The sequence below is a fragment of the Actinopolymorpha cephalotaxi genome (genome assembly GCF_013408535.1).
Classification (GTDB): domain Bacteria; phylum Actinomycetota; class Actinomycetes; order Propionibacteriales; family Actinopolymorphaceae; genus Actinopolymorpha; species Actinopolymorpha cephalotaxi.
Genome location: NZ_JACBZA010000001.1, coordinates 3327336 through 3385006, shown reverse-complemented (window position 1 = coordinate 3385006; position 57671 = coordinate 3327336). Strand labels below are relative to the sequence as shown.

Here is a 57671-nt window from a genome sequence, read left to right as displayed (position 1 = left end):
CATCCCGAAGACGCCGATGGCGAAGCCGCGCCGCTGCGCCGGAAACCACGCGTTGACGAACGGCACCCCGATCGCGAAGGTCGTTCCGCCGAGGCCAAGGAAGAACCCGCCGATCAGCACCTCGGCCAGCGAGTCGGCCAGGAAGCCGAGGTAGAGGACGGGAAGGATCGTCAGCGCGGTCACCGCGGGAAACATCCGGCGGGCGCCGAAGCGATCGGTGAGCGCGCCGACCGGGATCCGGCCCAGCGAGCCCACGACGACCGGGACCGCGACGACGAGGGACTGCTGGAACGCCGTGAGCGAGAGTTGCTCGCGAAGGGTCGCACCGAGGGGGGCGAGCAACGCCCAGGCCCAGAACGCCACGGCGAACCCCACGGTCGCGAGTGCGAGCATCCCGGTGGCCGGTGGCGCGATGTCGTCCGCCGGCCGGGTGGGCGGCTGCGCGGATTTGCGGCGCGTCACCGGTGTCCTCCCTGCCAGGTCGCGGCCGGCACCCGCGTCCGGCCACGACGGCAACGCTGTCACAGAGCGCGGCGGTTTGCCTACCGTTCGGTCCGGCGTGGCGGTACTTTGGCCGGACTGGCGAGCCCCGGGGTGAGGTGGACCGACGTGGAACACGATGGTGCGCGCAGCAACGGTTCCCGGCGACAGGACGCGGCGACCGACGGGGCGGCCGCCGACCTGCTGTTGCGGTCGGGCAGGTTCTTCACCCGGCGGGAGACCTCCGCGGACCTGCGGGCCGTCTACCGGCACGGCGGCCGCGAGGGCGACGTCTTCTACCGAGACCGGTGGAGCCACGACAAGGTCGTCCGTTCGACCCACGGCGTCAACTGCACCGGCTCCTGCTCGTGGAAGGTGTACGTCAAGGACGGCATCATCACCTGGGAGAGCCAGCAGACCGACTATCCGTCGGTGGGCCCGGACTCCCCGGAGTACGAGCCACGCGGCTGCCCTCGGGGAGCGGCGTTCTCGTGGTACACCTACTCGCCGACCAGGGTGCGCTACCCGTACGCCCGCGGTGTCCTGGTCGACCTGTACCGCCAGGCGAAGGAGCGGCTCGGCGACCCGGTGCTGGCCTGGGCCGACGTCGTGGGTGACCCCGAACGCCGCCGCAGCTACCAGCGGGCCCGCGGCAAGGGCGGCCACGTGCGGGTCTCGTGGGACGAGGCGGTGGAGCTGGTCGCCGCCGCCCACGTGCACACCATCAGGGCGTACGGGCCGGACCGGATCGCGGGCTTCTCGCCGATCCCGGCGATGTCGATGGTCTCCCACGCGGTGGGTTCGCGGTTCGTCGAACTCCTCGGCGGGTGCATGACGTCCTTCTACGACTGGTACGCCGACCTGCCGGTGGCATCGCCGCAGGTGTTCGGCGACCAGACGGACGTACCCGAGTCCGGCGACTGGTGGAACGCCGCCTACCTGCTGATGTGGGGGTCGAACGTCCCGGTCACCCGCACGCCGGACGCGCACTGGATGGCCGAGGCGCGCTACCGCGGCCAGAAGGTGGTCGCGGTCTCACCCGACTACGCCGACAACACCAAGTTCGCCGACACCTGGCTGCCCGCGCAGCCGGGCACCGACGGCGCGCTGGCGATGGCGATGGGGCACGTGATCCTGCGGGAGTGTTTCGTGGAACGCCGGGTGCCGTTCTTCGTCGACTACGTGCGCCGCTTCACCGACCTGCCGTTCCTCGTGACGCTGCGGGAGCACGAGTCCGGCGCGGGTCTCGTACCCCACAAGCTGTTGCGCGCGGCCGACCTCGGCGACCACGGCGAGGGGGCGGAGTGGCGGACGGTGCTGATCGACGGGCGTACGGGCGAACCGGCCGTCCCGAACGGCACCCTCGGCGACCGTTGGACCGCGTCCGGGGAGGGCCGGTGGAACCTCCACCTGGACGGCATCGAGCCACAGCTCACGTTGCTGGGGCGGGATGCCGGTGACGCGGAGAACGTCGAGGTCCTGCTGCCCCGCTTCGACCTCTCGGCGGGCAGGGGCGGCGACGAGGCCCGGCAGGACGACTCGATCCTGCGGGACGACTCGATCCTGCGGCGGGGAGTGCCCGCCCGCCGCGTCGGGGAGCACCTCGTGACGACGGTGTTCGACCTGATGCTCGCGCAGTACGGCGTCTCCCGCGCCGGCCTGCCGGGGGAGTGGCCGACCGGTTACGACGACCCCTCCCAGCCGTACACCCCGGCGTGGCAGGAGCCGCTCACCTCCGTACCGGCCAAGGCGGCGACCCGCGTCGCGCGGGAGATGGCCCGCAGCGCGGAGCGGTCCGGCGGCCGGACGATGATCATCATGGGCGCGGGAATCTGCCAGTGGTTCCACGGCGACGCCACCTACCGCGCGATCCTGGCACTGCTGCTGCTCACCGGGTCGATGGGCCGCAACGGCGGCGGCTGGGCGCACTATGTCGGGCAGGAGAAGTGCCGCCCGGTCACCGGGTGGGCGACGCTCGCCGGGGCGACCGACTGGCAGCGCCCGCCGCGGCAGATGATCGGTACGGCGTACTGGTACACCCACACCGACCAGTGGCGCTACGACGGCTACCGCGCCGACGCGCTCGCGTCCCCCCTCGCCCGCGGCGACCTCGCCGGTCTGCACACCGCCGACACGCTCGCCCTGTCCGCCCGGCTGGGCTGGATGCCGTCGTACCCGCAGTTCGACGCGAACCCCCTCGACCTCGCCGACGAGGCGGCGGCCGCGGGGGAGGACGCCACCGAGCACGTGGCCCGGCGGCTCGCCGACGGCGATCTCCACTTCGCGGCGGAGGACCCGGACGCCCCGGCCAACTGGCCGCGCTGCCTCACCCTGTGGCGGGCCAACCTGCTCGGCTCCTCGGCGAAGGGCAACGAGTACTTCCTGCGGCACCTGCTCGGCACCCACTCCAACCTCCGGGCCGACGAGACACCGGAGGAGCGCCGGCCCCGGGACGTGCGATGGCGTGCGGAGGCCCCCGAGGGCAAGCTCGATCTCCTGCTGGCGCTGGACTTCCGGATGACGAGTTCCACGCTGCTCGCCGACGTCGTGCTGCCGGCCGCCACGTGGTACGAGAAGCACGACCTGTCCTCCACCGACATGCACCCGTTCGTGCACGCGTTCAACCCGGCGATCGACCCGCCCTGGCAGGCGCGGACCGACTTCGACGCGTTCACCGCGATCGCCCGCCGGTTCAGCGAGCTCGCCCGGACCCATCTCGGCGTACGCCACGACGTCGTGGCGACCGCCGCCCAGCACGACACACCGGGGGAGACCACCAGCACCGGCGGCACCGTCCGGGACTGGCGGACCGGGCAGGTCCCGGCGACGCCCGGGGCGACGATGCCGGCCCTCACCGTCGTCGAACGCGACTACACCGCGATCGCGGACAAGCTCGCGACCCTCGGGCCGCTGGCCGAACGCCTCGGCCTGCCCACCAAGGGAGTGACGTTCCACCCCGACGAGGAGGTCGAACGGCTCGGCCGGGTCAACGGCGTCATGCTCGGCGGCGCCGGCGACGGGCGCCCGGCCCTGGACACCGACGCCAGGATGGCCGAGGCGATCCTCGCACTGTCCGGCGCGACCAACGGCCGGCTCGCGGTGCAGGGCTTCCGTACGGCAGAGCGCCGGGTCGGCCGGCCGCTCGCGCACCTGGCCGAGGGCAGCGAGGAACGCCGGATCACCTTCGCCGACACCCAGGTCGCGCCGGTGCCGGTGATCACCAGCCCGGAGTGGTCGGGCAGCGAGACCGGTGGCCGGCGGTATGCCGCGTTCACCACCAACGTCGAGGAGGGCAAGCCCTGGCACACCCTGACCGGGCGGATGCACTTCTTCCTCGACCACGACTGGATGCACGAGTTCGGTGAGGCGCTGCCCATCTACCGCCCACCGCTGGACATGGCGAGCCTCTTCGGCGAACCGGCGCTCGGACCCGACGGATCCAGACAGGTCGTCGTCCGCTACCTCACCCCGCACTCGAAGTGGTCGATCCACTCCGAGTACCAGGACAACCTCTTCATGCTCACCCTGTCGCGCGGCGGCCCCACGGTGTGGATGAGCCCGGCCGACGCCGCCACCGTCGGCGCCCGCGACAACGACTGGGTCGAACTCGTCAACCGCAACGGCGTGATGGTCCTGCGGGCGATCGTGTCCCACCGGATGCCGACGGGCACGGTGTACGTCCACCACGCGCAGGAACGCGTCGTCAACGTACCGCTCGTGGAGTCCACCGGTCGCCGGGGCGGGATCCACAACTCCCTCACCCGGATCCTCGTCAAACCCACCCACCTCATCGGCGGCTACGCCCAGCTGTCGTTCGGGTTCAACTACTTCGGCCCGACCGGCAACCAGCGCGACGAGGTGACAGTGATCCGCCGGCGCAGCCAGGAGGTGACGTACTGATGGCAGCTTCGACCGGTGCCCCGTCGTCGATCGGACGTTGCATGGCCCAGCTCGGCATGGTGATGAACCTCGACAAGTGCATCGGCTGCCACACCTGCTCGGTCACCTGCAAGCAGGCGTGGACCAACCGCAGCGGCACCGAGTACGTCTGGTTCAACAACGTCGAGACCCGGCCCGGGCAGGGCTACCCGCGCTGCTACCAGGACCAGGAGCGCTGGAAGGGCGGCTGGGTCCGCACGTCCCGCGGCCGGCTGCGGCTGAAGGCCGGCGGTCGTTTCCGCAAGCTGGCCTCGATCTTCGCCAACCCGGTGCTGCCGGACATCCGCGACTACTACGAACCCTGGACCTACGACTACGACACCCTGACCTCCGCACCGCTCGGCGACGACTTCCCGGTCGCCCGGCCGAAGTCCCTGCTGTCGGGGAAGGAGACGAAGGTCGAGTGGAGCGCGGCGTGGGACGACAACCTCGGCGGCGGGGCGGAGGTCGCGGACGCCGACCCGATCGTGGAACGGGTGCGGCGGCAGGCGGAGGACCGGATCCGGTTCGAGTTCGAGCGCACGTTCATGTTCTACCTGCCGCGGATCTGCGAGCACTGCCTCAACCCGTCCTGCGTCGCGTCCTGCCCATCGGGGGCGATGTACAAGCGCAGCGAGGACGGCATCGTGCTGGTCGACCAGGATCGCTGCCGTGGTTGGCGGATGTGCGTCACGGGCTGCCCGTACAAGAAGGTCTACTTCAACCACCGCACCGGCAAGGCGGAGAAGTGCACGTTCTGCTATCCGCGCGTCGAGGTCGGCATGCCGACGGTGTGCTCGGAGACGTGTGTGGGCCGGCTGCGCTACATCGGGCTGTTCCTCTACGACGCCGACCGGGTAGCCGCGGCCGCGTCGGTGGCCGACGAGAAGGCGTTGTACGAGGCACAGCTCGACGTGCTGCTCGACCCGAACGATCCGGAGGTGGCCGCGGCCGCGCGCCGGGACGGCATTCCCGAGGACTGGCTGGACGCCGCCCGGCGCTCCCCGGTCTACGCACTCGCCAAGGTGCACCGGGTCGCGCTGCCGCTGCATCCGGAGTTCCGCACCATGCCGATGGTGTGGTACGTCCCGCCACTGTCGCCGATGGTCGAGGCGATCAGCGAGACCGGCCACGACGGGGAGGACCTCGACAACCTCTTCGGCGCGATCGACGCGCTGCGCATCCCCGTGGAGTACCTCGCCGAGCTGTTCACCGCGGGCGACCCCGGGCCGGTGCGCGACGTGCTGCGGAAGCTGTCCGCCATGCGTTCGTACATGCGGGCGGTCAACCTCGGCGATCCTCCCGACGAGTCCGTCGCCCGGGCGGCGGGCACGACGGGCGCTGATCTCACCGCGCTGTACCGCCTGCTCGCGGTGGCGAAGTACGGCGACCGGTACGTCATCCCCACCGCGCACGAAGGGGACGCGCAGCAACTGGAGGAGCTCAGCTGCAGCCTGGACTACGACGAAGGCCCGGGCATGTATGCGAGCGGTCCGTTCGGTGAGGCGTCCGGGCGGCCCACACCGGTCTCGGTGGAGACGTTCCACGCGCTGAAGGACCGGCAGACGAGCGAGGGACTCGCCGACCCCGAGCGCCGCCGCAGCCGGATCAACCTGCTCAACTGGGACGGCAAGGGCACCCCGTCCGGTCTCTTCCCGGCCCGCCGGACCGAGGATCGTGCCGAGGGCCGGACCGAGGACCAGGCCGGGGACGGGCACGGGGACGGGGGTGACTCGTGAAGCCCGGTGGGGCCCGGGGGACCGGCACCATCGGTGCGCGGGACGCCGCGATCGTCTGCCAGGCCGCGTCGATCCTGCTGCAGTATCCCGACGAGACGATCCGCGCGCTGGTGCCTGTCGTGGCGACTGCCGTACGTCAGCTGCCGACGGCGGGTCCCGCGGGTGAGCCCCGCGCAACGCTGACCGCCTTCCTCGACCACGTTGCGGCCGTGCCCGAACGCGACCTCGCCGAGCACTACGTCGCGACGTTCGACCGGCGCCGGCGCTGCTGCCTCCACCTCACCTGGTGGGCCGACGGGGAGACCCGCCGCCGGGGGCAGTCGCTCACCGCGTTCAAGGAGCGGTACCGCTCGGGCGGGCTGGACTTCGGCGGCGAGGTCGGGGAGGGCGGCGAGCTGCCCGACTACCTGCCCGTCGTCCTGGAGTACGCCGCCACCGGTGACGTGACCGACGGCCTTGCCCTGCTGCAGGAACACCGCGCGGGAGTCGAACTCCTGCGGCTCGCCCTGGTCGACGTGGGGTCGCCGTACGCCCGGGTCGTCGAGGCGGTCTGCGCCCTGCTGCCCGGGCCGTCTCCTGCCGACCGGGCCGCCGCACAGCGGCTGGCGAAAGCCGGGCCGCCCCAGGAGAGCGTGGGGCTCGAACCCTACGCCGCCCGCCCCGTGGCCGAGCCGACGGAGGGAAGGTCACGATGAACGTCCTCGCCTGGGCGGTTCTCCCGTACGTCACGCTGGCCGTGCTGATCGGCGGCACGATCTGGCGCTACCGCTACGACCAGTTCGGCTGGACCACGAGATCGTCGGAGCTGTACGAGTCGCGACTGTTGCGGATCGGCAGCCCGTTGTTCCACTTCGGGATTCTGGTCGTCGTGGTCGGCCACTTCATCGGCCTGGTCGTCCCGCAGTCCTGGACGACCGCGGCCGGGCTGACCGAGCACGGCTACCACGTGCAGGCGCTGCTGCTCGGCGGCGTCGCCGGGTTCGCCACGTTGGTGGGGATCGCGATCCTCATTTTTCGGCGCCGGACGACCGGTCCGGTGTTCATGGCCACCACCCGCAACGACAAGGGAATGTACGTCGTGCTCGTCGCGGCCATCGTCGCCGGACTGGCCACCACCCTCCTGGGTGCCGGCGTGGTCGGGCAGGAGCACAACTACCGGGAGACCGTCGCGCCGTGGTTCCGTTCGATCTTCGTCCTGCACCCGGACATCGACGCGATGGCCGGGGCACCCGTCCAGTTCAGGCTGCACACCCTGATCGGGATGCTGCTGTTCGCGATCTGGCCGTTCACCCGGCTGGTGCACGCGTTCACCGCGCCGGTCGGCTACCTCTTCCGGCCCTACATCGTCTACCGCTCCCGTGCGCCCCGTACGGCGAACCCGCCCCGCCTCACTCGGCGGGTGCGGTCCGCCCGGGCCGCGCACGCCGCGCCCGACAGCCCGAGGCCACACTCCAACGCGCGCTGATCTCACCGCGCGCACGTGGCCCCGGCACCAGGTGGGTACCCTCGCCGACGTGCCGCGTGGCGCCCTGAGCCGGTCGTCCGCGCCGTCGGTTTCCGATCAAAGGATGAGGCTTCGTCATGTACCACCCGCTCTCCACCCCCGTCGTCTCGTGAGCGCGCGGTTTGAGGAGCTGGCCTGGGCGGACACCCCGATGGGGGTGATCAGTCTGCGCCGCCGACTCGACCCGATGCTCAAGATCCAGGTGTACGAGGCCAAGCTCGGCGAGGAGTTCCTCATGTCGAGCCTGTTCACGGTGGGGGAGACCGAACTCGCGCACCTGGCTCTGGCCCAGGTGGAGGGCGAGGACCTGGACGTGATCGTCGGGGGGCTCGGGCTCGGCTACACCGCGCGCGCCGTCCTGACCGACCAGCGGGTCCGTTCGCTGACCGTGGTGGAGGCCCTGGCCGAGGTGATCGACTGGCATCAGCGAGGGCTGATCCCCGGTGCGGACGAGCTGACAGCCGATCCGCGGACGCACCTGGTGCACGGTGACTTCTTCGCCCTGGTGGACTCCGACGGCGGGTTCGATCCGCGGACGCCGGGAGGTCGTGTCGACGCGATCCTGCTCGACATCGACCACACTCCGCGGCACGTCCTGCACCCGCGGCACGCGCCGTTCTACACCCCGGACGGGATACGTCGGCTCGCCCGGCACCTGCGCCCCGGAGGCGTCTTCGCGCTGTGGTCCGACGACCCGCCCGACGACGCCTTCCTCGGCGTACTCGCGGAGGTGTTCCGCCAGGCCGACGCGCACGTGGTCACCTTCGCCAATCCGCTGACCAGGGGCGAGTCGGCCAACACCGTCTACCTCGCCAGGTGACCAGGTCTCACGGCGTTTCGTTGTCACGAAGAACGAAGGCCTCTGCCGGCCGCCGTGGCGTGGCCGCGACGGCTCGCCCGTGCCCGAGCCGGAGCACCGCCTGGGGAGCGGTCGGCCCGGCGCTCGGGGCGTACAGCAGTTCGCGAAACGGCTGGTGCTCGACCAACTGATTGAGCAGGGACGCGGCGAGGCCGTTGCGGGTGGCGACCAGGAGCACGCGTTGCAGAGCCTGGCCCGCGACCAGCCAGCTGCGGGGGCCGTCCTCCGCCGTCGCCAGCACCGCCAGTTGTGGGTGGTCCTCGAACCTCGCGGTACTGCGCGCCCGGTCGGCGGGATCGACGGCGAGGTCGCGGACTGGACTCGACAGCTCTGCCGGCCGGGGTCCGAGGGACGCCGACGGTACGCCGTCGCGGTCCCGATCACCGCCCACCCACGCGCCCCGCTCGACGATGCGGTGCAGGTCCTGTTCCTCGAAGCGGTCGGCATCGCCTGCCAGGTGCTGCAGCCAGCGCACCTGGTCCTCGTTCGCCCAGTACAGCCGTGCGCCTTCGGCGGCGGCCGCCTGCGCGAGTTCTGCTCGCACGGCCGGGGCGATGGCACGTTCCGCGTACGGGTGGCGGTTGGTCCGGCGGCTCGGGATGGACGGGAACAGGCCTGCCAGTTCGGTGCCCTCACCGCCTCCGGTGCCCAGGGTCAGCCGGACCGTCAGGGTGGGCCGGCCCGGGTCCGGGAGCAGGACTGTCGTCGTCGACAGCGCAAGCGTCGCCGCGGCGACCCGCAGGTTGAGGACGGCGGCACCCACCCCCAACATGGCCAGCCGCCCGTCCGGGTCCTCGGCGGCCAGCTCCCGGTCGATGTCGCGGTAGACCTCGACGGTGCGGTCCCGGAACGCGAACCGCCACGGCTGGGTGTTGTGCATCGACGGCGCCCGGATCGCCGCGCGGAGAAGGAGTTCACGTTCTTCGGCGGTCAGCTCCGGGCCCGGTGCGTCGTTCATCGGATCCCCCGTCGGTGGGCCAGGTGGGGTCGGGCCGGGTCGGACTCGTGGGTCGGGTCGGGTCGGACTCGTGCTCAGGCTGGACTCGTGCTCGGGTTCAGCTCAGCCACCGGTTGCGGTCGACGAGCCCGACCTTGGCCCAGGCCCCGCCGAGGCCCCAGACCGCTCCGGCGTTCGCGACGGCGAAGAGGACCAGGAGCAGGGCGTAGAGGAGGTGGTAGTCGACGAACGGATTCGTCGACATCGTGGGCGTACCGGCGGAGCTCAGGTGCGCCATCGGCCACTCCGCGGCCCACATCAACACCATCATGACCGAGCCCGCGACCGCGGCGAGGCGCAGTCCGACACCGGCGACGACGGCCACTCCGACTCCGAGAAGTCCCAGCATGAACAGCCAGTCGGCCCAGCCGGCGCCCGCCCAGCTGTGGAACACGGACTGGAACGGTCCCGCCTGGACTCCGCCGAGGAACCCCCTGGTGGGCGAGCCTCCGTTGAGCCAGGACCGCGCGGGCGGTGTGGCGTAGTTCCAGCCGAAGAGCTTGTCCGTGAACGCCCACAGGAAGACGAACCCCAGGCCGATCCGCAGGACGGCGAGGATCCGTCCGGTCCACGCCGACGGAGCGCCGGGCACGAGGCCGGTGGTCGCGGGGCGTGCTGCCGGCGGTGCCGACGGCGCCTGACTTGTCGGCGCGGGGCCGGTGGTCGACTTCTGCCTCGGCACCGAGCTGCGGTGACGGCAGGGTGTTTCGTGGCGGATGGTCATGATGGCCTGCCTTCTCCGTATGGGGATGAACCATGCACAAGAAGGATCTCGCCCGCCATCAGCCGATGCTGCTGGCAATGTCCCTTTCTGTCGTGGCCAAACGGCCCTGCTCCATGGCCCGTTCGGCCGGGCTCGTTCGGCCGGGCCAGTTCGGCAGGCTCAGTGGCTGGGTCGGGAGTTCTGGCGGAGTTCCACCGCGAACACGGCAGCCTCTGTACGGCGCTCCATGCCGAGTTTGCGCAGGATCGCCGAGACGTAGTTCTTCACCGTCTTCTCGGCGAGGAAGAGCTCCTTGGCGATCTGCTTGTTGGTCAGGCCGTCGGCCACGAGCTCGAGAATCTCGCGTTCCTTGTCGGTCAGCGTCGCGTACCTCGGGTCCTCCGGCGGGGGTTTGCGCAGCCGGTCGAGGACCGCCGCCGTCAGTGCAGGGTCGAGCATCGACCCACCGGCGGCGACGTGGCGGATCGCCGACACGATGGCTTCGCTGTCGATCTGCTTGAGAAGGTAGCCGGCGGCCCCGGCCATGATGGCGTCGAAGAGGGCCTGGTCGTCGGAGTACGACGTGAGCATCAGGCAGGCCGGCGGTGGCTCGGTGGCGGCGCGGATGTCACGGCAGACCTCGACTCCGTTGCCGTCGGGCAGACGTACGTCGAGGATCGCGACGTCCGGACGAAGCGCGGGCACCCGCGCGCGGGCCTGGGCCGCGGTGCCGGCTTCGCCGACGACCTCCAGGTCGGGCTCGTCGTGCAGCAGCTCACGGATCCCGGCGCGCACCACCTGGTGGTCGTCCACCACAAACACGCGAATCGTCATGGCGACAGCTTGGTGCATCACCACCCGTACGGAGAAGAGTTGTTCGCCTAGCCTTGGCGTGGGAGGAGAGCCATGACCCCCTACGACCCACAGGAAGAACGTGCGTCGCGGCAATGTGTGACGCCGACGCCACAAGGTGAAGGCGCCGGCGCCCGGCCCGGTGCCGAGAGCATGCTGCTGGATGCCGTCATGTCCGTAGCCAGCGGCGGCACTCTCGCCGCGGTCCTGGAACGCATCGTGCGACGCGCCGTCGATCTCGTCGACGCCACGTACGGCGCGCTGGGGGTGATCGGGCCGGACCGCACGCTGGCCGAGTTCCACTACGTCGGCATCGCCGACGACCTGCGCGCCCAAATCGGCGATCTGCCTACCGGCAAGGGAATTCTCGGACTCCTGATCGACGAGCCCCGGCCGATTCGGCTGCACCGGCTGAGCGGCCATCCCAGCTCGTCGGGTTTCCCGCCGAACCATCCGCCGATGGCGTCGTTCCTCGGCGTCCCGATCCGGATCCGTGACGAGGTCTACGGCAACCTCTACCTGACCGAGAAGACAGGTGGGGCGGAGTTCACGGCCAGGGACGAGGAGGTGGTGGTAGCTCTGGCAGCCGCCGCGGGAATCGCGATCCAGAACGCCCGGCTGTACGGCGAGACCAGCCGGCGCAGCCGTTGGCTCGCCGCATCCAGCGAGGTGACGAGCAGGCTGCTCGGCGGCGAGGAGTGGCTGGAGAGCCTGGACCTCATCGCCGAACGTGCCGCGGTCGTGGGCGAGAGCGACGTCGCGGTCCTGGCTCTGCCGGCGGACAACGGTGACGAGCTCGTCGTGCACGCCGCCTACGGCACCGGGGCTCGAGGCATGGCCGGCAGGGTGCTGCCGGTGGCGGGCACCTGGATGGATGCCGTCATGAACCGTGGAGTGCCTGAGCTGCGCCACGGCGACCTCGCCGAGATCGGCCGGCCCGAACCCGATCGGCCGAGCCCGGTCGAGAACGGCTCGGTGCTGGCGGTGCCGTTCGCCATGGCGCGGGAGAGGGCGGGGTTGCTTCTCCTGTGCCGCGCGGAGTCTCGTCCACCCTACGAGCCGGCGGACCTGGACATGGCCGGCAACTTCGCCGAGAAGGCCGGACTCGCGCTGCACTACGTACGTACGCAGGACGAGCGTCGGCGGCTCGCGGTACTGGAGGACCGCGACCGGATCGCGCGTGACCTGCACGACCAGGTGATCCAGCGGATGTTCGCGATCGGCCTCGGCCTGCAGGGAGTTGCGCGCAGGTCGACCCGTCCCGATGTGATCGAACGCATCCAGCGATACGTCGAGGACCTTGACGCCACCATCCGCGAAGTCCGCAAGGCGATCTTCTTTCTGCAGGAGGCCGGCGGTCCACCGACGCTGCGGCGCCGACTGCTCGACATCACCGACGAACTCGCCGTCCCGTTGGGTTTCGAGCCGCGGATCACCATGGACGGTCCGCTGGACACCGTTGTGCCCGAGTCGCTCCACCCGGACCTGCAGTCCGCCCTCCGTGAGGCGCTGACGAACGTCGCGCGGCATGCGCGGGCGACCTCGGTGGAGGTTCGCGTCGTCCTCGACGCCGCCAGCCGCAGGCTCGAACTCCATGTCGAGGACGACGGCATCGGCATCGCCGCGGACCCCGCACGCAGAAGCGGCCTCGCCAACCTCGCTCACCGTGCCGAGCGGCTCGAAGGCTCCTGCCTGTCCGAGCCCAGGTCCAGCGGCGGGACCCGGTTGGTGTGGTGGGTCCCGGTCCTGCGTGACTGACCTTCGGGGCAGCTCCTTGTCACCGGGTCGAAGGGCTTCCACATCCGTGCTCACGGAGTACATTCGATGCACGGTTGAGCATCCAGCCGCCCAGGGCGTTGGTTACGCCAGTACGAAGGGCGGCCGTCGTGCCAACTCCATTCGCCACCCCTACGCCTGCGGCCATGCGAGTTCTGGTGGCCGCCTTCGAGGATGTCGGCGGCAGCCGTCGTCCGGCCGGAGGCCTGCATCGTCTGGACGCGGTCGTCGAGATCGCCGTTCGGGTGCCGAGCGGACCGGTGTGGGCCAGCGTCACCCTGGCGAGTGCGGACCGGTTCTGGACCTGTGCAGCCAGCCATGAGAGTGCTCGTCAGGCGGACGAGGTGCAGTACGCGCTGGCCTCGGGCCCGTGTGTGGACGCCATCCTCGACGACATGGTGTACCACGTTCGCGACGTGGCACACGACCCCCGGTGGCCCGCCTTCGCACGTGCCGCGGCCCGCCCGCCGGTCGCCTGCATGCTCAGCTGTCCCATGGTGGTGATGCCCGTACCCGGCCGCGACCTGCGGGCGAGCCTGAACATCTACGCCGGCCGGCGGAGTGCCCTCGACGACGAGGCAGTGGGGTTCCTGCTGCTCCTGGCGGCCTACGGAGACCTGGTCGCCTCTGTCGTCGAGGACGCCCGCCGCCGCGCACGGGTTCGGGGGTTTGACTTCAGAGGACTGCTCTGAAGGGCCGCGTTCGGCCGACCTGTCCCGGCGGCGTTTCGTAGGCAGCCGGCACCCACCCTGGCGTGATTCGCAGGCTTGTGTCAGTAGCGGCGCGGTCCTCTTCTGTAGGGGGTGAAGGTGGCCGGGTCCTCGTTGCCGGTCCAGTCGCCGGCAGCGAGCCGGCGGAGGCTGCATTCGAGGTCGAACGTCAGCCAGCGGGACAGCTGCGGGTGGGCGTGGTGCGGCCAGAGGCCGTACGGCCCGCGCAGGCTCTCCAGGTAGGCGACCAGCTCTCGTACTCGCCGGTCCTCGGGGGAGACGCCGCATCGGGAGGCGAGGTCGAGGACGAACGCGGGGTCGAAGGTGACGTAGAAGGTGACCTGTCCCTGGTGGCGTTCGAGTCCGACCAGGCGGGAGACCTCCCAGCCGAGCGCCGACTCGTCTCGGGTCTCGCGGGCGAGGAGGTGGTCGACACCGATACGGGCGGTGTCGCTTCGGTTGCGGTCGGGGTGCAATGCGAGGCAGGCCACCGCCCCCGTCGTGGCCGAGCGGCACCCGGCGCCTCGGGTGAGCCGGCGGTACTCGGGTTCGGGTAGGGAGGGGCGGCCGTCCTTCCCGAAGTCCGCCTTCGGTCCGGCCGGCCAGGAACCGTCGGGTAACCGTACGCTTTCGAGCCAGTCGTAGGCGCGCTCGGCACGCGGGTCGGTGGCGAACCCGGCAGCGGCGATGCCCCGCAACGGCACGACGGTGTGCGTGGTGACGAACCGCGGTCCGTCGGACGGGGCGGACTCCCGAGGGGGTTCCCTCGTCGACGAGAGTGCGGGTCGCTCGTCCTCGTCGTCGAAGCCCACGGGCCAGGACCCGTCGGGCTGCTGCAGAGTGAACAGACTCTCGACCGCGGTGGCGAGTTCGGGTCCCCGATAGCCGAGGTGGGCCAGTCGGCACAGCAGGTATCCGGCGTTCAGCGGCCGGCGGGCCGTCGCCAGCTGCACCAGGAGCTGCCGGACGTTCTCGCTCCGGTCGATCTCGGTGCGCCAGGCCCTGACTTCCTCGTCGTCCTCCGGAGCGCCGTCGAGCTCGACCGCGGCGCGCCAGCGCAGAGACGGTGACGGGTCGGCGAACAGCAGCGCATTCATGCGAGGACCTCACGGACGTACGGCGCGGTTGCGGTGCCGGCCTCGGCGAGCTGTTCGGGCGTGCCGGCGAAGACGATCTCGCCACCGTCGGGTCCGGCGCCGGGACCGAGCTCGATGAGCCAGTCGCAGGTCGCGAGCAGGAGAGGATCGTGCTCGACGACCAGGATGGTGTTGCCTGCCTCGATGATCGTGTCGAGGGTGCGGGCGAGCACCGCGACGTCGGTCACCTGCAGGCCGACGGACGGCTCGTCGAGTACGTAGAGGCTGCCCGCCTTGGTGGGGCGGGCGAGTTCCTTGGTGAGCTTGAGCCGTTGGGCTTCGCCTCCGGAGAGGCTCCAACCGGGTTGGCGGACGATCAGATAGCCGAGGCCGAGCGCGACGGCGGCGTCACCGGCGCGGCGTACGGCGTCGATGTCGCCCCACTCCTGCAGGAGTTCACTGATGGTGAGGGCTTCGATGCCGGCGAGGGTTCGGCCCCGCTCGACGAGGGCGGCGACCTCGCGGCGGTAGCCGGAACCGCCGCACGCCTCGCAGGTCTGGGTCACCGACGGCAGGAACGACATGCCCTCCTGCCAGGTCCCCTTGCCGCGGCAGGCATCGCAGCCGTAGGTGAGGTCCTTGGTCGTGATGCCCTGCTCCCGAGCCACTTCACTCGCGGCGAACGCCTTGCGGACCGCGTTGACGAGTCCGAGGAACATGCCGGGGGAGGTGATCTCGGCGTGGGCCTGGTCGGCGACGACCGTGCGGGCGGGCGCGCCGGAGATGGCGTCGTGGAGCCCCGGCTGGACGCGGATGACGCCGACACCGGCGATGTTGGTCTTCGGTCGCGCCAAACCCAGCGCGATGGTGTCGACGACGAGTGAGGACTTCCCGGAGCCGGACACCCCGCAGACGCCGACCTGTACGCCGAGCGGGATCCGTACGTCGAGGCCGCACAGGTTGTTCTCGCGAGCACCGGTGACGTGCATCCACTCCGTCGTCTCGCGCCGCCGTTCGCGGCGAGGCACCGACACTCTTCCGTCGCGTACAGCCCGGGTGACCGACTCCTCACTCGCGAGGTCGACGACGCGCCCGCCGGCTCGTCCTGGACCAGGGCCGATCTCCAAGACGTCGTCGGCGGCGCGGATGAGGGTGGGGTCGTGTTCGACGGCGATGACGGTGTTGCCGGCGTCGCGCAGCTCGGTCAGGGTCTTGGCGAGTGCGCCCACCTCTGCCGGGTGCAGGCCGCGGCTCGGCTCGTCCAACAGGATGGTCATGCCGACGAGGCCGCCACCGAGCACCGACGCCAGCTTGACCCGCTGCGCCTCGCCCGCGGACAGCGACCAGGTCGCTCTGTTCAGGTTGAGGTAGCCGAGCCCGACCGATCGCAGGAAGCCGAGGCGATGCAACGCAACGGTGCGCGCGTCGGCCGCGTGCTGGTCGTCCGGCTCGGCCATCGACGTCAGTACGCCTTCGAGTTCGGCGAACGGCGCCGAGAACAGGTCGTGGCGGTCGCGACTCGCTAGACGGATCGCCAGGTAGGCAGCGCGTACCCGCTTGCCGCCGCACTCCCGGCAGGCGAACACCGTGGTCTCCGTGCCACCCAGGTCCGACTGGGCCCAGTGGTTCAGGCCCACCCGGGAGGTCTGGGAGAACTCGTCGGTGCTGTCGTGCTCGCCGAACAGCACCGCGTGACGGGCCTCGTCGCTCATCTTCGACCACGGCGTCGTACGCGGGTCGAATCGATGACGTCGGGCGGACGCGGCCAACGTCGCGTCGAACCCGGCGATGCCGGCGCGCCCGGCGCGGAACCAGGCCAGGCTGCCACCGAAGACGCCGGTGGCCAGCGGTACGTCGGGGCGAACGATCACGCGCTCCCAGTCGTACTCGCGCTCGACGCCGAGGCCCACGCACCGCGGGCAGACGGCGGCGGGCGAGCCCATGAGATGACGCGGCTCGATCGGCACCGCGCTCGTCGCGCAGTCGCCGCATGCCCACACAGCTTCCGGCGTCGGTGCGGAACGGCGAACGTTGTCGCCACCGCATGCGAGGCATGAGCGCACACCGGCGCGTGCCAGGACGAGGGAAATGAGGCGGTCGAGGTCGCTGGACCGGCCGACGGTCGTCCGGGCGGCATCCCAGCGACCGGGGCCTCCGGCGTCGGCAATCGTGCCGGAAGCGTTGATGGTCATCGTCGGGCCCAGCCCGCTGAGTGAGTCGACCGGAGCTTCCGGGCCTTCACGTACCGACTGGCGCTCGTAGACCGACAGGCACTCCAGCAGCCGCCGGTCGGCCTCGGCCGCCAGGACATCGCGGACCAGCGACGACTTTCCGGAGCCCGACACACCGGTCACGACCGTGAACCGGCCCTTGGCGAAGTCCACGTCGACACCCTGCAGGTTGTGGGCGCGGGCGCCCCGTACGCGTACGGCGTCGCTGGACCGCCGGCCGGCCCGCGGCGTGGCACGAGGCCTCACCGTCGGTTGTTTCTCGGCGACGGGAGGGCCGCAGTGCTGCAGCCGGCCGCCGGCTGGGCCACCGCCGGGGCCGAGGTCGATGCGCCAGTCGGCGGCGGCGATCACGTCGGCCTGGTGTTCGACGACGACCACCGTGCAGCCGTTGACCGTCAGCCTGTCCAGCACGGTCAGGAGCCGGCCCAGGTCGGCGGGGTGAAGCCCGGTGGTGGGCTCGTCGAGCAGTACGAGATCCCCGGTCCTGGCCTTGGTCACCTCGCGAGCGAGCCGTACGCGCTGCGCCTCGCCTCCGGACAGGCTGGGTGAGGGTTGCCCGAGCGTGACGTAGCCGAGCCCGACCTCCTGCAGGGTCCGGAGTACGCGCGTCACCGGCGGATGCTCGGCGAACAGCGCGGCGGCCTCGTCCACGCTCAACTCCAGCACGTCGGCGATCGACCGGCCTTGCCACGTTGATTGGAGGACCTCGGGCCGGTACCGGCTGCCCTCGCAGGTCTCGCACGGTACCCAGATGGGCGCCAGGTCGCTGAGGCCGACGGCGACCGACCCCATCCCCTCGCAGTCCGGGCAAGCCCCTTCGGGTCGGTTGAACGTGAACTCCGACGCCGGTCGCCCGGTCTCGTTCGCGAACACGTCGCGGATCCGGTCGAACACCTTCGTGTAGGTCGCGGGGTTCGAACGCGGGTTGTTGCCAAGAGGCTTCTGGTCGACGGCCACCGTGCGCACAGCCGGTGCGTCGAACGTGGCGCACCCCACCGGTGCGTGCTCTCGCAGGGAGGCCAGCAGCACGTCACGAGCGAGCGTGGTCTTGCCTGCTCCTGATGGGCCGGTGATGACGGTGAGTGCCCCGAGCGGGATCTCGCAGTCGACGTCGCACAGGTTACGCAGATTGGCGCCGGTGATGCCGACACGCCGATCCCCGATCGTGCGGGGCGTACGCGGGGCACGGGTCGACGCGGAGAAGCCGCGGCCGGACGCGGTGTCGGAGCGCCACAGCGCGGCGGGTGAACCCTGGAAGACGAGTTCGCCGCCGCCGCGTCCTCCGGCAGGGCCGATCTCGACCACCTCGTCGGCCATCGCGATGGCGGTGCGGTCGTGTTCGACCATCAGCACCGGGCCCGGCAACGACGCGATGGCGTCGAGGAGCCGCTCGAGATCGGTGTGGTGCAGCCCGATGGTCGGCTCGTCGAGGACGTGCAGCAGGTCCTCGAGCCGGCCTCCCAGCACGATGGCGAGCCGGGTCCGCTGCTCCTCCCCGCGTGACAGGGACGGCATCGACCGGTCGAGGCTGAGATGGCCCAGTCCCAGCGTGGCCAGCGGCCGCAGCCGCCGCAGCATCTCGTCTCGAACCCTCGCCGCGCGAACCCCGACCGGTAGCTGCTCGACGAACCGCAGCACCTCACCCACCGAGCGGGCCAGCAGTTCGGTCAGGGTGATGCCGGCGATGCGATGCGACGACGTGTCCACCTCCGCGTTGCGAAACGCCGAAGGCTCGAGTGGCCGAACCCACGCACCGCAGCTTGGGCAGATCGGCGCGCGCAGCACCGGCGTACCGCCCAGGCGTACCTCGGGCGTGCCCAGCGCATCGGCGTGCTCGAGCGTCGCACGGACCTCCGCGGCCGGCATTCCGGCGTGCAGGGTGGCGACCCGCACCACGATGTCGTGCGCCGTCGCCGGGTCGAGCCGAGGGATCGTGCTCGACCTCTTGGCCGCCCACCGCCGGCCGTCGATCGTCACGTGGTCGAAGACGCCGCGCAGGCCGCTGAGCAGGCGCGCATGACTGCCGTGCCGCCCGTGCACGATGGCGACCTCGACGGCGAGAGCGTTCGCGTCCTGGAGCATGTCCAGCGCGATCGTCAGCCGTTGTTCTTCCGGCACCGCGCGGACAGGTGTGGAACAGCGTGGGCAGGTGACGTCGGCGAAGCGGGCATAGAGAATCCGCACGAACGGATGAAGGCCGACCGACGTCGCCACCGTGGACGCGGGGTTGAGGTTGAGCACGTTCTGGGCGACCGACACCGCCGGCCCGAGCCCGTCGATGCGGCGGACGTTCGCGGCCGGTACGCGTGCCCGGCCCCGCCCGAGTGCGAGCGTCTCGACGAACCGCCGCCGCGCCTCGTTGTAGACGACATCGAACGCCAGCGAGGACTTCCCCGACCCGGAGACGCCGACGACGGCGGTCAACCCCGGGCCGAAGGTCACGTCGACGTCCCGCAGATTGTGCTCGGCGGCACCGGAAACCCTCAAGCCACTCTCCCTGCCTCTCGCTCGCGCGACCCTAGTGCCGGGCTGCCGCCGACCGCTACTGCCGTCCGGCGGCGGTGCGGGCAGCAGTTTCCAGGCGGGCCACCCATTCCCCCCAGTCCCAGTCGTCTGTGTCGGGGAGTGAAGTGGCGTTCGGCCTGCCTCCGGCCCTGCCGTCGATCAACTCGCGCACGATGTCGACATGCCCGACGTGGCGTGCGGTCTCCGACACCATCAGGACCAGAATCGCGCCGAGCGTCGTCTCCCGCTCACCTTCGTTCCACCACGGCACCGACCCGACCGCATCCAACTCCAGCGTCGCGATCGTCTCGTCCGCGTGTGCGCAGGCGCGGCGGTAGAAGCCCATGATGTACTCCGAGCTCTCGTCCGGGGTGGCCCACATGTCGGCGCCCTCCCAGACCGAACCATCAATGAAACAGGCAAGCTGCTCCGGAGCCGGGCGTCCGAAGACCTCGCCCAGGTAGCCGTACTCCTCCGCCGCGACGTGCTTCATCAGCCCAAGCAGGTTCGTACCCGTCGGGGTCATCGGCCTGCGCAGGTCGTACTCGCCCAGCCCTTCCAGCTTCCATACGAACGCCTCCCGGGTGGCGCGGAGGTTCGACCACAGCTTCTCTTTCATGCCGCGAACCTTCCCAGCCACCACCGACAGCCCGCTGGGACGCCAGGACGATGACGAGAAGGAAGGCACCAGCGGAGTCTGGAGTCCCTCCTACGGATGACGCACTCCCTCTCCTCGGGGACCCAAGCGGGCGCGACACGTTGAAGAGTCGACGCATGCACGCATCTCGCCAGGTCGTTCATGCCCGCCCACGGCCCGTCAGTGAACTCACAGTCGACACCGCGCGGTTGGGCACTCTCCGGACGCTGTTCGAGCTGACCCGTCCATGGTTCTGGCCGGTGTCGATGGTGCCGGTGGTCATGGGATTGTTCATCGCTCACCAGGCCCCGGGTGAACCCGCGGCCGGCCCGCAGCCCGGACGATATGTGGCGGCGCTGATCGCTGCCGGCCCGTTGCTGTGGGCGTCAGTACTGGCTGTGAACGACGCCTTCGACGTCGAGACGGATCGCCTCAACGAACGGCGCCGGCACTCACCACACGTACGAGGCCGGCTCGGAAGGCGACAACTCCTCGGGTGCGCGGCCTCCGCCGGGGGCGCGGCATGTCTGCTCGCGGCGTGGGGTGGTGGTTTGATCTTCACCCTCGGTCTGGCCGGGGTTCTGGCCCTCGGCTGGATCTACAGCGCACCGCCGGTTCGGCTGAAGGGCCGCCCGGTCTGGGACGTGGGATGCAACGCGCTCGCGGTGGGCGTGCTCGGTCCGATGGGCGGATGGTGCCTGACGCGGCCGGTCTGGGAGTACCCGGTTTCGCTTGCGATCACAGGCTTCCTGACCGCTGCCGCTCTGTACCTGCCGACCGTGGTCATCGACGTCGACGCCGACCGCGCAGCCGGAGTTCGGACCACCGCAGTGAGATTTGGCCCGGCCGTCGTACGGATTCTCGGGATCCTGTGCTGGACGGCGGCCGTGCTGCTCACCGTGTACCTGACCACGCGTGGAGAGGTACTGCCACGCCGGGTCCTCCCGGCACAGCTCACTCTCTCCCCGCTGCTGTGGCTGGCGTATGTGGTCCTCAGCCACAGACCGACGATCCGCAGACTGGCCGTCCTCTCCGCCGCGCTGGGGGTCGCGTTCGTCTTCTTGTGGATCCCTGCCTAGAACGCTCCGCCGATCGCCGGTCACGGCGCTGCTGCCCAGTAGAGGTGCCGGGTTGTGGTTCCCTTTCCGTACGCCCGACGGAGGCCCCATGAGAACTTTCTCCCGGCAGCCTGTCGGATCCTGGGACGGGCGTTCGTAGCAGAGGTGACAGGTTGGCCGGAGGAGGCCGCCGTTACGAGGAAGTGATGAGATGACGCGAACCCTGACCTTCGGCATGAGCGTGAGCCTGGACGGCTACGTCGCCGCGCCCGGAGACGACCTCGGCTGGGGCGTGCCGAGCGACGAGCAGTTCCAGTGGTGGTCAGATCGGGTGGCGGCGACGGGCCTTGCGCTCTACGGGCGCAGACTGTGGGAGACGATGAGCTCCCACTGGCCGACCGCCGACCAGCAGCCGGGCGCCACACCGGCGCATGTCGAGTTCGCCGGCCGCTGGCGGGACATGCCGAAGGCGGTGTTCTCCTCCAAGACCATCCCGGTCGACTGGAACGCCCGCCTGGTCACCGGCGACGCTGTCGCCGAGATCACCCGGCTCAAGTCCGAGGACGGCGGTCCGATGGACATCGGCGGCGCCACCCTCGCCGCGGCGGCGATGCGGGCCGGGCTGATCGACGAGTACGCGATCGTCACCCACCCGGTCCTGGTGGGCGGTGGGGCGCCGTTCTTCACGGCCCTGGACAACTGGGTGAACCTGAACCTGGTGGAGACCCGGACGTTTCCCGGCGGCGTACTCCTGACCAGGTACGAGACCAGGCGCTGAACTTGTGTGCCTCCCGGGCACCGATCATGCAGCCGTACGGACTCACCCTGGAAGGGGGGCGCTCACAACCGTGCCGAATCCGTGACAAGGGAACAATGCTTCGCCTGCGCGGGCGCTGCACCTCGCCAGTGCCGGATCCTGGGTACGATCAGGCGGTGCCGTTGACACCGAGCGACGTCGACCGGTTCGAGCGATCGAGGCCGCGTCTGGAGGCCATCGCCTACCGCCTCCTCGGCTCCGCGCACGAGGCACAGGACGTCGTGCAGGAGACGTTCCTGCGATGGCACGCCACCGACGTCGACCGCATCGAGGTCCCCGAGGCCTGGCTGACGAAGGTGCTCACCAACCTGTGCCTCAACCAGCTCACCTCCGCGCGGGCACGCCGCGAGACCTACGTGGGCCGATGGCTCCCCGAGCCGGTGCTGGCCGGCGACCCGCTGCTCGGACCGGCCGACACCGCCGAGCAGCGCGAATCGGTGTCGTACGCCGTCCTCACCCTCATGGAGCGCCTGTCTCCCAACGAACGGGCGGTGTACGTGTTGCGGGAGGCCTTCGACTACCCGCATCGGGAGATCGCCGAGATCCTCGACATCACCGAGGCCGCCAGTCAGCAGATCTTCCACCGTGCCAAGAAGCACGTCGCGCACGGCAAAGCCCGCAAAGAGATCGACCGGGCCGCCGCCCAGCGGATCGTCGAGGAGTTCCTCGCGGCCGCCACCAGTGGCCGGACCGATGAGCTCGTACGCCTGCTCACCAAGGACGCCATCTCCATCGGCGACGGCGGAGGGAAGATTCCCGCGCGCACCAAGGCGTTCGAGGGAGCCGTCGCGGTCGCGAAGTTCGTGTGGGCCATGTTCAAGCCCACCGAGGCCAAGCGCGCCATGGTCGGCGGCTCGTACGAGATACATGCCTGGATTGCCAACGGCGAACCCGCCGTCGTGGCCGTCGTGGAAGGCCGGGTCGTCGCGATCATGTGCCTGGAGGTCACCGCCGAGGGGATCGCTGCCTGCCGTACCCAGGCCAACCCCGACAAGCTCGAACGCGCGACCGAGCAATGGGCGGCGGCCGGCCACGGGGAGCCCCTGCTCGTGATGTGACGGGCATCACCTTCGGCTCCTGTCAGGAATCGGTGGGCCATCCGGTTCAGGTGGCACATCCGAACCGGACAGCAAGGAGCCGACGATGAGAGTGCTGGTGGCAGGAGCGACCGGAGCGCTGGGGAAGGAACTGGTGCCGCGCCTGGTCGCCGCGGGGCACGAGGTGTTCGCCATGATCCGCAGCGAGTCCAGCAAGGCCAGGGCGTCACAGCTGGGTGCGGTACCGGTCATGGCCGATGCGCTCGATCGCGCGCAGGTCGAGACGGCCGTGCGCGAGGCGGCACCGGAGGTGATCGTTCACCAGCTGACCGCCATCGGGCACGTCGACACCCGCCATTTCGAACGCAGCTTCGCCGCCACCGACCGGCTGCGGATCGAGGGCACCGACAACCTGCTCGCGGCCGCACGCGCCACGGGAGTACGACGGTTCATCGCCCAGAGCAACGGCGCGTTCACCTACGCGCGGACCGGCGGACCGGTCAAGACCGAACAGGACCCGCTGGAGAACTCACCGATCCCCGCGATGGCCCCGATGATCGCCGCGATCAAGCACCTGGAGAAGGCGGTGCTGGGCGCCACCTGGACCGAAGGGATCGTGCTGCGCTACGGCGGGTTCTACGGACCCGGCACCTCAATGGCGCCGGGCTCCCAGCAGGTCGAGCTGGTCCGCACACGCAAGTTCCCGGTCGTCGGCGACGGCGGCGGGGTGTGGTCGTTCATCCACATCGCCGACGCCGCCGAGGCCACGGTCGCAGCCGTGGAGAACGGCGGTCGCGGTGTCTACAACATCGTCGATGACGACCCCGCCCCGGTCGCCGAATGGCTGCCCGCGCTGGCGGAGATGCTTGGTGCCAAGCAGCCGATGCGCGTACCGCGGTTCGTCGGCCGGCTGGCCGCCGGACCAGCCGGCGTCGTCCTCATGACAGAGCTCCGCGGCGCATCCAACGCCAAGGCCAAGCGCGAACTGGGCTGGCACCCCGCACATCCCAGCTGGCGACAGAGCCTCCTGGGGTGAGCACTGCGGAGACCGGTGTCCTCGTCCGGCGCACGCATGTCGAACCTGCTGTGGTGTCGGTGCCGGCTTGTACGGTCCGGTGATGGCATCGATCTGGCTCACCTCGGTCGCGGCGCGGCGGGCCCAGGGCGCGGTGGTGAGTAGTCGATGACCTCGGCCGCTGCATCCCGCTCCGGCCTTCGTCCCCAGGTTCAGGAGCAGCAGGGTGGCGTTCCCTTGTCTACGGCGGTGAGGTGGGAGCAGGTGCTGGCGTGGAGGATGCGGCGCCAGCACCTCCTCGAGCGTGCGACCCCAGCAGGGCTTGTCGACGTCGTGGCGAGGATGGGTGGGCTGCACGCCCAGGTGATGTCGAGTGTCGAACTCTCGTTGGGGGCAAGGGTCGACGGGCTGGCGCTCGAGGATGTCCGAGAGGCCTTGTGGGGTCAGCGCACGTTGGTGAAGCTGTGGGCGATGCGCGGCACGCTGCATGTGCTGCCCGCACGCGATCTCGGCGTGTGGCTCGCGGCGCTCGGCACCTACCGCGACGGCTGGCCGATGTACTCGATGCATGACCCGCTCATGCACGAGCTGGCCGAGCTGGTGGGTCATGCGCTTCGTGGGAGGTTGCTGACACGGCTGGAGTTGGCCGCGGAGGTGAGCCGGCTCAGCGGGTCGGTCGCCGCGGGGGAGTCGTTGCAGGGTGGCTGGGGAGGTGCGCTGAAGCCGGCTTCGTTCCTGGGCAGGTTGTGCTTCGCTCCAAGCGCAGGGCAGCGGGTCCGGTTCACCCATCCGGACACCTGGATCGGCGCGGCTCCAGTACGCCCGGCCGAGGATGCGGCGATGGCCGAGATCGTACGAAGGTTCCTCGGGGCGTACGGACCTGCCACGCCTGTTGACCTTGCGGGCTGGTGGGGTGCGACCCGGCGTGAGGCGACCAGGATGCTGGCGCTGGTCGAGGATCAGGTCACCGAGGTCGATGTCGAAGGCGAGCCGTACTGGATGCTCGCCGACCAGGTGGCCAAGCTGGCAGCGACCGAGCCGTCGGAGGTCGTACGCCTTCTTCCTGGTTTCGACCAGTGGACGGTGTGCGCGTCCCGACGGGTGGGACCCCGATCCAGGCCCGGGCCGGGCACACCGGCGCTCGACCCGCGCCACCGAACCCGCATCTACCGGCTGCAGGGCTGGGTGTCTCCCGTACTCCTCGTCGACGGTCGGATCGAAGGCGTGTGGAGACACGAGCGGAAGGGGCGCCGGCTGCTCGTCGACGTCGAGACGTTCCGTCGGCTGCCTCGCAGGACCCGCGAGTCGATCGGGGCGGAGACGGACAGGCTGGCCGCGTTCCTCGGCGGCGTACCAGAACTCACGTTCACGTCCGGCTGCCCACCGGATCGCTTGCTGCGCTTGAGCTCTTCGGGCGGCCGGCAATGCGGGGTTGACGAGGAGCGCTGACTCCTCGTCGATCAGAACAGTCTGCTGATGAAGCATTGCCTGTACGAGTTCGTCGGTCCAGGGGTAGCCGTAGCCGTCGCGCACGTCACGGACCTGCTCGGCCTGATCGGAGATCGGGATCTGATCGACGGGGTAGACGGACCAACTCCAGGCCATGTAGCCGACATCGTCGATTCGTTTCCCTGGCCGGGCGAAGTCCCAGTCGATGAAAACGATTGGGCATCCGTCCCGGAAGACGGTCTTGTTGTCTCCCGCGTCGCCATGAGTGACACATTCGTCTCCGGCGGCGAGGGGGTGACCTGCGGTGAGGTCGTGGAGATCACGGAGCATCCGCCCACCAAGCTTGGCAGCGCCGGCGGCCCGCCGGCCCGGGTGGACTGAGGTGCTGCCTGTTATGTACGTGAAGACATCCCGGCCGGCCTCGTCGACGCCTCGGTGCGTGCGGGAGGACCTGCTGTTCCGTGTACTGGCAGGTCCTGGTTCACCTGGCGGCTCGGGTTCTACGGTCGTGGGTGTGGAACTGCAACATGACGTACGGGACTTCCTGGCGAGCCGCCGTGCCCGGCTTACCCAGGAACAGGTCGGCTTGCCCGTTTCTGGCGGGTATCGCCGGGTGAAGGGCCTGCGACGTGAAGAGGTCGCCCTGTTGGCTGGCGTGAGCGTCGACTACTACTCCCGCCTGGAACGCGGCCATCTGGCCGGCGCCTCGGAGGACGTACTGGACGCGGTCGCCCGGGCACTCCGCCTCGATGACGCCGAGCACCAGCACCTGCTCGACCTGGCCCGCAACACCGTTCCGCCTCGCCCCCGCCGTACCCGGCGGGCCAAGCCGACGTCTGGCCCTCGAGATGCGGTGATGTCGATCCTGCACGGCATGAGTGGCATCCCGGCCTACGTACGGACGCCGCGGATGGACATCCTCGCCGCCAACGATCTGTGCCGCGCCCTCTACGGCGGCGCCCTCGACGAGGACAAACTGCCGCTGAACGTGGCTCGCTACCTGTTCCTCGACCCGCACTCGCGCGGCTTTTTCACGGACTGGGACCTCGTCGCCGACGATACGGTCGGGGCACTGCGGATGCAGGCCGGACGCGACGTCCGCGACCGCGCCCTGAGTGACTTGATCGGTGAGCTGTCGACCCGCAGCGACGAGTTCGTCACCCGATGGGCGCGGCAGAACGTCCGCCTGCACCGCACCACCCGCAAGCGCCTCCACAACCGGGTCATCGGGGACATCGAGTTGACCGGCAACGCACTCGAGCTGCCCGGCGACGGCCTGGTCCTCATCGCCTACACCGCCGACCCCGGCTCCCCGGCCGAGGAACAGTTGCAGCTTCTTGCCACCTGGGCGGCTACCCAAGCGTCCGGCACAGTCGATGTGACCGACTGACGGGGAGAGGTGGGTGGCCGTTCATCAGTGGCCCGCCTCCTGGACAGGCTCTACCACCCGCACGAAGAAAGAGATCACCATGCCTGGCATTTCGACCCTGACGCTGAACAACGGCGTCACCCTTCCCGCCATCGGTCTCGGGGTGTTCCAGACCCCGCCGGAGGAGACCCGGGCTGCCGTCACGGCGGCACTGGAGGCGGGCTACCGGCACATCGACACCGCCGCCGCGTACGGGAACGAGCGGCAGGTCGGCGAGGCCATCGCCGCCTCCGACCTGAACCGGTCGGAGGTGTTCGTGGAGACCAAGATCTGGATCAGCGACTACGGTTACGACCAGACCCTGCACGGCTTCGAGAAGTCGGCTCGCAAGCTCGGCGTCGACGAGATCGACCTACTGATCCTGCACCAGGCGTTGCCGACGAAGTTCGACGCGACCCTGGAAGCCTATCGGGCGTTGGAGACGCTGCTCGCTGACGGCAAGGTCCGAGCCATCGGTGTCTCCAACTTCATGGTCGGCCATCTCACCCGACTCCTCGAGGTCGCGTCGGTGGTGCCGGCGGTCAACCAGATCGAGGTTCATCCCTACTTCCAGCAGCGGCAGGTTCAGGACCTCGGCGCCGAGCACGGCATCCTCACCCAGGCCTGGTCACCGATCGGTGGCATCACCTTCTACCGCGACGGAGAGCACACCAGCACCCTCAGCGACCCGGTCATCGGCGAGATCGCTGCCGCCCACGGCAAGTCGCCGGCGCAGGTGATGCTGCGCTGGGGTATCCAGCAAGGCCGTTCCGTCATCCCGAAGTCGACCAAGCCGGCCCGCATCGCGGAGAACCTCGACGTCTTCGATTTCAACCTCACCGAGGACCAGCTGGCCGCGATCGACGCGCTCGAGACCGGCCGCCGCGGCGGACCCGAGCCGGACGACATCACCCTGGAGAGCTTCGGCCGGCCCATCCCCGAGGAGTGACGGCATTCTCAACGGGACCGGCGTACCGAAATCGACCGCATCGCTGTCTCGCGAACAGCCGCCCAACATCTGCCTGCTCCTGCCGACCGTCCAACCCGGCTGACGTGCGACGCCTGAGCAAACCCGAAGGATCTCTGTGAGACGTCTGCTTGTGCCGTCCTCGGCGCTGTTGTGGGGACTGCAGATCGCATTCCTCAGCCCCGCCCTGGCGCTGATCCTGGTCACCCTCTACGGTGCTACCACCGCCGAGGTCGGCTGGGTGCTCGCCATCTACAACGCCGGCGGCTTCATCGCCTCCCTGCTGCTCCCCGCGTACGCCGACAGGAAGCACGACTACCTCGGCCCCATGCTGGCCTGCGGCGTGTTGACGGTGCTTCTCGCCGCCGTGCTCGCGACGGTCACCTCGCTCCAGCTGGCCACCATCGCCCTGATCGTGATCGGCGGACCCGCCGGCGTGGGCAGCTCGATGCTTTACGCTCACCTCCGCCACTCCGGAGCCCGCCCCGCCGACGTCGTCAACACCCGCGCCATCGTCTCCGTCGCCTGGATCGCCGGACCTCCACTGGCCACCTTCATCATCGGCTGGTTCGGCAACCGCGCCGTCCTCCTGGCCATCGCCGCCGTCGCCGTGCTGAACATCGTCACCACGTTGATCATGATCAGTCAGGGGCGCGTCGCCCAGACGTCCGGCGCCCACCCGGCGGCGGCTCCGCCGGCGCGGGACGAACCGCCCGTCGGCCGCGCGGGGGTCGTGCTCATCACTGCCGCCTTCGTGCTGCTGCAGGCCACCAACGCCACCGGCATGACCATCCTCACCGTCTACGTCACCGAAACCATGCGACTCGACGGCATGTGGGCCGGCATCGCCCTGGGCGTCGCGGCGGCGCTCGAAGTGCCGGCCCTGATCGGCATCGGGCGGCTCACCGAACGCTTCTCCAGCCTCGGGCTGATCGCTACCAGTTGCCTCGCCGGCATTGCCTACTACCTCGGCCTCGCCTTCGCAGCCGGCCCAGTCGCGTTGATCGCTCTCCAACCGCTCAACGCGTGGTCCTTCGCCGGGATAGGCGGGGTCGGCCTAACTCTGTTCCAGCGGATGATTCCCAGACCCGGCCTGTCCACCGGCCTCTACATGAACACCCGACGCATCGGCTCCATCGTCTCCGGACCCATCATCGCGTTCGGCTCGATCACCGCCCTCGGTCAACGCGGCATCTTCGTCGCCAGCGCAGCGCTCACTCTCGCCGGTCTCCTGATCATTTCCCTCGGCGGCCGGATCACCACCAAGAAGGGGACTGCGGATCCGGCGGTACTTCCGGTTCCGACAGGCTGAGCCGTGGCTTGACGGGGAAGTCGCCGTAACGCCACGGCGGGTTGAGCGCCCACGCCGGCCATGTCCTGGTGGCCGGCGTTGATCAGTCAGAACGCGGGACGGCTCGGCCGCCGAAGAACAGGAAGCGGGCACAGTCGTGGTCGTCCCGGCCGAGAAACTCGACCGGATACGTCGCCCGCCCCGTGTCGCCGATCACGACGAAGGAGTTAGCGAAAGTGTCGGCGTTCACGGGTCGAAGCTCGTACGCCTGGCTGGTCGCGGTGGTGCCGGCCAGTGCGGCGAACTCCAGGGATTCGCCCTGCGGGACGGTGGTGAGCCAGAACCGGCCGTCGTCCAGCTGGGTGACCTCGAGCCGGTTCTGCCGGGAGTCGAAGTGGCCGAGGTACGGGTGCGGGTCGGCGACGCGGGTGCCGGCGTCGGGCGTCGAGAGCCCGGGAGCCTGGGGCAGGTCCGCGCGCTCGGCGAAGACGGGCTCGAGCAGGTCGTCGACGATGGCGCCGCCGGACTCGGCGTTGGTGAGCACCACCGCGGCGAGGCCATGCTGGGGTGCGGTCCGCAGCATCGCGGCGACTCCGGTGGCGCCGCCGCCGTGTTCGGCGAGCCGGTCGCGCTGGAGCCACCAGCCAAGACCATGGCTGCTGGGTGCGCCGAGCGCGGCGGGATGGTCGACCTGCCGCTCGCGCATCAGCCGGGTCGACGCCTCGGACAGGACCGCTGAACCATCGGGGGAGCGTCCGTCGTTGAGGTGCATCCGTGCGACGGCTAGCAGGCCGCGGGCCGACATCGCCAGCTGGTTTCCCGCGGCCGGGTTGGACGGCGGCATCACCGCCCAGTGCCGGAGCGGGCGGAGGGCCGAGTCCGGCTTCGGGTGCACATGGCCGATCGCGGTACGAAATGCCAGCGCCTGGTCCGCGGAGAAGGCCAGTTCGTCGACGGCGAGCGGCTCCGCGAGGTAGCGGCGGACGGCCTCTTCGTAGGTCACTCCGCGTTTCACCTCGACAAGCCGGCCGAGCACGCCGAAACCGGCGTTGCAGTAGGAGAACTGTTCCCCCGGCTCGCTGTACTGAGGGGCGTCGGAGACGAGGTCCTCGACGAAGCGCTGCAGGGCATCCGGTCCCGACGTCGTCGCCGCCCAGAGATCGCCCGCGAAGCCGCCGGTGTGGGTGAGCAGGTGGCGGACCGTCACCCGGCTGCTGACCTCACGATCAGCGGTGTGGAACTGGGGCAGGTGATGGTGGATCGGATCGTCGAGCTCGACGAGTCCCGCGTCGACGAGTTGCATGGCCAGGGTCGCGGTGAGGATCTTGGTGATCGACTGGATCATGAACAACGTGTCGGGGGTGACCGGGACGCCCGTGCGGACATTGACCACCCCGAACGTCGCCTCCACGACCTCGCCGTCGACGAGAACCGCCACCGAGGCACCGGGCACCTCGTGCTCGGTGCACAGCCTTTGCAGGTCCGCGGTCAGTTGGCCACGCAGGTCGTCGGCGTTCGTCATGTCGCGGTCCTTCCTGTGCGATGCGCGCTACCGGGCCGGGCCGGCACGGCGAAGTGAGGGTGCGTCGAGGTGACGCTACACGCGGCCAGCCGGCCGGCGATGTCAGGAGCAAGACCGCTCGAATCGCCGTGGAGCGTCAGCGCGAGTCGTAGCGACCCGGCGAGTGTTACGGCGCCGACAATCCGTTCGTTCCCGAGGTTCGGTTCGGCCCGTCAATGCCGGGTTGACACCGCTACCACGGTGTCCAGCAAGGCGCTCGCGCCGCCCAGTTCTCCACCGAGCAGCCATGTGGTGCCATCGGCGGTGCACACCCCGGCGTCGGCGCGCGGTCCGGGCAGCTTCCCGGCCACGGTGACCTTGCCGTTGCTCGGGTCGATCCGGTAGATCGACGCTTGCGGAGTCCCGTTCACCTTGCCGCCGGCCACGTAGACCTGCCCACCTTCGACGAACGCGGCGGCGTGCGCCAAACGGACCGGAAGGTGACCCACCACTCTGGAGTGTCCGGTGGCCGGGTCGAAGCGTTGCACGTCGCTGGTCTGCGCCCCGGCGTTGCTCTCGGTGGCGCCGAGCAGTCCTCCCGCCACCCACAGTTGCCCTCGCAATGCGGTGACCGCGGGGTAGCGGACGGGCTGGGCGAGCCGACCCGCGGTGTCGAACCTGGCGCCGTCTCCGGTGGCCAGCACGCTCGCTGTCAGCTGCCGGCCGTCGTAACCGCCGAGCACGTACGCCCTACCGCCGGACGTTGCCGCTGCCGCATCCGAACGGGGGCTGGGCAGGTGTCCGGCGATGTGGGTCGAGCCGCCACTCCAGACCTGGACGGTCGACACGCTGGAGCCGGCTCCTCCGCCGAACAGGAACGCCTTCCCGTGGATCACGGCACCCGCGGCGTCGTGCACCGCCGCCGCCAGCTGTCCAGCCGGCCGGACGGCCCTGGTGGGCGGGTCGAGGGAGGTCACGGCCGCGGTGGATACATCACCTGGGGCCAGCCCACCCAGCACCAGGCAGCGGTTTCCCAGTGTCATCCCCACCGGGCGGGAAACGGCATGAGGCAACCGCCAACGAACCCGGCGGGCAACCAGTCGCGCGGGCGAGGATGGCGCCGGCGGGTGCGGGAGGTTGCTCGGCGATCGGGTCGGCGTCGCCCTGGTTGACGTCGGCGAGGGGCGGACGTTGGCCGCCCTCGTCGATGAAGTGCACCCGGCGCCGGCCACCAGAACGGCCGCGGTCAGCACCAGGCTCGTCGCCTTACGCACGCGCCAACGGTATGGCCATACGCCCCGCGCACCCCGGCCGGGGGTCGCGGCGCGGTGACCACCCACAGCGGAATCCGACATCTCACACGTGTCGTCGCCAAGCCGGACGATCGAGGCGCCGACGGGCCCCGAAAGTGGCGACGTCGACCCCGCGCGCAGCCACCCAGGAAACTGGTGAACGATGCGGCCATGATGGGGTCATCGCGCCGTGGTGCGGCTGGAGGCGCGGTCCCGCGCCGCGTGGCAGCAGTCGGATGTACGGTCGCCCTCCTTGTGGCGCTGGGAGCGTGTTCGCGCGCCGAGTCCGCCACCACGCACTCACCGCCAGGGCGACGGGCCACCCCGTCCAGGAACGTCGGCGAGGCAGCGCGGGCGGCCAGGGGAGTGCCGGCAACGCCCTCGCCCTCGCCAACCCGGGCGAAGGGCTCGTCCACGCCGGCCCTCCCGCTGCTTCGGGTGTCGCGCGCCGGTGCCGGCCACCTCGCGCCCGGGTCGGACCCGAGCGTGCTTCCCGGGCCGGTCCTGATCGCGGACCGGGACAACAACCGCGTTCTCGTGGTCGACCCGCAGGGCAGAGTGCGCTGGCAGTTCCCGCGGAAAGGCGACCTTGCACCAGGCCAGAAGTTCCCGGTGCCCGACGACGCGTTCTTCAGTCCGGACGGCCGTCAGATCATCGTCACCGAGGAGGACTCCCAGGTTGTCACCGTCGTCGACGTGGCGCGGCACAGGATCGTGTGGCGCCACGGCAGACTGAACAAACCGGGCGGCGGAACGTCACGCCTGCACCACCCTGACGACGCGATGATGCTGCGCTCGGGGAACGTCGTCGTGGCCGACATCATGAACTGCCGGGTCCTCGAGATGTTCCCGCGCAGCAGCGGAGTGCTCTGGCATGCAGGGCTGCCGGGGACCTGTGTGCACAACCCGCCCCGGCAGTACGGCAGTCCGAACGGGATGTTCCCGCTGGGCAACGGCCACTTCCTCATCACCGAGATCAACGGTGACTGGGTGGACGAGATCGACCAGCATGGGCACGTCTTCTGGTCGACCCACCCGCCCGGCGTGACCTACCCTTCCGACACCAACCGCTACGGGCCGAACGCCTACCTCACTGTCGACTACTCCGACCCGGGCCAGGTGCTGCTGTTCGACAAGTCGGGCAAGGTGCTATGGCGCTTCCGGCATGGAGGCGCGCGCGGGCTGTCCAAGCCGTCGCTCGCACTCCCACTGCCGAACGGCGACATCATCCTCAACGACGACGCGAACGACCGTGTCATCGTCGTCGACCCGAAGAAGAACCGGATCGTGTGGCAGTACGGACACAAGGGAGCGCCCGGAAGCGGCCCCGGTCACCTGAACAACCCCGACGGCCTCGACCTGCTGCCGCCGCACTCCTACGCCGATTCGCTGCACTGAGTCGTAGCCCCTCAGGGTGCATCCATGAAGGCCGCGCTACCCCCGAAGACGCGCCGCACCGAGCGGGACCAGTAGTTCCGCCTCACTGGTGCGGCATGTCGGTCGGTTCGCTCGGGTTCGGCGGCGACTCAACCGAGGGTCAGGACTGCACTGCCGTACGGTGCGATGGGCAACTCCACGAGGTCGGCAGCGGATGGGCCGACAGCGCCGACGTCGGTCGCGCTCGGCGAACGGAGCACCACCGCGGTGATCGAGCGAGTACGGGTGCGGACCACGACCGACGAGGCAGCGGTGGCGTTCACCAGCGTGACCTCGCTGGGGAGGTCGGCTTCGAGGTCGACCACGACCGGGGCGTAGACCCCGACCACCGCGCGGCCGAGGGCGTCGTGAACGGCGCGGACGGTGGTGTAGCCGCGTTCGGTTCCGGTGACCTCGATGCTGCCTTCCAGTACCACCGGGGCCAGGTCCCGCCACCAGCCGACCAGCCCGGTGAGCGCCTCGGCCTGGTCGGCCGGCAGGTCGGCGAGCCGCATCGAGATCTGCGGTACGGAGAACAAGCCGGCGTAGACCTGCTGCGCCACCGCCTCCGGCCCACCGCCAGGGCTCCACATCATCGGGTCGGAGTGGACGACCTGCCCGGCGGACAGCAGCCGGCAGTCGACGGTGGAGCGCAGGTTGACCACCGCATCCGCCGGGCAGTCACCGGCCCGCAGGATCTGCCCGAAGCGGGCGATGGCAGGGCTTACGTACGGCTGACGGAACTCGAACACGACGTCGCCGTGGCCCGCCTGGTCCAGCCTGGTCCGGAGCAGACCGAGCAGGGCCGCCATCGCCTCACCGACGTCGTGGATGTCGCCGACCGGTGGCGTACCTTGATAGCGCATCGCGGTGTCCAGGAAGTCGATCTTGAGGCCGTCGATCTCGTAGTCGGTGACCAGGCGCAGGCAGACGTCGGCGAGGTGCTCGCGGACCTCGCGGTGCCGCGGGTCGAGTACGAAGCAGTCGTCCGGCGCCCGCCTCTGGGTGGCGTACTCGGCCAGATTGGCGTACGCGTCGCTGTTCGTGCCCAGCAGTAGCGGAGCCACCCAGAGCACGACACCGGCACCGAGCGCGCGGACGCGTCGAACATGGGCCAGCAGGTCGGGGAACTTGTCGGGGTCGGGCACCCAGTCGCCGCAGCCTTGATAGCCGCGTCCGACGGCCAGGCGCTGCCAGCCGTCGTCGATGAACACTGTGCGGCACCCCATCGGCACCGCAAGAGCCGCCTCGGACTCGATCACGTCGGCGTTGATGTCCTGGGTGAAGGTGTACCAGGTCGAGTAAACGGGTTCGAGTGCCAGCTTTGGTGCCGTGAGAGCCGGCGCTTCGATCCGGCCCGACATCCAGCCCGCCAGCCGCTGGACAACCTCCGCCACGGACCCGCCGGCTGCATCCAGCACCAGCTGGAGTCGCTGCTCACCGGCGGCGGGGGAGTGGAACTCGACAGCGAAGGTCTTGTGCTCCTCCGACACGCCGTACCGGATCGTCAGCTCGTCGACCGGCCGATCGGCGGCCCAGCCGAACAGGACCTGACCGTCGGCGTTGTAGAGCACCCCCATCGGTGCCGAGTGGACCAGACTGGTGACCACCCGACCGGCCCAGTCGGCGGGCAGTGTCCGCATCGACCCCTGACTCGGGTGCCAGTATCCGACGGCGTCGCCGAGCTCGGCCTCGATCCGCACACTCAGCTCGGCCCCTGCGGGGGCCGTCAGCGTCACCGGGACGCCGACCTCGGTGGCCGGTTCGGTGCTCAGGCCGGTGCCGGGCCCGAGACGCAGCAGAGTGAGGTGAGGTAGGACGGTGGTGGCATCGACGAGTGTCACCGGAGGATTCTAGGGCTGTCCTGCGGATCATGGCCGGTTCGCGTGAAGACTTGCGCGCGTACCTCCGCGGTGGTGTCAACACCGGTGCTGAGCTACGGTCGATCCGGCGAAGCGATGGATGGGAGTTCTTCAGGTGCGAGTTGTCGTGACGGGCGGAACGGGACGGGCCGGACAGTGGGTCGTTCGCCTCCTGGCGGAGGCAGGCCACGAGGTCGTGAATTTCGACGTCGTCAACAGGCCGGAGCTGGAGCTGCCCGGACAGTTCTGCAGGGTCGATCTCACCGATGCGGGCAAGGTGTACGACGCGTTGTTCCAGTTCCGTCCGGACGGCATCTGTCACCTCGCGGCGAACCCGGCTCCGAGCGGCCAGGCGCAGGTCGACGTCTTCGACAACAACGTACTGAGTGCCCACAACCTCATGCAGGCAGCGGGCGACCTCGGGGTCTCGCGAGTCGTGTACGCCTCGAGTGAGATGGCGACCGGCCTGCTGACCGAGGGCACAGTGCCGACGCAGATCCCGTTCGACGAGACCGAGCGGCACCCGTCCCCGAACGCATACGCGCTGAGCAAGTACCTCAGCGAGGTGATCGCGGACTCGCTCGCGGTCCGCTATCCGCAGACGGCCTGGGTGGGGCTCCGGATCAACAACGTCATTCCGCCGGACAGCTACGACCGGTTCGTCGACGAGTGGGAAGACCCGGGCCGTAGCAAGGGGAACTTCTGGAGCTACATCGACGCCCGGGACGTCGGCACCGCCTATCGCGCGGCGCTGGAAGGGACGAGCAGCGGTCACGAAGTCTGTCTGATCGCAGCGGCCGACACCCGGGCGAAGCGGGGACTGCGCGAGCTGATGGCTGAGTACTACGACGGCTACGACCGCTTCGCCGGCGATTACGAGGACCCGAGGTCGGCCTTCGACTGCGCCAAGATGAAGGCGTTGTTCGGTTGGACCCCCAGCTACAGCTGGCGAACCCAGTAGGAACGGCACCACTGCCCTGTACGCAGACGTCCGTCTGCGTACAGGGCATGACGACGCCGCGACCGGACCTCGATCAGTCGATGCCTTCGACGATGCGGAAGTCGCGCTCGACGCCGTCGGAGAGGGCGACCAGTGCCTCCTGGTAGGCCGCACTCTCGTGCGCCGCGACGGCCTGCTCGAAGCTGTCGAACTCGACCAGGATGGTGCGCTCGGCGATTCCGGCGTCATGCGCCACGACCCGACCGCCGCGCACGAAGGTCCGACCGCCCCCGGCCTTGACGGCCGGAGCGGCCAGCTTGTTGTAGGCATCCAGCTTCTCAGGGTCTGAAATGGTGCGGTACACGCTGACCCAGTAGCCCTTGGGCATGGAACCTCCAGTGTTGGGATGAGTGCATTCCGACTTTACGGGTTGGTCTCGGACGAGCGTCGGCCGGCGAGAGCGAGGATTCGCCGAACATTCACGCAGCATCCGGCGAAGTTGCTGCCGTCATTCTTTGACGTGCTCCCGGAACAGCCCTGTCAGGGCTTGCGTGCCGCCGTTTCGGCCGTCGCGGAGCGGGGTGCGCGATCGAACAACAGGTCGACTGCGCGCTGCGCAACTTCACTCCGGCTGCGCTGCTCGTGATCGGCGGTCAGGAAGTGCACGCCGATCGCCATGCAGAAGGCGAGCAGGGCGCGGGCCTCGATCTCGTCCGGGTCCGAACAGAAGGTGCCGATCATCTGGCGCAGCAGCGCCATCCGTCGGTTGTCCACCGAGTGCAGCCGCTCGGCGACCGCCTCATCACGCCGCGCCCAGGTGCGGATCGCGAGGTCGATCGGTAGCAACCGGTCGCTCGAGAACGTGAGCACACCGGCCCGCTGGATCTGGCTGCGTGGGTCGCCACCTTCACGCTGGACGCGCGAGATCACCTCGTCCGTGCTCTCGCGCTCCCACAGGTCGAGCATTGCGCGCAGCAGCGCGTCACGGTCGTCGAAGAAGCCGTAGAAACCGCCCTTGGTGACGCCGAGCCGCTTCGCGAGCACTTCGACCCGGACCGCGTCCGGGCCGCCCTCGGCCAAGACCAGCAGGCCCTCCTCGATCCACCTGTCGCGGGGCGTGCGGGTGGCAGCCACTACGTCTCACCTCGTCTTTGTTGTATACGCCACCGTACAACCTTGCTACAGTGGCAATGTACGGCACCGTATAATACGAATGGAGCTGGCCCCATGAGCGTAGGCGCCGCCGTCAGCACCGTCGGGGCCGAACGTCTGCCCGCGACGGTGCGTACCCTCAGCTCCCTGTCCCGGATCGATTACGCCGACCACTTCGTACTTCCGACCAACGCTGCCGCAACAGTCGAACAGTGGGCCCGGGTGATGTTTGGTGACACACCCGACGTCATCGAGCTGTTCGTGTGGCGAGGGCTGCTTGGCCTGCGGCTCAGCCGGACCGCCTCGGCGGACACCGTGGCCGGCTGGCAGATCGGCGAGCAGGGTGACGAATGGATTCGACTCGAGGCCAGATCTTGGTTCGTGGCTGCCAATCTCGTCGTCCAAGCGACCAGCGACAGCGTGGCTCTGGGAACATTTCTGCGCTACGACCACTGGCCGGCGCTCCTGGTCTGGCCTCCGCTGTCGGTGCTGCATCGCCGGCTCGTGCCCGGCGTTCTGCGCAAGGCGGCGACCCGGATCGCGGCGGGCAAGGTCCGCAGCAAGGTGCCGAGCCGATGATGAAGGCATTGGACCGGCCGATCGCCACGATGCAGGGCTTGTGGCTCAAGACCACCATCAAGATGGCCCCGCCGGCGGCCGGGCCGACCACCGGCACGGTCGGAACGTCCATGACACGCCGGCCCTACCGCGTCGCCGTCCTCGGCGACTCCACGGCGGCAGGGTGCGGGGTCGACAACCATGACGAGAGTTTCACCGGGTGGCTCGCCCGTGAGCTGACCGCGCGCACCCAGCGGCCTGTGCAGTGGCAGGTGATCGGCCAGTTCGGCGCCACCGCGCGCCGGATCCGCTACCGGCTACTGTCGCAGACCGGCGAGGAGCTCGATGCGGCTGTCCTCCTGGCCGGCGCCAACGACGTCATGAGCGGCCGGCACCTCGACGAGTGGGCCGCGGACCTGGCGGCCATCGTCGACGATCTCATGGAGCGCTCCGGCCACGTGATCGTGGCCGGCCTCCCGCCGTTCGCACTGTTTCCGTCGGTCCCCACGGCCCTAGGCCGGGTGCTGACCGCTCGGGCGGAGGCACTCGACGAGGTCTCGCGCAACATCTGCCGGACGCGCCCACGCACGACCTGGGTCACGACGACCGAAGTCCCGCCGCGGCACTTCTTCGCGACGGACCGATTCCATCTTTCGGCGGCCGGCTACCGGCGCTGGGCCCAGGTTGTCGCCGACCACATTCCGGTCTGACTGGGTGCCGTCGTTGCCCGCGCCCTCCCTTGATGCTGCGACATCCGACACAGGAACCTCCACAGCACAAGGGACCACGACGTTGAACCGTCTTCACGAAGACCTTGCCCACGTGCTGATACAGGAGCGGGTGGATGTCGGCCGGGCAGGCCGGCAAGCCACCGAGGCCCGTCGCATCCGGCGGCGCAACCATAAGAAACGCAAGCGCACGTGGCGGATGTTCTTGGGCCGAATCCCTCCGCTTCCCAGAATTTGGGGAGACCGATTCCGGGGGAGATAGGACACAGTGATGCGTGGTTCGTCCTCGAACGTGTGCTGGAGCCGTTCCAGTGGTTGGCGCATTGGCTGAAGGTGAACCAAACGAGTGGCCGGAACACCGTCGGCGCGGGCACGCCGCGATGCACGGCTGCGGCCGGTGCTGCGCAAGCTGTGGGAGGACAACTTCTCCGTCCACGGGGCAGACAAGTTGTGAAGGGCAGCTCGCCGGGTGGTCCGCCCCGGAGGTTGCCGAGTTCGCCCACCGCGGCCATCCGCTCTCGGTCGCCACCGTGGGCCCGTAGCTCGTCCGCCTGGCATCACCCCCACCGTCAGGTGAACCCGTCCAGTGCGCCCACCCGGCGCCCGGAGACGCACACCACGCCAACGGACTTGACCCTGACCTACGTCGGCCTTTGGTGCATCCGGGGTGCCTTTGGACCGGATCACGAGTGGGTCGGTGCACACCTTCTACACCGCCGGTGCCGAACGCACATGATCGTCGGCGCGTCATGCTCGTCGGAGGTGTCCGTACTTCCCGCTAGAGGCTGAGCATCGGGATCGACTTCTTGTGACCTGTGGGCAGTTTCCGTACACTCCCGATCAGGTCGCATACGGGGGGTAACGTGATCGATCCACACCGTGAGATCGTGTTGATTCGAGCAAGCGAGACAGGACCGTTCGAGGATAAGACGTGGGAGGTTTCCGGCTACGAGCGGCAGGCCTCGCGGTTCGTCATAACCTTCAAGAACAACCGCAAGCCCTACACGTACAGGCTGGGTCGCGTACGGATCCTCCGCGATCCCCGACGTATGGTGATCCCGGATGAAGCCAAGGTCGAGGTTAGCGGCAGCATCTGGCAAGGCGCGACTGAGGTCGTGACCTTCACTGACGCCGATGAGTCACGGTCGCGGGTCTTTTACCGGAAGCAGAACGGTGAAAACTACCGGACGTATCCGGCCTCGCAGGTCAGAATCCTTACCTCGGCAACCCACGCTTCGGACGCGGCCGACGTGCTGAACTACTGGCGGTCTGTCGCTTTTAGTCTCGGCGACGACGATCCGCTCAGGCAGCCATACGATGAACTCGGCTTCGTCCACCCTGACAGCGCCCTCAGTACTTTCCTTGTCGCCGCACCGATCAAGTCCCGGCCTCCGGCTGCCGCCCCCATCTTCCCGTTCCGCTGCAACCTGAGTCAGCGCCAAGCGGTGGAGAATGGCCTCACCAATTCCATCTCGGTCATTGAGGGACCACCTGGTACTGGCAAGACCGAAACAATCCTGAACCTGATCGCCAATATCATCGCAGTCCGGCACGAGACCGTTGGCGTGGTCTCGTTCGGCAATGCCGCCGTCGACAATGTACGGGAAAAGCTCGATGAACTCGGCTTTGGACATATGATCGCCAATCTCGGCCGTCGAGGCAAGCGAGCAGTATTCTTTACCGGACAACTGAGCCGCAACAGTCAGGTCAGGCAGTTCGTTGCCAGTGCCCCGGACCCGCCAGACCCTGAACGGTTGGCCGATGTGGATGGACGACTGCGCCGGCTCCAGGACGCCGAACGCAGCCGAGCCGAGCTGCGTCAGTTGCTCGACGCCTACTCATTGGAGTGGCGGCACTTCGAACAGCACCTCATGCGTGATGAGGTCCCCCAGTTGACGGGGCGTTCGCTGCTACGCCGCTCATCCGATCGGATTCTCGATTACCTAGTCGACAGCGAAATGGAACGCGCCGGTGTACGCCCGGGCCTGGTGCGGCGGATCCGAAAGTACTTCCGGTATGGATCCTTGCGCGACCTCGACCCTGATGACACTAGAGTGGTGCTCCGGCTGCAGCAGGCGTTCTACAACAAGCGAATTTCCGAGCTTCAGATAGAAGTTGAACGGGTCGAGAGCCAACTTCGGCGAGGCAACTTCAATAAGCTAGCTGATGATCAACAGAAACTTTCGATCCAGATGTTACATGCCGAGCTCGGAGCTCGATACCGAAACCTGGCCTGCACAACGTATAACGAGGAGACGTACAAACTGGGCACGAAATTTAGCGAATTTGCCGAGGACTATCCGCTTCTGCTGAGCACCTGTCATTCATTGCGGCGCAGCATGGCGCCCGGATACCTGCTCGATTACCTCATCATCGATGAGTCTTCGCAGGTTGACGTCGTGCTGGCAGGGCTAGCGATGTCAGCTTGCCGGAACCTCATCGTGGTTGGCGACCAGAAACAACTGTCACCCATTCCATCCGAGGTGCCAACCCGGCTCGTCCCACCGAGTCCTGCGTATGACTGTAAGAACAACCTCTTAGCTTCCCTGTCGGAGCTGTACGGTGACCGTCTCCCGAGAGTTCTATTACGCGAGCATTACCGGTGTGATCCATCGATCATCGGGTTCTGCAACGAGAAATTCTATGAAGGCAAACTCATTCCGTATACGATGAGCGGCCGCAAGCGGCCGATGATCGTGGTGCGCACGGTCGAGGGTAACCACATGCGCCAGCACCGTGGCGGAGGACGCTCGAACCAACGTGAGATCGATGTTATCGCCAGCGAAGTAATCCCGACGGTTTGCCCTGGCGTTGAATCCACCAATATCGGCGTCACGACGCCATACCGGCTGCAGGCCAGCAAGGCATCCGATGTGCTCGACCAGAGTGAGGCCGATACTATACACAGGTTCCAGGGCCGACAGAAGGAGGTAGTCATCTTTACCACGGTTCTGGATGAGACATGGCGTGGAAGAACTGGACTTTCTTTCGTTGACGACCCACGGATGATCAACGTAGCGGTGTCGCGAGCAGTTCAGCAGTTCATACTAGTAACGAACAAAGATATGCTGCCCGCTAGCCGCCACATCAGTGATCTGGTCGGTTATATTCGCTACCACAACCCCGGCGAGGAGGTCGTGGACAGCGCGGTGATTTCAATGTTCGACCTGCTCTACGGAGAATATTCGGAACGGCTACGACCATTGGCGGCACGGTTGAGGAAGGAGTTGAAATACAAGTCCGAAGATATCATCTGGACCGGGTTGCACGATATTCTGGCCGAGCCGCTGTACATGCATCTAACGGCGCGTAGTCAGGTCCTACTGCGAAACCTCTTGCCCGACGTGAGCCGCCTCAACCCCGAGCAGCAGGCATACGTTCAGCATCGCGCGTCGGTTGACTTTGTTGTATTCAATCGAGTGACCAAGCAATCGTTACTGGCTATCGAGGTCGACGGCTTCGCCTTCCACGAGAACAACCCGGATCAACTACGACGAGACGCGCTCAAGAACGATATTCTGGGGATCTATCAGATGCCGCTTCTGCGGCTGCCAACCACGGGCAGTGGCGAGGACCAGCGGATCCGGGAGGCATTGAACAATGCAGAAGAACATGGGGCTCGGTTGTCAATGCTGTGAGAAATGTCTAGTCGACATTAAGTGAGTAGGGCGTTCTCGCTCCGACGGAGCGGCCAACGAGATTCAATGCATGCGCCGCCATGCTCGAGGCAGGCCCATCTGCCGAAGAGACCGCTTAGCAGGTCTGGGAGCTCTGGAGCTGACCCGGTTTGACGGACATCCAAGATCAGGGCTTCGGTCCTGGGGAAGGATGTCGGACCATGGAGAGCATGGGCAAGAAGCAGCCGCGCCCGCGCCGCTCGTTCACGCCGGAGTTCAAGGCCGAGATCGTTGAGTTGTGCCGGCGTGGTGACCGGACGGCGGGTCAGGTCGCGAAGGATTTCGATCTGACCGAGACCGCGGTGCGGGAGTGGGTCAAGCAGGCCGAACGTGACGCCGGGGAGCGGGTCGATGGCGGGCTGACCAGCGTGGAGCGGGAGGAGCTGGCGCAGCTGCGCAGGGACAACCGGCGGTTGAAGGAGGATGTGGAGATCCTCAAGCGGGCAACGGCTTTCTTCGCGAAGGAGACCCGGTGAACGTGTACCCGTTCATCGAGGCGGAGAAGGCCTGTGACCACACGTCAAACGGGCGTGTGAGTTGCTGGAGGTCTCCCGTGCCGCCTACTACGCCCACCGCACCGGCCGCCCATCTGCCCGAGCGCGCCAAGACGTCGAGCTGACCGCGCAGATCACCCAGGTGCACGCCGCGTCCAAGGGCCGTTACGGCGCCCCGCGGGTCCACGCCGAACTACGCCGGTGCGGCAGGCGGCACGGCAGGAAACGGGTGGCCCGGCTGATGCGCGAAGCCGCCCTGGCCGGGCGGACACCGAACGGTGGAAGAAGACCACCATCCCCGATCCGGACGCGGCCGCCCGGGCGGACCTGATCCGCCGGGACTTCACCGTCGACGCCGGCGCACTCAACGCCCGCTGGTGCGGCGACATCACCTACGTGCGCACCTGGGAAGGCTGGCTGTACCTGGCCACCGTCATCGACATCTCCTCCCGCAAGGTCGTCGGCCACGCCATCGCCGACCACCTGCGCACCAGCCTGGTCGCTGACGCACTGACCAACGCGATCGCGGCCCGTGATCCTGAAGCTGGGGTGATCTTTCACTCCGACAGAGGCTGTCAGTACACCTCGACTACCTTCGCTGACCTGGCCGTCGACTACGACGTCCGGCTGTCGGTGGGCCGGACCGGGCAGTGCTGGGACAACGCCCTGGCCGAGTCGTTCTTCGCCTCACTCAAGGGCGAATGCCTCGACACCCAGCCCTGGCCGACCCGAGCCCACGCCCGCCACGCCATCGTCGACTACATCGCCTGGTACAACGGCACCAGACTCCACTCCGCACTGGGCTACCAGACACCCACCGAGTACGAACACGCCAACGCCGAGCAGCTCACCACGCAGATAGCCTGACCAAGCCATCACCCCTGTCCGTCAAAGCGGGGCAACCTCAGCATCGCCCGGATCGTTCGCCTGGTCACCGACATTCAAGCTGGGTGAAGCTCGAAGGTCCCCGGATTGTCCGGCCGGCGGTGTGAGGATCGACGGGTCCGGCACCTGCTCACCGTCGTTGCTTCACCGATCGGAGCGCGCCTCGCGACTCCTTGCCTGTTGATCACGTTGGTGAGCGGGGCCTCTGCCGGAGAAAGGGCCGCCCTGTTAGGAACCCGGCGACCGTCGAGAACGCCCGCGGCGGATCCCTGTTAGCGAATGTCCGGTGCGGTCGTTCTCGGTCGGCAGCAGGCAGTCGGTGTCGCACTGCTGTCGTCATGAGAAGGAGCTGGAAGTGCCGCTTCGCCTAGGCATCGACGTCGCGTGTCGGGCTGCGCATCAGGTCAGCCTTGCCGATGAGCAAGGCCGATTGATCTGGTCAGGCCGACGTTTCCGCACCACCCCACCCGACCTGGACCAGCTGTGGTCGAGCCTGCCCGACGACGCCGACCCGGGCGAGGTGCTGGTGGTGATGGAGCCCACCCGTAACGCCTGGGTCCCGCTGGCCGCCTGGTTCCGGCGCAAAGGCGCCCGGGTCGTGCTCGTGCCGCCGGAGCGGTCGGCGGACCTGCGCAACTACTACGCCAAACACACCAAGAGCGATCGGCTGGACTCCCAGCTGCTGGCCAGACTACCGATGCTGCACCCGGACGGGCTGCACCTCGAACAGGGCCTCGGACCCGGCGATGCGCTCAAGCGTGCAGCGAAGCTGCACTCCACACTGGTCCATCGCCGCACCCAGAGCCTGGCCCGGTTGGACACGCTACTGGAGCTGCTCGGCCCGGCATGGCACTCCGCGATCGGCGCCGACCTGGGCAACCGCACCGTGTTGAAGTTCCTCGCCGCCGGATACGCCGACCCCCACGTCGTCAAGCGTCTCGGCCGCGTCCGGCTGGCTCGGTTCTGTCACCGGCACTCCCGCGGCGCCTGGGGTGAACCACACGCCGACGCACTGCTGGCCGCCGCCAGGGAAACCCTCGAGCTGTGGTCCGACGGTGAACTGGACTACCCCGACCTGGCCGAGGACATCGCGATCGAAGCCCGCCTCGCACTGCAGCTGAGCGAGGAGCTCAAGGACCTCGACGAGCGGGCCACGCTGGTGCTCAAGGCCGCCGACCCGAACGGCATCCTGACCTCCGCCCCGGGCGTTGCCACCATCACCGCAGCCGCGATCCTCGGCCGCCTCGGCGACCCGAACCGCTTCGACTCACTCGCGGGCGCCCGTGCGTTCACCGGCTTGGTGCCGATCCTCGACTCCTCCGGACTCACCGGACGCCACGGCGGCCCCACCAAGCGCGGCGACGCCGTTCTGCGCCAAGCCCTCTTCATGGCCGCCAGCCAAGCCCGCCGGATCGACCCCACCCTGGCCGCGAAATACCACCGGCTCATGGTCAACGCCGGCAAGCACCACAACTCTGCGCTCTGCCACATCGCCACGACCCTGCTCACCCGGATCATCGCCTGCTGGCGCGCCGGGCAGCCCTACCAACTGCGCGACGTCGACGGCAGCGCAGTCACTATCGACCAAGCCCGAACGATCATCGCCGAGCGTTACGCGATCCCCAAGGACCTGCGGGCCAGGCGCCGAACCACCACGAACGCAGGAACGGACCGGCGAAGTAAGGAGTCGCCACGCGCTCCGTCAACCGGCCCGTCCACCACCCACGCTACGACACCCGGAGCAGCCTGAACGAGCTTGACATCCCTTAGGAACTCAACGGCGCGAACTACCGGGCCGGGCGTTCGTGCGCACGGCGACCGCGTTCGCCTCACGCCACCAGCGCACCCGCCCCTACACACCCCGCCACAACGGCAAAGTCGAGCGCTATCAGCGCACCCTTGCCGAAGAACTCCTCTACGCCCGCGTGTGGACCAGCGAAACCCAGCGTGCGCAGGCCATCAGCGTGTGGAACATCCACTACAACTACCATCGAGCCCACACCGCCGCCGGCGACCAACCACCCGCCTCACGCCTCCACCAGACCGTCACCAACGTCATGACCCGCAACACCTAGGCGTCACCGCGGCGGTGGGCTCGGCGACAACCCCGGCGGCGTTCGCCGACGATGCGGCGACAGGGGCAGCGAGCGGCCGTCCGGTGAGCATGGTGCTGCACACGCACTCCTGTTTCAGCGAGGGTGGTAGCTGGGCCGCCGGTGGCGGTGGCGGTGGCATGATGGCCCAGCTCGAGCAGGCCGTACGCAACGACATCGATGTGGTCTGGTGGACCGACCACGACTGGCGGATGGAGGCGTACGGCTATTACGACGGGATCGCGTTCGACGGCACCGACGAAGGTGGCGGCCTGCAGTGGTTCGTGCAGAACGACGGCGCACTTGCCGATGCCGATCATGCCTTCGTGGACGACCCGCACAGCCCGGACGAGCCCGGCAAGGCGTTGCGGGTCAGTGCGTCCGGACCGGAGGCCGAGTGGGGGGCCTCGTTCCTGTGGGCGAAGGCCGGCAACAGTTTCTACTCGACCGACCTGTCCGACACCACGTTGACGATCGACGTACTCGGCGAACGGGTCGGGCCCGACGCCGAACTCGTCGTGCAGTTGGAGACGTCCTACCGTCCCGCGACGGCCGGTCGGCCCGCGGGTGTCTATGTGCTGGAGTACCGGCTCGCGGCCACGGCCGGACGCCGCCTGGCCGACCCACTGACCGGCGTCGTGGCGGTCGCGTCCGACGGTGTCTGGCAGCGGCTGGCCATCCACCCCGTCGACGACGTCCGGGCGTTCTGGCCGGACCTGGTGGCCGAGGACTCCGGGCTCGCCCGGGTTCGGTTCGGTGTACGGGCGCGCAACGGCGCCACCGCGTCCGGGGTGTTCGACCGTTTGCGCTTCGACCGTACGCGCGACCCGCTCCGCTGGCCGGTGCGCACCCGGCGCGACCTGATGCGGCAACTGCGCAGCAGGTGCCCGGGCGTGACTCAGCTTCTGTCCGCGGAGGTGTCGATGGTGCGTCACATGAACGTGTTCATGGAGGACTTCGAGCTCTACCCGTACCCACCGAGGGGCAAGGCGCCTGTCCTCGACAACTCGGTCGAGGCAGCCGAGGCGATGGTGCGCTGGTACCACGAGCGTGGAGCGCTCGTGCAGTACAACCACCCGCCCATCAACCCCGGCGAGCTCGTCACCGGCCGCGCCCTGGGAGCCGACCTGATCGAAATTGCCAACGCCGACGGCGATTTCACGGTGATCCGTGACCGGATCGACCAATACGACGTCGCGGCCCGGAACGCGATCTTCCTGACGGCAACCAGTCAGGTCGACGACCACGGCGGCCGTGACTGGCAGGGAAAGCCGCATCTTTACACCACCGCGGTGTGGGCGGAATCGCGTCAGGCACGGGACCTCCTCACCGCGCTGGCCGCCGGGCAGGCGTGGTGGTACCACCAACGGCTGTGGCCGACCGGGCAGCTCGACCTCGCGGTGGGCGGTCGGCGGGCGATGGGCCGGGTCGTACGGACCTCAGCGACTCGCCTGCCTGTCGACATCGTGGCGAACAATTTGCCGGAGGACTCGACAGTGCAGGTCGTGGTGGGGGAGTGCGATCGCACCGGCCAGACGACGCCCGCGGTCACCCGGCACACCTACCCTGTCTCGTCGTTCGCCTCAGGCCGGCTGAGGTTCCAGCTGGAGCGGGAGAACGGGCGCTACCTACGCGTAGAAGTCCGCGACGCAGGGGACGTGCTTCTGGGCTTCGGCAATCCGGTCTGGCTTCTCTCGCCACGCGGCGACGTAGAAGTGCCGCGTGCCCGCCGACTCTCCTACACGGGCCGCTGACCCTGAAGCTGACCCGCACCGGCGGCATCTGATCGCCGGGCTCCCCGCCATGACCAGAACTGTGGAGTCGACATGAACAATCCCCTCGTATCCCGACGCAGCGTCCTCGTCGGCGCCGGCCTGGCGGCCGTGACGGGAGTATGTGCCGCACCCGCCGCCACGGCGGCCACCTTCACGACCCCGGCCGACTCCAACGTCACCTCCGCCGGAAGCACCGTCCAGCTGCGGGTGGCGACGTACAACATTCATGCCGGGCTTGGCCAGGACAACGTTTTCGACCTCGACCGCACCGCGGCCACGATCCGGGCGCTCGACGCCGACCTGATCGGCCTGCAGGAGGTCGACGTCCACTGGGGTGCACGCTCCGCCACAGGCGGTCGAGGACAAGTCGTGTAAACGCACCGGCCACCTAGTCCGGCGCCAACACCGGTCTTGCCGTCGGCGGCGCGCTGGCGGCGGCTGCTGCTGCTGCTCTGGGCGCCGTGCTTATGCGGCACCGTACGGTCAGTGGGCGATCGCCTCACCTGGGGGCCGGTGGAATCGGCGGCCCACGCGAGATTCGCGGAGGCCGCCGACCCCCCGCCTCGTCGAATCACCGGCCTACCACGAGTGGATGACGCCTAGCCTGATCGCATGAGTGTGGACCGCTTCCTGCTCGCTCGCATCGAAGAGGACAAGCACCTGGCCAGGAAGGCCTACCACCTCACGATGAGTCAGCCGGAACTTGAACGCATCCTCAAAACGTGCGCGGCAAGGCGATCCATCGTCCTCCTGTACCACGAAGCGATAGACGAGCAGAGTCCATTCGCACACGCATACCTCATCGCAGTCAAAACCCTCACAGCGATCTACAACGAACATCCGGACTACAAACCTGATTGGGCGCCACCCACACCCAAAAGAAGATAATACCCAGTAATGCGGCAGGTAAATTCCTCCGCCAGTGCGCCGTCTGGTTTACCTGGATGACCTTGGATCTCGGGGTGGGGTCGATTGGCGTGATGAGTATGCTTTGGAAGCGTGCTTCACGGGTCAATAACGAGAAACCGTGTGGTCGCCGGTCTTCAGATCCTGGCAATCGCAGCAATCTACTCTGCCGCCACGCACGTCGTGCCTTCCCAGGTGGTGGGTGGCTGGCGGGTCAGTATGTTGTGGGCTCCGACTGGTGTGGGGCTGGCTGCTCTGCTTGCCTTGGGCCCGCGGGTCTGGCCTGGGATCGTGATCGGCTCCTTCGTCATCAACACGTCCCTCGGGCGTCCACCAACCGCGTCGGTGACTCTTGCGGCAGCGACAGCCCTCGGACTGCTGTGTGCTTACATGCTGCTCCACAGGGTCGGATTCCGGGTGGAAATGGACCAGCCGAGGGATGTACTGGCGTTGGTGTTTCTGGGAGCCTTTGTCGGGGCCACGATCATTGCGTCCACGAGCGTTGCCACCTTCGTCTTGTCCGGTCTGGAGACGACGCACAACTTCGGTACGACGTGGTTCCTGTGGTGGTTGAGTTACATGATGGGGGTGCTCGTCGTCACCCCGTCCTTGCTCGTCATTGTTCGGGCCCGGCGGCCGCACAGCGTAGACCGACGCCGAATAATTGAGGGCGCCGCCCTCACGGTCGTCATTATTGTGGTCATGCTCGTGGTGATCCACAGCTCGACAGACTTGTTATTCCTCGCCATCCCCTGCGTTGTCTGGGCCGCGGTGCGCTTCCGAGTGGCGGGTGCGGCCCTGTCGGTCATGGTCGTCTCAGCCATGACGATTTTCGCCGCGCTGCAAAGACTTGGCCCGTTCGCGCACGAACCCCTGGCCGCAAACGTGGTAACCGTCGAGACCCTCATTGGGACTACGGCTCTGACCGCTTTCATCCTCGCCGCGACCACTATGCAACGCGACGCTGCACACGAACAGATCCGGTACGCCGCCGGAGTTCTCTACGAGGCCGTGAGAACGATCGACCAAAGGTTGCGGCCCCGGACAGATCCAGCCACTTCGCGGGGCGGGAGGACGCACGCCAGGGCCGATGACGGTTCGTAGCGGTCTACGACGGTCAGAACGACGGACTCCAAACCGCCGACGGCGGCGAACTCGGTGAAGAGGGCGTATTTGGCGGCGCGGTCACTCATGCACCGCTCCTTCCGGCGCGATGTCTGTGGGCCGGTGGTGCGTCTCGTACATGCGGATCGCGACGACCAGCCCGGACAGGGCGGTGAGGCCGGAGACGACCCAGACGGCGGTGCGTACGCCGAGGGTGTCGGCGACCACACCTGCCAACAATGCGCCGACGGCGAATCCGCCGTCGCGCCAGAGCCGGTAGACGCCGACGGCTCGGGCGCGCCAGGCGGGGTGGGCGACGTCGCCGATGGAAGCCAGCAGCGTGGGGTAGACCATGGCGGTGCCGGCGCCGAGCAGGACGGCGGCGATCGCCCACAGCCAGAACCCGGTGACGGCGGCGATGACTGCGAGCGCGACCGCCTGCAGCAGCATGCCCGCCACGATCATCCACTTGCGGCCGAGCCGGTCGGAGAGGGCGCCGGTGACCAGCTGCCCGAGCCCCCACACTGCGGGGTAGAGCGCGGCGAGGATCCCGATCTTGGCGACGGACAGACCGGCTGCGGCGAAGATGATCGGAAACAGTCCCCAGGCGAGGCCGTCGTTGAGGTTGTTCACCAGGCCGGCCTGGCTCGCCGAGGAGAGCGCGGGTTCGCGGAAGCTGGTCTGGCTGAACACCTCCCGGTTGGTCAGCTCGCTGTGCAGGTGGTCGTGCCGGCCGTCGGCGCGGGCCACGTGGTGGGCGGCCTCCAGCCGGGCGTGCTCGCGGGTCTCCTTGACCACCAGCGTCGAGAGGCCGAGGCCGAGGGCGGCGAACGCGATTCCGAGGAAGAACGGCTCCGGGCGCAGCCCGTAGGCCTGGGCGATGTAGCCGGTGGCCAGGGCGGTGGCCGCGACCGCCGCGTATCCGGCAGCCTCGTTCAACCCCATCGCCAAACCCCTACGCGCTGGGCCGACGAGGTCGATCTTCATCACCACCGTGGTGGACCAGGTCATGCCCTGGCTGATCCCCAGCAGCAGGTTGGCCGCGATCACCCAGCCCCATGACGGCGCCCAGATCAGCAGCAGTGGTACCGGGATCGCGACGATCCAGCCCGCCACGAGGACGGGTTTGCGTCCCCACCTGTCCATCCAGGTGCCGGCGAAGTAGTTGGTGGCTGCCTTGGCCAGGCCGAAGACGAGGATGAAGGTGAGGCCGGCGGTGTAGCCGGGCAGGCCGAAGACCTCCTTGCCCAGCAGCGGTACCACCGTGCGTTCCTGTCCGAGCATCCCGCCGACCAGGGCGTTGACCGCGACCAGGAGCGCGAACTGGGGCAGGTTCTGGCGCAGCCCCAGCTCGACACGTCCGGACGCGTCGCCCGTTGCCGGCTTGGAGATCCCGTTGTCAGGTGTGGCGTTCACTCGCTGCGCTCCGTTGCTTCATCAGCTGTCGGGGCCGACGAGGTGCAACCCGACCTTGCGGGCGTTGTCGAAGCTGTCGTCGATGGCGACCAGCGGATGACCGGCCGCGTCGAGCAGGGACGCGGCAACCGAGGCTCGGTAGCCGCCGGCGCAGTGCACCCACACCTCGCCCGCGGGCACGTCGGCCAGTCGGCGGGGGAGTTCGTGGATGGGGATGTTGATCGCGCCCTCGATGCGCGCGGCGGCGTACTCGTCGGCCCGGCGGACGTCCAGCACCGTCACCGGCCGGTGATGGCGCACCTGGGCCAGGTCGGCGAAGGTGGCGGTGGGAAAGCTCGCGAGGTCGTGGCTGGTCCAGTCCTCGGGCCGGCCGGTCGCGGCAGCCGCTGGACGATCTATGCCGATGCGGACGAGTTCGCGTTGCGCGGTCGCCACGTCGTCGGCGGTCTCGCCGAGGAGGGTGAGAGGTGTGCCCCACTCGATGAGCCATCCGAGGTAGGTGGCGAAGCCTCCGTCGACGCCGAAGTTGAGGCTGCCGGGTACGTGGCCGGCTGCGAACAGGGTCCGGTTGCGCAGGTCGACAACCCACTCTCCGGCCTCGATCCTGCGTCGTACCTCGTCCGGATCCGCCGGAGTGGGCGGGGACAGGTCCGGCTCGGACGGGCCGGCCGCGTTCGCAGGTGCCATGTGGGCGTAGTAGGCCGGGTATGCGCCAAGGCCCGCCAGCAGTTCGCGGACGTAGGTCTCCTCGTCCTGGGTCAGGACCGGATTGCTGATCTTCTCCTGCCCGATGGTTGATGCCGTCGCGTCGGACTGGGTGGCCGAGCAGAAGGAACCGAATCCGTGCGTCGGGTACAGCTCGGCGGATTCCGGCAATTTCGTGGCGAGTTCGTGCGCCGACGCGTGTTGGAGGCGGACCAGCTGGTGGGTGTGGTCTGCTCCCAGGAGGTCGGGTCGGCCGGTCGCGCCGTACAGGAGTGAACCGCCGGAGAAGACCGCGACCTGCTCGCCGACCTGCTGGTCGTGAAGCACGTATGACAGGTGGGTGTAGGTGTGGCCGGGCGTGGCCACCGCAGTGACGCGCATCCGGTCGCCGACCTGCACGATCTGCCCGTCGCGAACAGGGGTTCGGTCGAACGACACGTCGTCGTCACCGTTGACCATGTAGGTGGCGCCGGTCCTGCGCGCAAGGGCGAGACCGCCGGTGACGTAGTCGTTGTGGATGTGGGTCTCGAACACGTGGGTCAACCGAACCCGGTGGTGTTCGAGTAGTTCGAGGACCCGATCGATGTCGCGCTGGGGATCCACCACGAACGCGACTTGGCCGTCGTGAACGACGTAGCTGCGGTCTCCCAAAGTGGGGGTCTCGAGGGGGAGCACGCTCAGCTTGGTGTTGCTTGTACGGGCGCTGGTGGTCTGGGTCATGTCGGTCTCCGCACGTATGTGTCGGCTGGTGGAGGTCGGGCTGTCAGGCATGTCGTGGCATGCCGGTGTCGACCGGCCGACGGGAGTGGGCCCAGCCCTTGGTGCCGCCGGCGACGGAGTACGCGTCGAAGCCGGTCCGGTTGAGGAAGTCGGTCATCGCGGCGCTGCGGTTGCCGGAGGCGCAAATGACATAGATGGGGGCGTGTTTGGTGAGTTCGCCCAGCCGAGTAGGAAGTTGGCCCATCGGGATGAGCACGGCACCTGGTACATGCCCGGCGACGTATTCGTTCATCTCGCGAACATCGATCAGGGCCGCGCCGGAGCCGAGTGCGGCGGCAAGCTGATCAAGGTCGACCTCGGGCGTGGCGTCTGGGCGGTTCGGGGCCATGGTCTCGCTGCTCCTCTCGTCGGTCCTTCCAGGATACCCACCGGGGTACCCGACCAGAGTCAACCGTAACACCCCGGGGGGTATTCCAGGTTCGAGGTGGTCGGGCAGACGGCAGGCGCTCCGCCGCTGAGGAGTTCCTTACGAAAGGCAGGTTCACGCGGCGGTGCCGTAGATGCACGGCAACCACACCAGGAGCGGGCCGTCCCTGCAGCGATAGCCGCTACTTTTCGATGGCGGCGGGGTCGATGATCAGGAGTACGACGACGAGGGCCGCGACGGCGAGGACGAGGTAGGCGAACCAGCGGCGTAGCCGGCCGGCGTTCAGTCGCGTGGCGGCCCGTCCGGCGACGAGGGAGCCGACGATCGCACTTCCGGCGAACGCGGCGGTGAGGGTGTAGTCGAGGGTGACCTGGCCGGCGTAGGCGACGAACCCGGCGGCGGCGTTCACGGCGACGATGACCAGCGAGGTGCCGACCGCCGCTGTCATCGGCAGGCCGAGGAGTAGCACGAGCGCGGGAACGATGAGGAAGCCGCCGCCGACGCCGAACAGGCCGGTGAGGAAGCCGACAACGGCTCCGGTGGCGATGGCCTTGGGCAGGCAGGTCTGCCAGTGGACGCCACCACCGGGCAGGGCACAGGCGCCACCGGTGTCGGAGGGTTCGCGCAGCATGCGTAGACCGGCGGCGACCATCAGGACGGCGAAACCGGCGAGTACGACCCACGGGGGCAACAGTCGGTTGACAGCGGCACCGCCGAAGGCGGCTGCCGCGCCAGAGAGGCCGAACACCGCGGCGATCCGCCACTGGATCTGCCCGGTCCGCAGGCGTGGGATGAGGCCGGTGAGCGCGGAGACGCCCACGACGAGCAGGGAGGTGGGGATCGCGGTGCGCAGCGGCATTCCCACGCCGTAGACCAGGGCGGGAACGGCCAAGATCGAACCGCCTCCGCCCAGCAGCCCCAGCAGGACGCCGATGAGCAGCCCGAGCAGGAGTGCCGCGGTCACGCGAGCCGGCCGGTGACGGTCGGTGCGTCGAGCTGGTGGCTTGCCTGGGTCATTGGGTTTCCTTACGGGGTCTTGGTGTCGAGCCCGGCTTTGCGGGCAGAGTCGAGTGGCCGGTCAGCTCAGGAGTAGTGCTGACGGCCCGTTCTCGTTGTTCGTATCCCGGCCGCCTGTAACGATGAGGTGTCCACTGCGCGCGGAAAAGCCCGACGTAACTCCGAAGCGGTCTCCGCGCACCAGGGTTTGACGCCATTCGACGGCCCGATCGACCGAATACGCGAGCCTGTCAATTGCGAACGCTGCGGTGCCCTCGGGCATGTCGAGCAGTTCTTGCTCCGCTGGAGTAGGTATGACAGCGCGGAGGCGTTCGTGACCTCTGGACAGGCGTGTCCCACAGCGCGTGTCGAGTTCGTGGTACAGGGCAGTGTTGGCGAAGTCGGCTTCGAGTAGGGGGGCAGCGATGCTGGCGGGCAACCAGACCCGGTCGATCGCAAGCGGTTCGCTGTCGGCAAGGCGTAGGCGAGCTAGGTACAGGAGGGGGGTGGACTCCTCCAGGCCAAGGCGGGTGGTGACGACTCCGTCGGCGCGGATGTCGAGTGCCATTACGACGCTGTGCTGGGTGTGCCCAGCTGCCTCCACGGAGGCGAACAGGCTGTAGAGGGTCCCCAGGGGCTGTTCGATCTCGGCGGGTTGGACGGGCATGGGGGAGCGTCCTCGTTCAGCGGTGACGAGTCCTTCACTGCGTAGCTTGCGCAGTGCTTCGCGCACGGTATGTCTGCTTACGCCGTACTCGCGTACGAGGGAGAGTTCTCCCGGAAACGCGGCGGTGAACGCGCCGGCGTCGAGTCGACGACGCAGGTCGTCGTAGATCTGGGCCCAGAGAGGTAGGGCGCTTGTGCGGTCAACCCCCCGAGACGTCGGATCTCCGCGAGTGGTGCCCTCAGGTCCAGCCATAGTCGACACTCCTTGCCGGTACCGCGGGTTTGAGCCTATGTCCGGACCAGGCAAATGTACGGTCATTCGGACGGGCCGGCAAACCCCATGACCGGGAGGCCCGCCCTGATGCCTGAGCTCCGCGTCTGGGAATGCCCCTGCTACCGTCGAGGTTGTACCCCCTGGGGTATCAAAGGCGAGGGAGTGGTCATGGAGATAGAGGCGAACCAGCTCAAGGACGTTGTGAACCGCCTGAAGCGGGTGCAGGGCCAGCTCGGCGGGGTCATCCGGATGATCGAGGAAGGACGCGACTGCGCCGACGTGGTGACTCAGCTCGCGGCCGCGGCCCGGGCGCTCGACCGTGCCGGGTTCAAGATCATCGCCACAGGCCTGCGTCAGTGCATGGTCGAAGAGGAGGGCGAACGAAAGGTCGACGAGGCCCAGCTGGAGCGGCTGTTTCTCTCCCTGGCCTGACCGCGAACGCCTGGACGATCTATCCGACGGCGACGTCTGGACTGCTGCGGCTCCGACTAAAGGCAGGTCGCGCTCATCAACGACAGTTACGATTCCGCCCGCAAAGCCGGGCTTGACACTGAGAACCCGTGAGGATCCACATGACTCAGGCAACGCATCAGGTCGACGCGACGACGGTTGCCGGCTGGCTAGCCGACCCCCACCGTGCCGATGCGGTGACCGTCGTCGACGTACGCACTCCTGCGGAGTTCGAGTCCGCGCACATCCGGGGTTCGTACAACGTGCCGCTCCGACTTCTCGACGAGCACGCCGACCAGTTGCGTGAACGCCTCGGCCACCGGGTCGTGCTCGTGTGCCAGTCCGGCGTCCGGGCCGATCAGGCGAGGAAGCGCCTCGCCGCAGCCGGCATGGACGGCCTGCACGTCCTGGACGGCGGCGTGCCCGCCTTCGCCACGGCCGGCGGCGACGTCGTCCACGGGCGCCGACGGTGGGCCATCGAGCGGCAGGTACGCCTGGCCGCCGGCCTTCTCGTCCTCCTCGGAACGCTGACCAGCCTGCTGGTGCCGTGGATGCTTGCGCTCGCCGTGTTCGTCGGCGCCGGCCTGACGTTCGCCGGGGCCACCGACAACTGCATGATGGGTCGCCTGCTGGCCCGCCTGCCCTACAACCGGGGCGACGAACCCACCGCCGAGACCGTCCTCGGCCGGCTGCCCACGGGACGGTCCGCATGACAGCCCGGTCGTTCACCGTGTCGGTCAAGTTGCCACCCACGTCTTACGCAAGGAGGTGTCGGACATGCAGATCAAGCCACAGCCGGCAAGCGACGCGCTGATCCGCATCAAACGCGCACGCGGCCAACTCGAGTGCGCGATCGAGATGATGAAGACCAACGGCGGTTGCCCCGAGCTGCTGACCCACCTGACGGCCGTGTCACACAGTCTCGACCGCGCCGACGAGGACCTGCAGGACCTCTTCCTCTCCGCGGCGCCGGAGGCGAAGGCCTGAGCCGGTGCACGGCAGGTCACCGTCCCGCCTGGTGCATGCCGAGAGCACGGAAGGCCGGCACCTTGACAAGATCGGTGGCGAACGCACCAACGCCCACGGCGACGAACCGACGATGCCGGCTTCCAGCCACTTGGCCAGAGCCAGCTCGAGCACGATGGTGGCCTCGAGCATCCAGGGGACCGGCGCCCACAGCCTCCGTACGGCCCGGACGAGAACGCTCGGCCGTTCCTCCGGAACCGCGTTCGGCCCCACCTGGTCCAGGAGGGCGCGCGCCTGCGCCGACGACAACCCCCGAGGCGACGCCGACGTACCCATGAGCCCTCCCGGTCCGGTCGGAATAGGCCGCCTCCCGACGACCCGGCGTCCCTGCCCCGGGCAAACGGGGCGGAACGAAGACGCGAGCCCACCGCCGACTCCTCCCGGACTCCCACCTGCGAGACGTTGGTTCGCTCCATCTGCGAGCCGCAGCCACGTGGACGACGGTGGGCCTCGACAAGTTCGCACCCGTGGGACGAACGACGGACGGCCGTTGTACGGTATTCCAGAGATTTCTGGAGGACGGATGCCCGATTCGAACCGCAGAGCAGCGCTCTTCGACCAGCTGGCCGTCGTGGGGAAGGCGTTCGCCAGCGCGAAACGCCTTGAGCTCATCGATCTGCTGAGTCAGGGAGAGCGCACGGTCGACTCCCTCGCTCGGGAGGCCGGCCTCGGCCTGAGCACCGCGTCGGCGCACCTGCAGGTACTCAAGATCTCCAACCTGGTCAGGACTCGCCGGGAGGGCACGAAGATTTACTACAGCCTCGCCGGCCAGGATGTGGCCACCCTGTACGCCTCGATGCAGGCCGTCGCCCGCGAGCACTCCGCTGATGTGGACAAGGCGCTGGATGCCTACCTCGGCGTGAGCGGGCTCGGCGACGTCGAGGAGGTGACGAGGGAGGAGCTCCTCGAGCGGTTGGCCGCCGGTGACGTGCTCCTGCTCGACGTGCGCCCGCCAGAGGAGTACGCCGCCGGACATATCCCGGGTGCGGTGTCGGTGCCCTTCGGCGAGGTCGCCGAACGGATGAACACCCTGGAGGTCGACACCGACATCGTGGCCTATTGCCGCGGCGCCTACTGCGTCCTGGCCCACGACGCCGTACGGCTGCTCCGTGCCGAAGGCAGGCAGGCGCGACGCCTTCAGGACGGGCTGCTGGAGTGGCGACTGCGGGGTCTCCCGGTGGAAGCGGGAGCCTGAGCATGCCCGCCCAGAGGATTCTCGGCCCGCTGGCGGGGTGGCCCGTCCGACGTTGGGGCGTCGCCTTCGCCTCGGCTGTCCTGTTCGCGGTTGTGGTGGCTGTCCCGACCGATCTGATCGACACACCCTTGTTCAGCCGTGAAGTGCCGCCGACGTGGTGGGCCTGGCCCGCGCTCGCTGCGTCGTCAGCGTTGGCGGGGCTGCTGACGGCGACGTACGTCTCACCCATCAGTGCAGTCCGGTCTTCGACCTCGCATGGAGGGTACGCGGGCGGGCTGCTGACCTTCTTCGCCGTCGGTTGCCCGGTCTGCAACAAGGTGGTCCTCCTCGCCCTCGGTAGCGCCGGGGCGATGACGTGGTTCCAACCGGTGCAGCCGCTTCTGC

Annotated in this window: 51 protein-coding genes and 2 pseudogenes (2 of these 53 cut by a window edge); 35 read left to right on the top strand and 18 right to left on the bottom strand. The window is 68.7% G+C overall.

The window, feature by feature from the left end; genetic code table 11:
• Nucleotides 1-462: the start of an MFS transporter gene (locus FHR37_RS14850; RefSeq protein WP_237769041.1), read on the bottom strand. Its footprint begins 786 nt before the window's first position; only the first 462 of its 1248 coding nucleotides appear in the window; the start codon lies at nt 460-462; its stop codon lies off the left edge, out of view.
• Nucleotides 463-609: 147 nt separating this feature from the next.
• On the opposite strand from FHR37_RS14850, the gene FHR37_RS14845 reads away from it, so the two are divergent.
• The 5 genes from FHR37_RS14845 to FHR37_RS14825 all read left to right on the top strand — a co-directional run bounded on the left by FHR37_RS14845 (nt 610) and on the right by FHR37_RS14825 (nt 8461).
• Nucleotides 610-4380 (top strand): nitrate reductase subunit alpha, encoded by a 3771-nt coding sequence (locus FHR37_RS14845; RefSeq protein ID WP_092888105.1) that lies wholly within the window; start codon nt 610-612, stop codon nt 4378-4380.
• On the top strand, nt 4380-6137 hold the full coding sequence (narH, locus tag FHR37_RS14840) for a nitrate reductase subunit beta (RefSeq protein ID WP_175542755.1): 1758 nt from the start codon (nt 4380-4382) through the stop codon (nt 6135-6137). Before FHR37_RS14845 ends, narH begins: the two co-directional genes overlap by 1 nt.
• Nucleotides 6134-6832, top strand: coding sequence for a nitrate reductase molybdenum cofactor assembly chaperone (gene narJ / locus FHR37_RS14835; protein WP_202818327.1), 699 nt, complete (start codon nt 6134-6136; stop codon nt 6830-6832). Before narH ends, narJ begins: the two co-directional genes overlap by 4 nt.
• The gene (narI, locus tag FHR37_RS14830; RefSeq protein WP_092887820.1) at nt 6829-7602 is read left to right on the top strand and encodes a respiratory nitrate reductase subunit gamma; all 774 of its coding nucleotides are present in this window, start codon (nt 6829-6831) and stop codon (nt 7600-7602) included. Before narJ ends, narI begins: the two co-directional genes overlap by 4 nt.
• Nucleotides 7603-7750: 148 nt before the next feature.
• On the top strand, nt 7751-8461 hold the full coding sequence (locus FHR37_RS14825) for a polyamine aminopropyltransferase (RefSeq protein WP_092887818.1): 711 nt from the start codon (nt 7751-7753) through the stop codon (nt 8459-8461).
• 7 nt (nt 8462-8468) lie between these two features.
• On the opposite strand, the gene FHR37_RS14820 is transcribed toward FHR37_RS14825, so the two are convergent.
• The 3 genes from FHR37_RS14820 to FHR37_RS14810 all read right to left on the bottom strand — a co-directional run bounded on the left by FHR37_RS14820 (nt 8469) and on the right by FHR37_RS14810 (nt 11034).
• Nucleotides 8469-9458 (bottom strand): Acg family FMN-binding oxidoreductase, encoded by a 990-nt coding sequence (locus tag FHR37_RS14820; protein WP_092887816.1) that lies wholly within the window; start codon nt 9456-9458, stop codon nt 8469-8471.
• A gap of 97 nt (nt 9459-9555) precedes the next feature.
• A complete protein-coding gene (locus tag FHR37_RS14815; RefSeq protein WP_202818325.1) occupies nt 9556-10089 on the bottom strand; it encodes a DoxX family membrane protein in 534 nt (177 codons plus the stop codon).
• Between the two features lie 291 nt (nt 10090-10380).
• A complete protein-coding gene (locus FHR37_RS14810; protein ID WP_092887812.1) occupies nt 10381-11034 on the bottom strand; it encodes a response regulator in 654 nt (217 codons plus the stop codon).
• Between the two features lie 189 nt (nt 11035-11223).
• Between FHR37_RS14810 and FHR37_RS14805 the strand changes: the two genes are divergently transcribed.
• On the top strand, nt 11224-12810 hold the full coding sequence (locus FHR37_RS14805) for a sensor histidine kinase (RefSeq protein ID WP_175542754.1): 1587 nt from the start codon (nt 11224-11226) through the stop codon (nt 12808-12810).
• Between the two features lie 164 nt (nt 12811-12974).
• Complete coding sequence (locus FHR37_RS14800; protein WP_092887808.1) at nt 12975-13520, top strand: GAF domain-containing protein; 546 nt, start codon at nt 12975-12977, stop codon at nt 13518-13520.
• Nucleotides 13521-13600: 80 nt separating this feature from the next.
• On the opposite strand, the gene FHR37_RS14795 is transcribed toward FHR37_RS14800, so the two are convergent.
• The 3 genes from FHR37_RS14795 to FHR37_RS14785 are packed head-to-tail and all read right to left on the bottom strand — an operon-like array spanning nt 13601 to nt 19969.
• Entirely contained in the window at nt 13601-14635 is a 1035-nt protein-coding gene (locus tag FHR37_RS14795) for a hypothetical protein (RefSeq protein WP_092887805.1), read from the bottom strand.
• Nucleotides 14632-19332, bottom strand: coding sequence for an ATP-binding cassette domain-containing protein (locus tag FHR37_RS14790; RefSeq protein ID WP_092887802.1), 4701 nt, complete (start codon nt 19330-19332; stop codon nt 14632-14634). Before FHR37_RS14790 ends, FHR37_RS14795 begins: the two co-directional genes overlap by 4 nt.
• Before the next feature lie 55 nt (nt 19333-19387).
• A complete protein-coding gene (locus FHR37_RS14785) occupies nt 19388-19969 on the bottom strand; it encodes a DinB family protein (protein WP_092887799.1) in 582 nt (193 codons plus the stop codon).
• Nucleotides 19970-20124: 155 nt separating this feature from the next.
• Here FHR37_RS14785 and FHR37_RS14780 point away from each other — a divergent pair, with 155 nt between their 5' ends.
• The 9 genes from FHR37_RS14780 (at nt 20125) to FHR37_RS14740 (ending at nt 29050) form a co-directional block, all read left to right on the top strand.
• A complete protein-coding gene (locus FHR37_RS14780; RefSeq protein WP_175542753.1) occupies nt 20125-21066 on the top strand; it encodes a UbiA prenyltransferase family protein in 942 nt (313 codons plus the stop codon).
• Nucleotides 21067-21256: 190 nt separating this feature from the next.
• Complete coding sequence (locus tag FHR37_RS14775) at nt 21257-21823, top strand: dihydrofolate reductase family protein (protein ID WP_092887793.1); 567 nt, start codon at nt 21257-21259, stop codon at nt 21821-21823.
• A gap of 155 nt (nt 21824-21978) precedes the next feature.
• Nucleotides 21979-22920, top strand: a complete 942-nt coding sequence (gene sigJ, locus FHR37_RS14770; RefSeq protein WP_092887790.1) for an RNA polymerase sigma factor SigJ — start codon at nt 21979-21981, stop codon at nt 22918-22920.
• Between the two features lie 85 nt (nt 22921-23005).
• Nucleotides 23006-23935, top strand: a complete 930-nt coding sequence (locus FHR37_RS14765; protein WP_092887787.1) for an NAD-dependent epimerase/dehydratase family protein — start codon at nt 23006-23008, stop codon at nt 23933-23935.
• A gap of 243 nt (nt 23936-24178) precedes the next feature.
• Nucleotides 24179-25363 (top strand): winged helix DNA-binding domain-containing protein, encoded by a 1185-nt coding sequence (locus FHR37_RS14760; RefSeq protein WP_175542752.1) that lies wholly within the window; start codon nt 24179-24181, stop codon nt 25361-25363.
• A 27-nt stretch (nt 25364-25390) separates the two neighbouring features.
• A complete protein-coding gene (locus FHR37_RS14755) occupies nt 25391-25744 on the top strand; it encodes a hypothetical protein (protein WP_175542751.1) in 354 nt (117 codons plus the stop codon).
• Between the two features lie 58 nt (nt 25745-25802).
• Nucleotides 25803-26753 carry a helix-turn-helix domain-containing protein gene (locus FHR37_RS14750; protein ID WP_330831741.1) on the top strand — a complete coding sequence of 317 codons (951 nt, stop codon included), beginning with the start codon at nt 25803-25805 and terminating at the stop codon, nt 26751-26753.
• A gap of 79 nt (nt 26754-26832) precedes the next feature.
• Nucleotides 26833-27720, top strand: a complete 888-nt coding sequence (locus FHR37_RS14745) for an aldo/keto reductase (protein ID WP_092887778.1) — start codon at nt 26833-26835, stop codon at nt 27718-27720.
• Nucleotides 27721-27871: 151 nt separating this feature from the next.
• Entirely contained in the window at nt 27872-29050 is a 1179-nt protein-coding gene (locus tag FHR37_RS14740) for an MFS transporter (protein WP_237769039.1), read from the top strand.
• 82 nt (nt 29051-29132) lie between these two features.
• On the opposite strand, the gene FHR37_RS14735 is transcribed toward FHR37_RS14740, so the two are convergent.
• Nucleotides 29133-30551, bottom strand: a complete 1419-nt coding sequence (locus tag FHR37_RS14735; protein ID WP_092887772.1) for a serine hydrolase domain-containing protein — start codon at nt 30549-30551, stop codon at nt 29133-29135.
• A 212-nt stretch (nt 30552-30763) separates the two neighbouring features.
• Nucleotides 30764-31507: a Kelch repeat-containing protein gene (locus tag FHR37_RS14730; RefSeq protein ID WP_175542750.1), complete on the bottom strand. Its 744-nt coding sequence runs from the start codon at nt 31505-31507 to the stop codon at nt 30764-30766.
• Between the two features lie 753 nt (nt 31508-32260).
• On the opposite strand from FHR37_RS14730, the gene FHR37_RS14725 reads away from it, so the two are divergent.
• A complete protein-coding gene (locus FHR37_RS14725) occupies nt 32261-33220 on the top strand; it encodes an outer membrane protein assembly factor BamB family protein (RefSeq protein WP_092887766.1) in 960 nt (319 codons plus the stop codon).
• A gap of 128 nt (nt 33221-33348) precedes the next feature.
• Here the strand turns inward: FHR37_RS14725 and FHR37_RS14720 are convergent, their stop codons facing one another.
• Nucleotides 33349-35082, bottom strand: coding sequence for a glycoside hydrolase family 36 protein (locus FHR37_RS14720; protein WP_092887763.1), 1734 nt, complete (start codon nt 35080-35082; stop codon nt 33349-33351).
• Between the two features lie 118 nt (nt 35083-35200).
• On the opposite strand from FHR37_RS14720, the gene FHR37_RS14715 reads away from it, so the two are divergent.
• The gene (locus FHR37_RS14715) at nt 35201-36061 is read left to right on the top strand and encodes an NAD-dependent epimerase/dehydratase family protein (protein WP_092887761.1); all 861 of its coding nucleotides are present in this window, start codon (nt 35201-35203) and stop codon (nt 36059-36061) included.
• A gap of 73 nt (nt 36062-36134) precedes the next feature.
• On the opposite strand, the gene FHR37_RS14710 is transcribed toward FHR37_RS14715, so the two are convergent.
• Nucleotides 36135-36428: a DUF1330 domain-containing protein gene (locus FHR37_RS14710; RefSeq protein WP_092887758.1), complete on the bottom strand. Its 294-nt coding sequence runs from the start codon at nt 36426-36428 to the stop codon at nt 36135-36137.
• Between the two features lie 152 nt (nt 36429-36580).
• Nucleotides 36581-37174, bottom strand: a complete 594-nt coding sequence (locus FHR37_RS14705; RefSeq protein WP_092887755.1) for a TetR/AcrR family transcriptional regulator — start codon at nt 37172-37174, stop codon at nt 36581-36583.
• A gap of 93 nt (nt 37175-37267) precedes the next feature.
• On the opposite strand from FHR37_RS14705, the gene FHR37_RS14700 reads away from it, so the two are divergent.
• The 12 genes and pseudogenes from FHR37_RS14700 to FHR37_RS14650 all read left to right on the top strand — a co-directional run bounded on the left by FHR37_RS14700 (nt 37268) and on the right by FHR37_RS14650 (nt 49412).
• Nucleotides 37268-37771 (top strand): hypothetical protein, encoded by a 504-nt coding sequence (locus FHR37_RS14700; RefSeq protein ID WP_092887752.1) that lies wholly within the window; start codon nt 37268-37270, stop codon nt 37769-37771.
• The gene (locus FHR37_RS14695) at nt 37768-38460 is read left to right on the top strand and encodes an SGNH/GDSL hydrolase family protein (RefSeq protein WP_237769038.1); all 693 of its coding nucleotides are present in this window, start codon (nt 37768-37770) and stop codon (nt 38458-38460) included. Before FHR37_RS14700 ends, FHR37_RS14695 begins: the two co-directional genes overlap by 4 nt.
• Before the next feature lie 881 nt (nt 38461-39341).
• The gene (locus tag FHR37_RS14690) at nt 39342-42116 is read left to right on the top strand and encodes an AAA domain-containing protein (RefSeq protein ID WP_092887746.1); all 2775 of its coding nucleotides are present in this window, start codon (nt 39342-39344) and stop codon (nt 42114-42116) included.
• A 209-nt stretch (nt 42117-42325) separates the two neighbouring features.
• The gene (locus FHR37_RS14685) at nt 42326-42631 is read left to right on the top strand and encodes a transposase (protein ID WP_175542748.1); all 306 of its coding nucleotides are present in this window, start codon (nt 42326-42328) and stop codon (nt 42629-42631) included.
• 160 nt (nt 42632-42791) lie between these two features.
• A pseudogene (locus FHR37_RS33445) lies at nt 42792-42863 on the top strand (hypothetical protein); the annotation flags it as partial.
• A complete protein-coding gene (locus FHR37_RS14680) occupies nt 42851-43516 on the top strand; it encodes an IS3 family transposase (protein ID WP_092887738.1) in 666 nt (221 codons plus the stop codon). The pseudogene FHR37_RS33445 and the gene FHR37_RS14680, both read left to right, overlap by 13 nt.
• Nucleotides 43517-43820: 304 nt before the next feature.
• Complete coding sequence (locus FHR37_RS14675; protein WP_330831739.1) at nt 43821-45284, top strand: IS110 family RNA-guided transposase; 1464 nt, start codon at nt 43821-43823, stop codon at nt 45282-45284.
• A 26-nt stretch (nt 45285-45310) separates the two neighbouring features.
• Nucleotides 45311-45609, top strand: a pseudogene (locus tag FHR37_RS14670) (integrase core domain-containing protein); the annotation flags it as partial.
• A 14-nt stretch (nt 45610-45623) separates the two neighbouring features.
• Nucleotides 45624-47381, top strand: a complete 1758-nt coding sequence (locus tag FHR37_RS14665) for a CehA/McbA family metallohydrolase domain-containing protein (RefSeq protein WP_179771006.1) — start codon at nt 45624-45626, stop codon at nt 47379-47381.
• A gap of 72 nt (nt 47382-47453) precedes the next feature.
• The gene (locus FHR37_RS14660) at nt 47454-47777 is read left to right on the top strand and encodes an endonuclease/exonuclease/phosphatase family protein (protein ID WP_202818419.1); all 324 of its coding nucleotides are present in this window, start codon (nt 47454-47456) and stop codon (nt 47775-47777) included.
• A gap of 237 nt (nt 47778-48014) precedes the next feature.
• Nucleotides 48015-48290, top strand: coding sequence for a DUF6221 family protein (locus tag FHR37_RS14655; protein ID WP_139239261.1), 276 nt, complete (start codon nt 48015-48017; stop codon nt 48288-48290).
• A 111-nt stretch (nt 48291-48401) separates the two neighbouring features.
• Nucleotides 48402-49412, top strand: coding sequence for an MASE1 domain-containing protein (locus tag FHR37_RS14650; protein ID WP_092890473.1), 1011 nt, complete (start codon nt 48402-48404; stop codon nt 49410-49412).
• An 81-nt stretch (nt 49413-49493) separates the two neighbouring features.
• Here the strand turns inward: FHR37_RS14650 and FHR37_RS14645 are convergent, their stop codons facing one another.
• The 5 genes from FHR37_RS14645 to FHR37_RS14625 form a co-directional block, all read right to left on the bottom strand.
• The gene (locus tag FHR37_RS14645) at nt 49494-50828 is read right to left on the bottom strand and encodes an MFS transporter (RefSeq protein WP_237769137.1); all 1335 of its coding nucleotides are present in this window, start codon (nt 50826-50828) and stop codon (nt 49494-49496) included.
• A gap of 21 nt (nt 50829-50849) precedes the next feature.
• Nucleotides 50850-52253: an MBL fold metallo-hydrolase gene (locus FHR37_RS14640; RefSeq protein WP_092890470.1), complete on the bottom strand. Its 1404-nt coding sequence runs from the start codon at nt 52251-52253 to the stop codon at nt 50850-50852.
• 43 nt (nt 52254-52296) lie between these two features.
• Complete coding sequence (locus tag FHR37_RS14635) at nt 52297-52641, bottom strand: rhodanese-like domain-containing protein (RefSeq protein ID WP_092890467.1); 345 nt, start codon at nt 52639-52641, stop codon at nt 52297-52299.
• Nucleotides 52642-52861: 220 nt separating this feature from the next.
• A complete protein-coding gene (locus FHR37_RS14630; RefSeq protein ID WP_092890464.1) occupies nt 52862-53644 on the bottom strand; it encodes a sulfite exporter TauE/SafE family protein in 783 nt (260 codons plus the stop codon).
• 114 nt (nt 53645-53758) lie between these two features.
• Nucleotides 53759-54595: a GntR family transcriptional regulator gene (locus FHR37_RS14625; RefSeq protein WP_092890461.1), complete on the bottom strand. Its 837-nt coding sequence runs from the start codon at nt 54593-54595 to the stop codon at nt 53759-53761.
• 189 nt (nt 54596-54784) lie between these two features.
• Here FHR37_RS14625 and FHR37_RS14620 point away from each other — a divergent pair, with 189 nt between their 5' ends.
• The 3 genes from FHR37_RS14620 to FHR37_RS14610 all read left to right on the top strand — a co-directional run bounded on the left by FHR37_RS14620 (nt 54785) and on the right by FHR37_RS14610 (nt 56053).
• Nucleotides 54785-55048, top strand: a complete 264-nt coding sequence (locus FHR37_RS14620; protein ID WP_202818417.1) for a metal-sensitive transcriptional regulator — start codon at nt 54785-54787, stop codon at nt 55046-55048.
• A gap of 140 nt (nt 55049-55188) precedes the next feature.
• On the top strand, nt 55189-55779 hold the full coding sequence (locus tag FHR37_RS14615; protein WP_092890455.1) for a rhodanese-like domain-containing protein: 591 nt from the start codon (nt 55189-55191) through the stop codon (nt 55777-55779).
• 64 nt (nt 55780-55843) lie between these two features.
• Entirely contained in the window at nt 55844-56053 is a 210-nt protein-coding gene (locus tag FHR37_RS14610) for a metal-sensing transcriptional repressor (protein ID WP_092890452.1), read from the top strand.
• Here FHR37_RS14610 and FHR37_RS33440 read toward each other — a convergent pair.
• Nucleotides 55979-56368 carry a cation-transporting P-type ATPase gene (locus FHR37_RS33440; protein ID WP_175542849.1) on the bottom strand — a complete coding sequence of 130 codons (390 nt, stop codon included), beginning with the start codon at nt 56366-56368 and terminating at the stop codon, nt 55979-55981. The two genes, FHR37_RS14610 and FHR37_RS33440, sit on opposite strands and share 75 nt — an antisense overlap.
• Nucleotides 56369-56615: 247 nt before the next feature.
• On the opposite strand from FHR37_RS33440, the gene FHR37_RS14600 reads away from it, so the two are divergent.
• Both FHR37_RS14600 and FHR37_RS14595 read left to right on the top strand, forming a co-directional pair.
• Nucleotides 56616-57287, top strand: coding sequence for an ArsR/SmtB family transcription factor (locus tag FHR37_RS14600; RefSeq protein ID WP_092890446.1), 672 nt, complete (start codon nt 56616-56618; stop codon nt 57285-57287).
• Nucleotides 57288-57289: 2 nt separating this feature from the next.
• Nucleotides 57290-57671 carry the 5' portion of a hypothetical protein gene (locus FHR37_RS14595; protein ID WP_092890443.1) on the top strand. The gene runs 116 nt beyond the window's last position, so 382 of the gene's 498 nt are visible here — the first part of the coding sequence; its start codon is at nt 57290-57292; the stop codon falls past the right edge of the window.

Coding starts and splice junctions, on each gene's coding strand:
- FHR37_RS14600 (WP_092890446.1), top strand. CDS start 56,616: ATGCCCGATTCGAACCGCAGAGCAGCGCTCTTCGACCAGCTGGCCGTC.
- FHR37_RS14805 (WP_175542754.1), top strand. CDS start 11,224: ATGTCCGTAGCCAGCGGCGGCACTCTCGCCGCGGTCCTGGAACGCATC.
- FHR37_RS14700 (WP_092887752.1), top strand. CDS start 37,268: ATGAGCGTAGGCGCCGCCGTCAGCACCGTCGGGGCCGAACGTCTGCCC.
- FHR37_RS14620 (WP_202818417.1), top strand. CDS start 54,785: ATGGAGATAGAGGCGAACCAGCTCAAGGACGTTGTGAACCGCCTGAAG.
- FHR37_RS14810 (WP_092887812.1), bottom strand. CDS start 11,034: ATGACGATTCGCGTGTTTGTGGTGGACGACCACCAGGTGGTGCGCGCC.
- FHR37_RS14765 (WP_092887787.1), top strand. CDS start 23,006: ATGAGAGTGCTGGTGGCAGGAGCGACCGGAGCGCTGGGGAAGGAACTG.
- FHR37_RS14655 (WP_139239261.1), top strand. CDS start 48,015: ATGAGTGTGGACCGCTTCCTGCTCGCTCGCATCGAAGAGGACAAGCAC.
- FHR37_RS14710 (WP_092887758.1), bottom strand. CDS start 36,428: ATGCCCAAGGGCTACTGGGTCAGCGTGTACCGCACCATTTCAGACCCT.
- FHR37_RS14820 (WP_092887816.1), bottom strand. CDS start 9,458: ATGAACGACGCACCGGGCCCGGAGCTGACCGCCGAAGAACGTGAACTC.
- FHR37_RS14745 (WP_092887778.1), top strand. CDS start 26,833: ATGCCTGGCATTTCGACCCTGACGCTGAACAACGGCGTCACCCTTCCC.
- FHR37_RS14800 (WP_092887808.1), top strand. CDS start 12,975: ATGCGAGTTCTGGTGGCCGCCTTCGAGGATGTCGGCGGCAGCCGTCGT.
- FHR37_RS14755 (WP_175542751.1), top strand. CDS start 25,391: ATGAAGCATTGCCTGTACGAGTTCGTCGGTCCAGGGGTAGCCGTAGCC.
- FHR37_RS14640 (WP_092890470.1), bottom strand. CDS start 52,253: ATGACCCAGACCACCAGCGCCCGTACAAGCAACACCAAGCTGAGCGTG.
- FHR37_RS14735 (WP_092887772.1), bottom strand. CDS start 30,551: ATGACGAACGCCGACGACCTGCGTGGCCAACTGACCGCGGACCTGCAA.
- FHR37_RS14660 (WP_202818419.1), top strand. CDS start 47,454: ATGAACAATCCCCTCGTATCCCGACGCAGCGTCCTCGTCGGCGCCGGC.
- FHR37_RS14625 (WP_092890461.1), bottom strand. CDS start 54,595: ATGGCTGGACCTGAGGGCACCACTCGCGGAGATCCGACGTCTCGGGGG.
- FHR37_RS14715 (WP_092887761.1), top strand. CDS start 35,201: ATGGGAGTTCTTCAGGTGCGAGTTGTCGTGACGGGCGGAACGGGACGG.
- FHR37_RS14780 (WP_175542753.1), top strand. CDS start 20,125: ATGCACGCATCTCGCCAGGTCGTTCATGCCCGCCCACGGCCCGTCAGT.
- FHR37_RS14685 (WP_175542748.1), top strand. CDS start 42,326: ATGGGCAAGAAGCAGCCGCGCCCGCGCCGCTCGTTCACGCCGGAGTTC.
- FHR37_RS14615 (WP_092890455.1), top strand. CDS start 55,189: ATGACTCAGGCAACGCATCAGGTCGACGCGACGACGGTTGCCGGCTGG.
- FHR37_RS14795 (WP_092887805.1), bottom strand. CDS start 14,635: ATGAATGCGCTGCTGTTCGCCGACCCGTCACCGTCTCTGCGCTGGCGC.
- FHR37_RS33440 (WP_175542849.1), bottom strand. CDS start 56,368: ATGGGTACGTCGGCGTCGCCTCGGGGGTTGTCGTCGGCGCAGGCGCGC.
- narI (WP_092887820.1), top strand. CDS start 6,829: ATGAACGTCCTCGCCTGGGCGGTTCTCCCGTACGTCACGCTGGCCGTG.
- FHR37_RS14695 (WP_237769038.1), top strand. CDS start 37,768: ATGATGAAGGCATTGGACCGGCCGATCGCCACGATGCAGGGCTTGTGG.
- FHR37_RS14775 (WP_092887793.1), top strand. CDS start 21,257: ATGACGCGAACCCTGACCTTCGGCATGAGCGTGAGCCTGGACGGCTAC.
- FHR37_RS14635 (WP_092890467.1), bottom strand. CDS start 52,641: ATGGCCCCGAACCGCCCAGACGCCACGCCCGAGGTCGACCTTGATCAG.
- narH (WP_175542755.1), top strand. CDS start 4,380: ATGGCAGCTTCGACCGGTGCCCCGTCGTCGATCGGACGTTGCATGGCC.
- FHR37_RS14785 (WP_092887799.1), bottom strand. CDS start 19,969: ATGAAAGAGAAGCTGTGGTCGAACCTCCGCGCCACCCGGGAGGCGTTC.
- FHR37_RS14610 (WP_092890452.1), top strand. CDS start 55,844: ATGCAGATCAAGCCACAGCCGGCAAGCGACGCGCTGATCCGCATCAAA.